The 56,067-nt window shown below is 72.4% G+C and carries 53 protein-coding genes, 1 tRNA gene and 2 pseudogenes (1 of these 56 only partly in view); 15 read left to right on the top strand and 41 right to left on the bottom strand.

Annotation, left to right across the window (positions count from 1 at the left end; translation table 11 throughout):
• Both G6039_RS11740 and G6039_RS11735 read left to right on the top strand, forming a co-directional pair.
• On the top strand, positions 1 to 946 hold the 3' portion of the coding sequence (locus G6039_RS11740; RefSeq protein ID WP_006941131.1) for an ABC transporter ATP-binding protein. 95 nt of this gene lie to the left of the window's left edge; only the last 946 of its 1,041 coding nucleotides appear in the window; the start codon falls outside the window, past its left edge; its stop codon occupies positions 944 to 946.
• Between the two features lie 29 nt (positions 947 to 975).
• Positions 976 to 1,767 carry an ABC transporter ATP-binding protein gene (locus G6039_RS11735; protein ID WP_037201731.1) on the top strand — a complete coding sequence of 264 codons (792 nt, stop codon included), beginning with the start codon at positions 976 to 978 and terminating at the stop codon, positions 1,765 to 1,767.
• A gap of 62 nt (positions 1,768 to 1,829) precedes the next feature.
• Here G6039_RS11735 and G6039_RS11730 read toward each other — a convergent pair whose 3' ends face one another.
• Both G6039_RS11730 and G6039_RS11725 read right to left on the bottom strand, forming a co-directional pair.
• Positions 1,830 to 3,155 (bottom strand): ABC transporter substrate-binding protein, encoded by a 1,326-nt coding sequence (locus G6039_RS11730; protein WP_029544011.1) that lies wholly within the window; start codon positions 3,153 to 3,155, stop codon positions 1,830 to 1,832.
• A gap of 154 nt (positions 3,156 to 3,309) precedes the next feature.
• Entirely contained in the window at positions 3,310 to 3,924 is a 615-nt protein-coding gene (locus tag G6039_RS11725) for an ANTAR domain-containing response regulator (RefSeq protein WP_006941125.1), read from the bottom strand.
• Positions 3,925 to 4,034: 110 nt separating this feature from the next.
• Here G6039_RS11725 and G6039_RS11720 point away from each other — a divergent pair.
• Positions 4,035 to 4,108, top strand: a tRNA-Leu gene (locus G6039_RS11720).
• A 201-nt stretch (positions 4,109 to 4,309) separates the two neighbouring features.
• Positions 4,310 to 5,092: a chymotrypsin family serine protease gene (locus G6039_RS11715; RefSeq protein WP_029544013.1), complete on the top strand. Its 783-nt coding sequence runs from the start codon at positions 4,310 to 4,312 to the stop codon at positions 5,090 to 5,092.
• A gap of 4 nt (positions 5,093 to 5,096) precedes the next feature.
• Here the strand turns inward: G6039_RS11715 and G6039_RS11710 are convergent, their stop codons facing one another.
• Positions 5,097 to 5,417 (bottom strand): hypothetical protein, encoded by a 321-nt coding sequence (locus tag G6039_RS11710; protein ID WP_006941121.1) that lies wholly within the window; start codon positions 5,415 to 5,417, stop codon positions 5,097 to 5,099.
• A 52-nt stretch (positions 5,418 to 5,469) separates the two neighbouring features.
• Between G6039_RS11710 and G6039_RS31070 the strand changes: the two genes are divergently transcribed.
• Both G6039_RS31070 and G6039_RS31230 read left to right on the top strand, forming a co-directional pair.
• Positions 5,470 to 5,601 (top strand): hypothetical protein, encoded by a 132-nt coding sequence (locus tag G6039_RS31070; RefSeq protein ID WP_255326704.1) that lies wholly within the window; start codon positions 5,470 to 5,472, stop codon positions 5,599 to 5,601.
• A gap of 72 nt (positions 5,602 to 5,673) precedes the next feature.
• Positions 5,674 to 5,985: a hypothetical protein gene (locus G6039_RS31230; RefSeq protein WP_164528075.1), complete on the top strand. Its 312-nt coding sequence runs from the start codon at positions 5,674 to 5,676 to the stop codon at positions 5,983 to 5,985.
• A gap of 144 nt (positions 5,986 to 6,129) precedes the next feature.
• On the opposite strand, the gene G6039_RS11700 is transcribed toward G6039_RS31230, so the two are convergent.
• From G6039_RS11700 to G6039_RS11665, 8 genes and pseudogenes are all read right to left on the bottom strand, one after another.
• Entirely contained in the window at positions 6,130 to 10,671 is a 4,542-nt protein-coding gene (locus tag G6039_RS11700) for a cation-translocating P-type ATPase (RefSeq protein WP_235194026.1), read from the bottom strand.
• Between the two features lie 177 nt (positions 10,672 to 10,848).
• On the bottom strand, positions 10,849 to 12,636 hold the full coding sequence (locus tag G6039_RS11695) for an ABC transporter ATP-binding protein/permease (protein WP_029544015.1): 1,788 nt from the start codon (positions 12,634 to 12,636) through the stop codon (positions 10,849 to 10,851).
• A gap of 409 nt (positions 12,637 to 13,045) precedes the next feature.
• Entirely contained in the window at positions 13,046 to 13,486 is a 441-nt protein-coding gene (locus tag G6039_RS11690; protein ID WP_043798350.1) for a DUF4383 domain-containing protein, read from the bottom strand.
• 168 nt (positions 13,487 to 13,654) lie between these two features.
• Positions 13,655 to 14,416 (bottom strand): GAF and ANTAR domain-containing protein, encoded by a 762-nt coding sequence (locus G6039_RS11685; protein WP_206530961.1) that lies wholly within the window; start codon positions 14,414 to 14,416, stop codon positions 13,655 to 13,657.
• Positions 14,417 to 14,513: 97 nt separating this feature from the next.
• Positions 14,514 to 14,792: an acyl carrier protein gene (locus G6039_RS11680; RefSeq protein WP_006946663.1), complete on the bottom strand. Its 279-nt coding sequence runs from the start codon at positions 14,790 to 14,792 to the stop codon at positions 14,514 to 14,516.
• A 9-nt stretch (positions 14,793 to 14,801) separates the two neighbouring features.
• Positions 14,802 to 16,058, bottom strand: a complete 1,257-nt coding sequence (locus G6039_RS11675; RefSeq protein WP_164528074.1) for a 2-oxo acid dehydrogenase subunit E2 — start codon at positions 16,056 to 16,058, stop codon at positions 14,802 to 14,804.
• Between the two features lie 9 nt (positions 16,059 to 16,067).
• Positions 16,068 to 16,994: pseudogene (locus tag G6039_RS11670) on the bottom strand (alpha-ketoacid dehydrogenase subunit beta); the annotation flags it as partial.
• Positions 16,982 to 17,503, bottom strand: a pseudogene (locus tag G6039_RS11665) (AMP-binding protein); the annotation flags it as partial. The pseudogenes G6039_RS11665 and G6039_RS11670, both read right to left, overlap by 13 nt.
• A 485-nt stretch (positions 17,504 to 17,988) precedes the next feature.
• Here G6039_RS11665 and G6039_RS11660 point away from each other — a divergent pair.
• Positions 17,989 to 18,471 carry an adenosine-specific kinase gene (locus tag G6039_RS11660; protein WP_043797138.1) on the top strand — a complete coding sequence of 161 codons (483 nt, stop codon included), beginning with the start codon at positions 17,989 to 17,991 and terminating at the stop codon, positions 18,469 to 18,471.
• Positions 18,472 to 18,610: 139 nt separating this feature from the next.
• Here G6039_RS11660 and G6039_RS11655 read toward each other — a convergent pair whose 3' ends face one another.
• Positions 18,611 to 19,270 carry a nucleoside/nucleotide kinase family protein gene (locus G6039_RS11655; protein ID WP_043797136.1) on the bottom strand — a complete coding sequence of 220 codons (660 nt, stop codon included), beginning with the start codon at positions 19,268 to 19,270 and terminating at the stop codon, positions 18,611 to 18,613.
• Positions 19,271 to 19,335: 65 nt separating this feature from the next.
• Positions 19,336 to 20,289, bottom strand: coding sequence for an NAD(P)-dependent alcohol dehydrogenase (locus G6039_RS11650; protein ID WP_043797134.1), 954 nt, complete (start codon positions 20,287 to 20,289; stop codon positions 19,336 to 19,338).
• Positions 20,290 to 20,369: 80 nt separating this feature from the next.
• On the opposite strand from G6039_RS11650, the gene G6039_RS11645 reads away from it, so the two are divergent.
• Positions 20,370 to 21,020 carry a TetR/AcrR family transcriptional regulator gene (locus G6039_RS11645; RefSeq protein WP_043797132.1) on the top strand — a complete coding sequence of 217 codons (651 nt, stop codon included), beginning with the start codon at positions 20,370 to 20,372 and terminating at the stop codon, positions 21,018 to 21,020.
• Between the two features lie 117 nt (positions 21,021 to 21,137).
• On the opposite strand, the gene G6039_RS11640 is transcribed toward G6039_RS11645, so the two are convergent.
• Both G6039_RS11640 and pyk read right to left on the bottom strand, forming a co-directional pair.
• Positions 21,138 to 22,010, bottom strand: coding sequence for an acyl-CoA thioesterase II (locus G6039_RS11640; protein WP_029544036.1), 873 nt, complete (start codon positions 22,008 to 22,010; stop codon positions 21,138 to 21,140).
• Complete coding sequence (gene pyk, locus G6039_RS11635; RefSeq protein ID WP_006947055.1) at positions 22,007 to 23,428, bottom strand: pyruvate kinase; 1,422 nt, start codon at positions 23,426 to 23,428, stop codon at positions 22,007 to 22,009. Before pyk ends, G6039_RS11640 begins: the two co-directional genes overlap by 4 nt.
• Positions 23,429 to 23,903: 475 nt before the next feature.
• On the opposite strand from pyk, the gene G6039_RS11630 reads away from it, so the two are divergent.
• The gene (locus tag G6039_RS11630) at positions 23,904 to 24,326 is read left to right on the top strand and encodes a MerR family transcriptional regulator (RefSeq protein ID WP_006947052.1); all 423 of its coding nucleotides are present in this window, start codon (positions 23,904 to 23,906) and stop codon (positions 24,324 to 24,326) included.
• A gap of 119 nt (positions 24,327 to 24,445) precedes the next feature.
• Here G6039_RS11630 and G6039_RS11625 read toward each other — a convergent pair whose 3' ends face one another.
• Positions 24,446 to 24,985 (bottom strand): Dps family protein, encoded by a 540-nt coding sequence (locus G6039_RS11625; protein WP_006947051.1) that lies wholly within the window; start codon positions 24,983 to 24,985, stop codon positions 24,446 to 24,448.
• 425 nt (positions 24,986 to 25,410) lie between these two features.
• Here G6039_RS11625 and G6039_RS11620 point away from each other — a divergent pair, with 425 nt between their 5' ends.
• Positions 25,411 to 26,853 (top strand): alpha,alpha-trehalose-phosphate synthase (UDP-forming), encoded by a 1,443-nt coding sequence (locus tag G6039_RS11620; protein WP_006947050.1) that lies wholly within the window; start codon positions 25,411 to 25,413, stop codon positions 26,851 to 26,853.
• 146 nt (positions 26,854 to 26,999) lie between these two features.
• Here the strand turns inward: G6039_RS11620 and G6039_RS11615 are convergent, their stop codons facing one another.
• The 11 genes from G6039_RS11615 to G6039_RS11565 all read right to left on the bottom strand — a co-directional run bounded on the left by G6039_RS11615 (position 27,000) and on the right by G6039_RS11565 (position 41,119).
• Positions 27,000 to 27,149: a hypothetical protein gene (locus tag G6039_RS11615; RefSeq protein WP_164528073.1), complete on the bottom strand. Its 150-nt coding sequence runs from the start codon at positions 27,147 to 27,149 to the stop codon at positions 27,000 to 27,002.
• 28 nt (positions 27,150 to 27,177) lie between these two features.
• Entirely contained in the window at positions 27,178 to 27,639 is a 462-nt protein-coding gene (locus tag G6039_RS11610) for an SRPBCC family protein (protein WP_006947046.1), read from the bottom strand.
• A gap of 44 nt (positions 27,640 to 27,683) precedes the next feature.
• Positions 27,684 to 29,177: a glutamate synthase subunit beta gene (locus G6039_RS11605; protein WP_043798950.1), complete on the bottom strand. Its 1,494-nt coding sequence runs from the start codon at positions 29,175 to 29,177 to the stop codon at positions 27,684 to 27,686.
• Positions 29,170 to 33,651, bottom strand: a complete 4,482-nt coding sequence (gene gltB / locus G6039_RS11600) for a glutamate synthase large subunit (RefSeq protein ID WP_051446032.1) — start codon at positions 33,649 to 33,651, stop codon at positions 29,170 to 29,172. The genes G6039_RS11605 and gltB overlap by 8 nt, the downstream gene beginning before the upstream one ends.
• A 228-nt stretch (positions 33,652 to 33,879) precedes the next feature.
• Positions 33,880 to 34,713, bottom strand: a complete 834-nt coding sequence (locus tag G6039_RS11595; RefSeq protein ID WP_043798946.1) for a TM2 domain-containing protein — start codon at positions 34,711 to 34,713, stop codon at positions 33,880 to 33,882.
• Complete coding sequence (gene lgt, locus G6039_RS11590) at positions 34,710 to 35,774, bottom strand: prolipoprotein diacylglyceryl transferase (protein WP_043798943.1); 1,065 nt, start codon at positions 35,772 to 35,774, stop codon at positions 34,710 to 34,712. Before lgt ends, G6039_RS11595 begins: the two co-directional genes overlap by 4 nt.
• Positions 35,771 to 36,580, bottom strand: coding sequence for a tryptophan synthase subunit alpha (gene trpA / locus G6039_RS11585; protein WP_006936959.1), 810 nt, complete (start codon positions 36,578 to 36,580; stop codon positions 35,771 to 35,773). Before trpA ends, lgt begins: the two co-directional genes overlap by 4 nt.
• Positions 36,577 to 37,836, bottom strand: a complete 1,260-nt coding sequence (gene trpB / locus G6039_RS11580) for a tryptophan synthase subunit beta (RefSeq protein WP_044475995.1) — start codon at positions 37,834 to 37,836, stop codon at positions 36,577 to 36,579. The genes trpA and trpB overlap by 4 nt, the downstream gene beginning before the upstream one ends.
• Before the next feature lie 124 nt (positions 37,837 to 37,960).
• Entirely contained in the window at positions 37,961 to 38,770 is an 810-nt protein-coding gene (gene trpC / locus G6039_RS11575) for an indole-3-glycerol phosphate synthase TrpC (protein ID WP_006936963.1), read from the bottom strand.
• A gap of 79 nt (positions 38,771 to 38,849) precedes the next feature.
• Positions 38,850 to 39,539 (bottom strand): TIGR02234 family membrane protein, encoded by a 690-nt coding sequence (locus tag G6039_RS11570; protein WP_043798941.1) that lies wholly within the window; start codon positions 39,537 to 39,539, stop codon positions 38,850 to 38,852.
• A complete protein-coding gene (locus G6039_RS11565; protein WP_176603628.1) occupies positions 39,536 to 41,119 on the bottom strand; it encodes an anthranilate synthase component I in 1,584 nt (527 codons plus the stop codon). Before G6039_RS11565 ends, G6039_RS11570 begins: the two co-directional genes overlap by 4 nt.
• 58 nt (positions 41,120 to 41,177) lie before the next feature.
• Here G6039_RS11565 and G6039_RS11560 point away from each other — a divergent pair, with 58 nt between their 5' ends.
• Positions 41,178 to 41,648, top strand: a complete 471-nt coding sequence (locus G6039_RS11560; protein ID WP_043798939.1) for a peroxiredoxin — start codon at positions 41,178 to 41,180, stop codon at positions 41,646 to 41,648.
• A gap of 3 nt (positions 41,649 to 41,651) precedes the next feature.
• On the opposite strand, the gene G6039_RS11555 is transcribed toward G6039_RS11560, so the two are convergent.
• On the bottom strand, positions 41,652 to 42,419 hold the full coding sequence (locus G6039_RS11555) for a dioxygenase family protein (protein WP_037200939.1): 768 nt from the start codon (positions 42,417 to 42,419) through the stop codon (positions 41,652 to 41,654).
• A gap of 122 nt (positions 42,420 to 42,541) precedes the next feature.
• Between G6039_RS11555 and G6039_RS11550 the strand changes: the two genes are divergently transcribed.
• Positions 42,542 to 43,600, top strand: coding sequence for an NAD-dependent epimerase/dehydratase family protein (locus tag G6039_RS11550; protein ID WP_043798937.1), 1,059 nt, complete (start codon positions 42,542 to 42,544; stop codon positions 43,598 to 43,600).
• A 79-nt stretch (positions 43,601 to 43,679) separates the two neighbouring features.
• On the top strand, positions 43,680 to 44,174 hold the full coding sequence (locus G6039_RS11545) for a MarR family winged helix-turn-helix transcriptional regulator (RefSeq protein WP_043798936.1): 495 nt from the start codon (positions 43,680 to 43,682) through the stop codon (positions 44,172 to 44,174).
• A gap of 51 nt (positions 44,175 to 44,225) precedes the next feature.
• On the opposite strand, the gene pepN is transcribed toward G6039_RS11545, so the two are convergent.
• Positions 44,226 to 46,718, bottom strand: coding sequence for an aminopeptidase N (pepN, locus tag G6039_RS11540; protein WP_043798934.1), 2,493 nt, complete (start codon positions 46,716 to 46,718; stop codon positions 44,226 to 44,228).
• Between the two features lie 85 nt (positions 46,719 to 46,803).
• Complete coding sequence (locus G6039_RS11535; RefSeq protein WP_029544072.1) at positions 46,804 to 46,983, bottom strand: tautomerase family protein; 180 nt, start codon at positions 46,981 to 46,983, stop codon at positions 46,804 to 46,806.
• Between the two features lie 122 nt (positions 46,984 to 47,105).
• Here G6039_RS11535 and G6039_RS11530 point away from each other — a divergent pair, with 122 nt between their 5' ends.
• Positions 47,106 to 47,255, top strand: a complete 150-nt coding sequence (locus tag G6039_RS11530) for a hypothetical protein (RefSeq protein WP_164528072.1) — start codon at positions 47,106 to 47,108, stop codon at positions 47,253 to 47,255.
• A 72-nt stretch (positions 47,256 to 47,327) separates the two neighbouring features.
• Here the strand turns inward: G6039_RS11530 and hisI are convergent, their stop codons facing one another.
• Genes hisI through hisD form a run of 11 tightly spaced genes read right to left on the bottom strand, consistent with a single transcriptional unit; the run spans position 47,328 to position 55,490 of the window.
• Positions 47,328 to 47,675, bottom strand: a complete 348-nt coding sequence (gene hisI / locus G6039_RS11525; RefSeq protein WP_006936996.1) for a phosphoribosyl-AMP cyclohydrolase — start codon at positions 47,673 to 47,675, stop codon at positions 47,328 to 47,330.
• Positions 47,672 to 48,445 (bottom strand): imidazole glycerol phosphate synthase subunit HisF, encoded by a 774-nt coding sequence (hisF, locus tag G6039_RS11520; RefSeq protein ID WP_006936998.1) that lies wholly within the window; start codon positions 48,443 to 48,445, stop codon positions 47,672 to 47,674. The genes hisI and hisF overlap by 4 nt, the downstream gene beginning before the upstream one ends.
• Entirely contained in the window at positions 48,442 to 49,269 is an 828-nt protein-coding gene (locus tag G6039_RS11515) for an inositol monophosphatase family protein (RefSeq protein ID WP_006937000.1), read from the bottom strand. Before G6039_RS11515 ends, hisF begins: the two co-directional genes overlap by 4 nt.
• A gap of 4 nt (positions 49,270 to 49,273) precedes the next feature.
• Positions 49,274 to 50,008 carry a bifunctional 1-(5-phosphoribosyl)-5-((5-phosphoribosylamino)methylideneamino)imidazole-4-carboxamide isomerase/phosphoribosylanthranilate isomerase PriA gene (gene priA / locus G6039_RS11510; RefSeq protein ID WP_029544076.1) on the bottom strand — a complete coding sequence of 245 codons (735 nt, stop codon included), beginning with the start codon at positions 50,006 to 50,008 and terminating at the stop codon, positions 49,274 to 49,276.
• A 50-nt stretch (positions 50,009 to 50,058) separates the two neighbouring features.
• Complete coding sequence (locus G6039_RS11505; RefSeq protein WP_029544079.1) at positions 50,059 to 50,406, bottom strand: hypothetical protein; 348 nt, start codon at positions 50,404 to 50,406, stop codon at positions 50,059 to 50,061.
• A complete protein-coding gene (gene hisH, locus G6039_RS11500) occupies positions 50,403 to 51,038 on the bottom strand; it encodes an imidazole glycerol phosphate synthase subunit HisH (RefSeq protein WP_029544081.1) in 636 nt (211 codons plus the stop codon). The genes G6039_RS11505 and hisH overlap by 4 nt, the downstream gene beginning before the upstream one ends.
• A gap of 10 nt (positions 51,039 to 51,048) precedes the next feature.
• Positions 51,049 to 52,188, bottom strand: a complete 1,140-nt coding sequence (locus tag G6039_RS11495) for an MFS transporter (protein ID WP_029544083.1) — start codon at positions 52,186 to 52,188, stop codon at positions 51,049 to 51,051.
• A 29-nt stretch (positions 52,189 to 52,217) separates the two neighbouring features.
• Positions 52,218 to 52,373: a hypothetical protein gene (locus G6039_RS11490; protein ID WP_006937015.1), complete on the bottom strand. Its 156-nt coding sequence runs from the start codon at positions 52,371 to 52,373 to the stop codon at positions 52,218 to 52,220.
• Positions 52,373 to 53,005, bottom strand: a complete 633-nt coding sequence (gene hisB, locus G6039_RS11485) for an imidazoleglycerol-phosphate dehydratase HisB (protein ID WP_029544085.1) — start codon at positions 53,003 to 53,005, stop codon at positions 52,373 to 52,375. Before hisB ends, G6039_RS11490 begins: the two co-directional genes overlap by 1 nt.
• Positions 53,002 to 54,126 (bottom strand): histidinol-phosphate transaminase, encoded by a 1,125-nt coding sequence (locus G6039_RS11480; RefSeq protein WP_006937022.1) that lies wholly within the window; start codon positions 54,124 to 54,126, stop codon positions 53,002 to 53,004. Before G6039_RS11480 ends, hisB begins: the two co-directional genes overlap by 4 nt.
• On the bottom strand, positions 54,123 to 55,490 hold the full coding sequence (gene hisD / locus G6039_RS11475; protein WP_029544087.1) for a histidinol dehydrogenase: 1,368 nt from the start codon (positions 55,488 to 55,490) through the stop codon (positions 54,123 to 54,125). Before hisD ends, G6039_RS11480 begins: the two co-directional genes overlap by 4 nt.
• 130 nt (positions 55,491 to 55,620) lie before the next feature.
• On the opposite strand from hisD, the gene G6039_RS11470 reads away from it, so the two are divergent.
• Positions 55,621 to 56,004: a helix-turn-helix domain-containing protein gene (locus G6039_RS11470; RefSeq protein WP_029544089.1), complete on the top strand. Its 384-nt coding sequence runs from the start codon at positions 55,621 to 55,623 to the stop codon at positions 56,002 to 56,004.
• Positions 56,005 to 56,067 lie beyond the last annotated feature (63 nt).

The raw sequence follows: 56,067 nt of genomic DNA, 5'->3' as shown, positions 1-56,067 counted from the left end.
GGTGGACGGGCTCTCCCGCACCTTCGGCGGCCTCAGAGCGGTCGACGTGGCGCACCTCGAGATTCAGCGGGGGTGCATCACCGGGCTGATCGGGCCGAACGGCGCCGGCAAGACCACGCTGTTCAACCTGCTCACCGGCTTCGACCGCCCCGACACGGGGACCTGGAGCATGGACGGGATGCCGCTCGGCGGCCTGCACCCGCACCAGCTGGCGCGCCGCGGGATCGTGCGGACGTTCCAGCTGACCAAGGCGCTGTCGAAGATGACGGTGCTCGACAACGTGCGGCTCGGCGCGACGGACCAGCGCGGGGAACGGATGCTCGGTGCGCTGCTGCCGTGGATGTGGCACCGGCAGGAACGCGCCGTCACCGAGCGGGCTCGCGAACTACTGGCGCGGTTCGCCCTGGACGCGAAGGCCGACGACCTGGCCGGCTCCCTGTCCGGCGGGCAGCGCAAGCTCCTCGAGATGGCGCGGGCCCTGATGACCGAGCCGACGGTGGTGATGCTCGACGAGCCGATGGCCGGGGTCAATCCCGCGCTGACGCAGAGCCTCCTCGGGCACATCAAGGCCCTGCGCGACGACGGGATGACCGTGGTGTTCGTCGAACACGACATGGACGTCATCCGCGACATCTCCGACTGGGTGGTGGTGATGGCCCAGGGCTCGGTGATCGCCGAGGCCCCGCCGGACCAGCTGTCCTCGAGTCCGGCCGTCGTCGACGCCTACCTGGGCAGCCACCACGACCAGGCGCTCGAGTTCGACGACGAGGGCAACCCCGTCGGCGCCACGGCCGCGCTCGCCGTGGCGATCGAGGAGGCCGAGGCCCACACCCTCGAGTCCGGCGGCGACCTGTCCGAACCGAGCGCCACCGTCCTCGCCGACATGCCCGGCGCGGCCGGGCAGCCCGAGACCGGTACCGAGCCTCCGACGCAGGAGAAGCCGTGAGCGAGACGCCCTCCCCCAGCCCGGCGCAGATGACCGCGGCCGAGCGCGCGGCCACTCCCGAGGAGCACGCCCGTCTCGCCGAGGGGGCGCTGGTGCGCGCCGACGACATCGTCGCCGGGTACTTCCCCGGTGTCGACATCCTGCGCGGCTGCAACTTCTTCCTCCGCGACGGCGAGATCGTCGGCATCATCGGACCCAACGGCGCCGGCAAGTCGACCCTGCTCAAGGCGCTGTTCGGGTTGATCCCGGTGCGCCGCGGCACGGTGACGCTGCGCGGCGACGACATCACCGCCGCGCCCGCGCACGTACTGGTGCGCAAGGGCCTCGGCTACGTGCCGCAGACCCGTAACGTGTTCCCGTCACTGACCATCGAGGAGAACCTCGAGATGGGAATCTACTTGCGGCCCAAGAAGTTCGAGGAACGTTTCGCGTTCGTCGCGGAGCTGTTCCCGCTCCTCGGTGAGCGCCGCAAGGTCAAGGCCGGTGCCCTGTCCGGCGGTGAGCGGCAGATGGTGGCGATGGGCCGGGCGCTGATGATGGATCCGTCCGTGCTGCTGCTCGACGAGCCGTCGGCGGGCCTGTCGCCGATGTTCCAGGACGAGGTGTTCATCCGCTGCAAGAAGATCAACGCCGCGGGGGTGTCGATCATCATGGTCGAGCAGAACGCGCGACGGTGCCTGCAGATCTGCGACCGCGGCTACGTGCTCGACCAGGGCCGCAACGCGTATACCGACACCGGGCCGAATCTCATGCACGACCCGAAGGTCGTCGAGCTGTACCTCGGGACGCTCGCGGGCAGCCAGGAGAAGAAGCGCAGCTGACGGGTGGACGACGGACGGGGCCGGGAACCGATCGGTTCCCGGCCCCGTCCGCGGGGCCCTCGCTACTCACCGACCACGATGTAGTCCTCGGTGGTGAGCCTGTTGTCCGGCCCGAACACCAGGTGCCCGTAGGACCCGATGCCGGGCTCGCCGGCGTCGGTGAAGTTGAGCCGGCCGGTGACACCGTCGTAGTCGATGTCCTGGCCCCCGCGCAGCAGATCCAGGCACTGCTGGTAGCTGGTGCACGTCGTGCCGTCCTTGGTGACGCTGTTGATGTTCGCGGCGATGTCCACCCCGGCGGTGGAGCCGGCCTGTTCCGCGGCGAGCGCCGAGATCACCACGGCGTCGTACGATTCGCCGGCATAGTTGAAGTCGATCAGCGCGGGATCGATGGCCTTGAGCCGATTCTGGAAGTCCGGGCCGACGTCCGTGAGCGGAGTGGTGCCGCGCATCGTGTCGACCAGCCCGGGCGCGACGGCCTCACCGAGGGCGTTGCCCATGTTTCCGTCCACGCCGTAGACGAGCATGCCGTCGGACGGCCCGATACCCACCTCGTGCATGCGGGTGAGGATCTTCGCGGACTCCTCGAACCCGATGATCGCCACGGCGTCGGGGCCGAAGTTCTTGATCTGGTCGACCTCGGCGTTGAACGACTGCGCGTTGGGGTCGTAGATGATCTTCTGGACCTGGTCCTCCGGCACGCCGGCCTCGACGAGGTTGTTCTGGGTGTTGGTGGCCAGGCCGGTGCCGTACGGGTCGTTGAGCGCGATGATCGACACCCGCTGGGCACCGTCGTCCGAGATCAGCTGCGCCAGGGCCTGCGCCTGCAGCACGTCGGTGGGGGCGGTGCGGAAGTACAGCCCCTTGTCGGGATAGCAGACGAACTGGTCGGAGGTGTTCGCCGGCGAGAACATCACCACCCCGGCGCTGGCGATCTTGTCGAGCACCTTCAGCGACACCGACGACGAGGCCGCCCCCACGATCACCTGCGTTCCCGCCGCGAGTTCCCGGTCCACCGTGGAGTTCGCGGTGTCGGTCGTGGTGTCGCCCGAGTCGCCGGTGATCAGCTCCACCGGCTGGCTCAGCACACCGCCGGCGGCGTTCACGTCGTCCACCGCGAGCCGCACCGCCGCCACCTCCGGGGGCCCGAGGAAGGCGAGGCTGCCGGTCTCGGGAAGCAGGGTGCCGATCTTCAGCGGGGTCGTCACCGGCGTGGCACCGGCGGTCGCCTGCGCGGGTTCGCAGTCGGTGGTCACGGTCGTCGCGGACGCCGCGCTGTCACCGGAACCGCCCGCGGCGGAATCGTCGCTGTCCGAGCTACAACCCGCGAGGGCGAGAGACGCTGCTCCGAACACCGCAGCGGCGCGGACGAAGGTCCGTCTGGCCATCCAACTCTCCTTCGATCGGCATGCACACCGTCCCGGATGCGTCACCGGGACGTGGCCAGAAACCTATCCGCCCCGCGCCGTCCGTGAACCCGGGCGAAATCCTTGTGACGCGACCGTTATCGAAGAATTAACGCCGGTGTGACGGGGAGCTCCGTCATCCCGCCGCAGCACCACCCAGCGTCTCGATGACCACCTCGGCGACGTGCTTCATCGTGGTGCGCCGATCCATTGCCGCCCGCTGGATCCAGCGGAACGCCTCCGGCTCCGTCATCGCATGCTTGTCCATGAGCAGGCCCTTGGCTCGGTCGACGAGCTTGCGGGTCTCGAACCGTTCGGTCAGCCCCGCCACCTCGCGCTCGAGTTCACGGATCTCCGCGAACCGGCTCGCCGCCACTTCGATGGCCGGAACGAGATCGGACTTGGAGAACGGCTTGACGAGATACGCCATGGCGCCGGCGTCTCGGGCACGTTCGACAAGCTCGCGCTGACTGAACGCCGTGAGGATGACCACAGGCGCGATGCGGCGGGCGGCGATCTCCGAGGCGGCGTCGATGCCGTCGCGCCGGGGCATCTTCACGTCCATGATGACCAGGTCGGGCTTCAGCTCCTCCGCCAGCTCGACCGCCCGCTGCCCGTCGCCGGCCTCACCGACGACCTCGTAGCCTTCCTCGCGGAGCATCTCCACCAGATCGAGCCTGATCAGCGCCTCGTCCTCGGCCACTACGACGCGCCGCGGCTGAGCGGGATTCTCGTGCGGGGCGGCTGTCATCGTCGGCCATCTCCTGTCGCTCGGGCGGCCCCCGCGGAGGGGGTGGAACGTTAGAAGGGTACCGGTGGTCGACGGCAGTTACCGATCTTCTACAGTGGTCTCCGCACGACGCCCCCGTATCCCAATTGGCAGAGGAAACGGATTCAAAACCCGTACAGTGTCAGTTCGAGTCTGACCGGGGGCACCCACAGTGCGCCGCCTCATCGGAGCGGCGCCCCGAGCGACCCGCGGGTCCCCGCCCCGTCGCCCTCTCGACCGGTGTGCCGCGCCGACGTCCGGGAACGCTGGTAAGGTGCCGATTTCGGTTGCGCGGCCGGTGTTCCGGTCGGGACCACCGCCGACCGTTCCCGGGCCCTGCGGAACGCGGATCGAGATCGGAGAAGGCATGGGACGCGCCCTTCCCGTCGTGGCGGCCTGCGCGGCTGCGCTGCTCGCCCCGGCTCCGGGGGCGGCCGCGCACGTGCCGGACGATCGGATCGTGCTGCGCCCGGGCGACGGCATCACCTTCACCGCCGCCGATCCCGCGCCGGGTTGGTGCTCGGTCGCCGCGGTCGGCCACGACCGCGCAGGGCGGCTCGTCGCCATCACCGCCGGCCACTGCCGGCAGACCGGCTCGGCGGCCGTGTGGAAGGCCGGCGAGCAGAGCCGCGGGCCTGTCGGCACCGAGACCTCCGTCCACAGCCCCGGGTCGGTGGACTGGCTCGGAATACCGACCGACGCGGTGCCGGACTATGCGGTGCTCCAGCTCGACGAGACGAGGGTACGCGGCTCGAACACCTCGGCGCCGGACGCCGACGGCGAGGTCGTGGTGCTCGAGTCGATCGGCTCGCTGCCGGACGGCGACCAGGACATCGGCAGGCACTGCGCGGCCGGGCACACGACCGGGATCGCGTGCGGGCCCGCCCCGCTCGTCGACACGCTGGACGTCGCCGGCACCCGCGACGTGCTGGTGAACCCGAACTCGGTCAACTCGTGGCTCGTGATGCAGCAGGGCGACTCCGGCGGCCCGCTGGCCCGCACCGACACCCACGAGTGGCTCGGCCTCGCAGTCGGATACCGGCCGAACGACGTGCGCTTCGCGGTGTACCAGCGGGCCGACCGGATCATCGAGGACCTGGACGCCCGGGGCGGGATCGGCGCGGGATTCACGCTCGTGTGCACCCCGTGACGAGTCAGGTCGTCGCCTCCGCGGACGTCGTCGCCGTGCCTGCGCCGGCGGCGGTCGGCGTCCCGGGGCGGTGCATCGAGGCCGCGGCACCGCGGTGGTTGTGCTCGGTAACCACCACCTGGCCCGCGGCGATGGCCACCGCCACCGGCCACTCGATCAGATCCAGCGCTACCAGCGCCGCCAGCCCGGCGAAGTAGGCGAGCTGGTCGGGCCGTGGGATCCCGACTCGGCCGACGAGGGGCAGGTGCACGGCGAAGCGTTCGGCGTCGCGGGCGAGCCGCGCCATCGTTCGGTGGGATTCCCAGAAGGACTGTTCGTCGGCCATTCTTTCCTCGCTCGTCAACTTCGGTTCACCTGACGTCCCTACCGTCGGGGGCATGTCGAACCCGATGGCCGCCGTGGGCCCGGATGTGGTGGTCGGCGCCGTGGTCCGGCTGCTCACTCCCCCGCTGTGCGAGCTGTACGCCGTGTTGATGCGCGCCGGCGTGGTGGTCGTGGTCGACGACTGACACCACCGGCCGAACTAGCTCGTCGCCACGGGGGGAGTCTTCCGTGCCGGCTGCGCCGTCGGTGCGGGTGCGGTGACCGCCCCGGGGGCGGCGGTCGCGCCGGGACGCGCCGGGGCGGGGCGCGAGGAGCCGGACGGCGAGCGCGCCTCCGCCGACGGCGACGACGACCGGCCATTCCACGAGCCCGGTGAGCCCGAGCGCCGCAAGGGTCAGCGCCGCCGCCGGGGTGGAGCCGGAGCCGCTGCTCACACCGGAGCGGGCGCCGTCGAGCGCACCGCGCACGCTGCCGACGAGCCCGCCGACAGCGGCGCCGCCGACAGCTCCCGCGGCGCTGGTGGTGGCGTACGCGGTGCGGGTGACCAGGTGGCCGGTGGTGTCCAGTAGCTGCATGGCACGTCCTGCTCTGCTTTCGGTCGCCAGCGTGCGCGGGGTCTCGGCGGGACGGTGGCGCGGGGGTCTGCGGCGAGCTCGGCGCCTCGAGGAGCCGTCGTTCCCGGGGCACGGCGGCCGTGACGGTCGGACTCGCCCCTACTGTAGTCCCGATGTCGGCGAGAGCCGAGCGGTCGGCGCCGACGTTTTCCCGGAAGCGCCACCGGCATCCCGGGACTCGAGCACCGATGCCACCACCTCCCCGATCGCCGGCAGCCGGAGCGCGGCGGTCGGTGCGACGGCGGCGGCCACGGTGGCCGCCGCAGCGCACCCGAGTGCCTGCGTCCATCCGACCGGACCGACCGGCACGCAGCCCAGCAGCCCGCTGACCCCCGGCGTGCTGATCAGTGCGGCCATGGCGGCGAGCGAGCCGAGGACGGTGGCGACGACGAGGGGGCTGCGGGACTCGAGCAGTGTCTGCCCGAGCTGAGCGCCGACGAGCGCGACGAGCGCCACGGTCGACGCGCGCGGGTTCGAGCCCGTGACCCTGGCCATCGCCCACGCCGCGGTGGCCGCGGCCGCGGTCGTGGCGCCGCGGGCGGCCATGGCGTGCAGCAGCACGGACTCGTCGGGCCGGGGCGCGGGGCCGGAGCCGTCGGTGCGGGGGGTGCTGACGGCGAGGGCCGCCGCGGGCAGCGCGTCGGTGAGCATGTTCACCAGCAGCAGCTGGCGGGCATTGAGCGGCGAGCGGCCGGTGATCAGGCTACCGAGCAGCGCGAAGGCGACCTCGCCCGCGTTGCCGCCGAGCAGGACCGACACGGCGGCCTGGACCCGCTGCCACAGCACGCGGCCCTCGTCGAGCGCGTCGAGCAGGCCCGCGACGCGGCCCTCGAGCAGCACGACGTCGGCCGCGCCGCGCGCGGGGTCGCTGCCGCGGGAGGCCACGCCGATGCCGACGCTCGCGGCCCGGATCGCGGCGGCGTCGTTGGCGCCGTCACCGACCATGGCGCACACGTGTCCGGTGCGTTCGAGGGCCTGCACGATCTGCACCTTGTGCTCGGGGGACATTCGGGCGAAGACCAGCCGCTCCTCCACGGCTCGTTCCCGTTCGGTGTGCGAGAGTCCGTCCCATTCGGCACCGCTGAGCACCTGATCCGCCGTGACGGGCAGGCCCAGTTCGCCGGCGATCGCGACGGCGGTCACCGGATGGTCGCCGGTGACGAGCCGGACGGCGACGCCCTGCTCGAGCAGCGCGGGCAGCAGTCCGGCCGCGTCGGCCCGCGGCGTGTCGGACAGCCCGATGAGGCCGACGTGCCGCAGCCCGTTTCCGGACAGCTCCGCGAGGGCGTCGGGATCGTCTGCCGCCCCAGCGGTTTCGGCATCGGTCAGGTCGCGCTGTCCCACGGCGATGACCCGCAGTCCGTCGGCGGCCAGGGCGTGCACCCGCTCGCGGACGTCGGGATGGTCGTCGCCGTAGGCGCCGAGCATCATCTCCGGCGCACCCTTGACCGCGAGGTGGTTTCCGGCGATCGCAGCCGCGTAGGCCCGGCCGGACCGGAACGGCAGGTGGGCCGTCCGTTCGGCGGCCCGGTCCGCGACGGCGGCGGCGTGCGCGGACTCGACGATCGCGACGTCGGTGGCGTGCTCGGGTGGTCCCCCGTTTGCCGGAATGCCGGTGCGGGCGGCGCAGGCCAGCACGTCCTCCCGGGTGAAGCCGGGGGCGGGTTCGACCGCCGCGACCCGCAGGCGGTTCTCGCTGAGTGTGCCCGTCTTGTCGAAGCAGACGACGTCGACCCGGCTGAGGGCCTCGATCGAGCGGGGCGCCCGCACGAGGGTCGAGCGCTTGGTGAGCCGGCGGGCGGACGCGACCTGTGCGAGGGTGGCCACGAGCGTCAGCCCTTCCGGCACGGCCGCGACGGTGACCGCGACCCCGCTGGTCACCGCCGCGCGGACCCCGGTGCCGCGGAGCAGGCCCAGCGCGGCGACGAGGACGCCGCCGCCGAGGCTGACGGGCAGCGCCCGGCGGGTGAGGGTGCTCAGCCGTGCCTGCAGGCCCACCTCCCGGACCCGCGCGGGCGCCATCGCGGTGGCGCGACGGGTCTCGGTGGCCCCGCCCACCGCCGTCACGACCGTCACCGCGGTGCCGGTGAGCACGGTGGTGCCCGCGTAGAGCATGCAGGCGCGTTCGGCCAGCGGGGCCCCCGGCGTCGAGTCGCTCTGCTTGACGACCGGGAGCGACTCCCCGGTCAGTGCCGACTCGTCGACCTCGACCCCGTCGGCGTGGAGGATTCGCCCGTCCGCGGGCACGACCTCGCCGGGACGGACCTCGACGACGTGCCCGGGACGCAGCCGGGCCGCGGGGACTCCGACGTATCGCCTGCCGCCGCGTGGTCCGGCGACGCGGCGCGCGGGCGGATCCTGCACCGCCAGAAGCCTTTTCAGAAGTCGCTCGGCACGCAGGCGCTGGGCGGCCGAGATCGCGGCGTTGAGCAGCAACACCGATCCCACGAGCACGGCGTCGAGCGGCGAACCGAGCACCGCACTCGCCGCGGAACCGGTGGCGAGGACGGGGGTCAGCGGGTCGGACAGCTCGGTGCGTACCGCACGGGTGAAGTCGACGGCGGAGCCGACCGGGCGGGTGCCGACCCGCCGCACCACCCGCACCGCCCGCGTGCGGGTCCGCACCCGCCAGCCGGAATCCTCCGCGGGCAAGAACAACTCGTCCGGCGACGGCGCGGGGAGGAGCGCGCACACCTCGGCCACCGACAGCGCATGCCAGTCGTGGGCCGAACGCGGTGGCGGCAGCGGCGCGGCGAGCGCGGTGCGGGCCGCCGACGTTCCGGCCCACAGCCCGGCCGCGGCACCGGCGGTGACCGATTCCGGACCGGTGCCCGGCACACCGGGCAACATGAGCAGCGCTCCGAGGGCGGAGGCGTCGCGGGCGATCTCCACGCCGCGCCGGCTCGCGGTCCGGGCGGCCGGGAGCGCGTGCAGGATCCGCCACGCACCGGTGAGGTCGCGGACCATCAGGTCCGCCGGCCAGGGCGGCCGGCTGCCATCGCGCAGGACACCGATGCCCACGTCGGCCAGGGCGAGGGCCTGCGCCGCCTCGGCGGTGAGGACCACGACGGTGCCGCCGCCGCGCTGCAACCTCTCGACGATGCCGAGCAGTGCGGCGTCCATCGACTCGACGAGAGGTTCGAGGCGATCGAATCCGTTCCGCAGGGAGCCCGCCCCCTCGTCCTCGACGGAGACCACGACGATCCCGGCGCGCCGGGCGGCGGCGAGCACGGCGGACGCGTAGCGGTCGTGGACGGGACCGATCAGCACCCGCGCGTCGGCGGGAAGGTGCCCGGGCACGTCCGGCACGGCGGAGACGGGGTGCCAGCCGGGGGTGAGGACGCCGCGTTCGACCGCCGTCCGCGCCCGGTCCCACACCACGCTGCGGTCGCGGTCGGGCACGCCGTTCAGGCGCGTCACCGCGAGCCCGGGGGTGTACAGGGCGCGGGGGTCGACGACGATCGCGTCGACCCGGTCGAGGCGGCGCAGCACGGCCGGTCGCAGGGTCAGCACGCCGCGGGCGGCGAGCCCGCGCGCGAGGGTGGCGGCGAAGGATTCCCGCGCGGTGCGGGTGGCCTTGGGGACGGCGACGAGCGCCGCGGAACCGGCGGTGGTGGGTCGGCCGGTCAGGAGCCCGGCCGCTGCCGCGCCGGCGAGGCCGGCCCAGCCGGCACGGTCGGTGTAGCGCTCGACCGGACCGGCCGGGGGTTCGGTGGGACGGACCGGCCGGCGCGGGCAGCGGGCCGTGGCCGCGTGGGGGGCGAGGTCCGGTTCGAAGTCGCGCCAGGCGCGCCGCATCGCCAATGTCTCGCCCACGAGGACGGTCCGGGTGGCGGCCTCGACGGCGGAGGAGGCAGGCGAGAGGGTCAGGGTGTGCAGCACGGAGGTCCCGGCGGCCAGCAGCAGGTCGGCCCTGCCGGGGCCGAGCGCGGACTCGACGAGAGCGCGGATCCGCGGGTGGTAGTCCGACACGAGGACCGGAGCGGCTGCGCCGCCGTGCAGGCGCGGCAGGCGCAGGTAGCGCCCCGCCGCGGTCAGCGCCAGTCCGGTGCCGGCGGTCGCCGCGGACACGCCCCGCCGGACGAGCAGGACGTCGTCGCCCGGCAGCTCGTGCGGAACACCGCGGGGTGCGGTTGCGGCGCCCTCCGCTTCGGCGTGTTCGACGACGCGCCGGAGCGTGCCGGCCGTCGGTCCGGCCGGGTCCGTGGACACCACGAGACGGCACCAGGGGCGGTGCAGTTCGGCTGTGGCCACGCCCGGTGTGTCCCGGATCGCGGCGAGCACCCGGTCGCCGAGCGCCTCCCCGTCCGGGCCGTCGAGGCCGCGGACCTCGATCCACGTTCGGGCACCGTTCGCTGCGCAGCGCCGGGCGGGGCGCCCGCCGGCCGCCTCCCGGGCGACGTCCGCGACGAGCTGGACAACGGCCGCGGGGGCGGGGGCCGCGGCGGCGGTGACGGGTGCGCGCAGCAGGGCCGCCCCCACGCCGGCCGCCGTGGCGGCGCCGACGATCGCGGTGTCGAGGGCGACGCCGGCACCGGCGGCCGCCACCCGCACGCCGGCCCGCAGGGCGGATCCGGGAAGGGCCACGAGGGTGGCGACCGAACCGCGCGGACGCCGCCGGTAGGAAGTGCTGTGGTGCATGGTGTCCTCCTCGGCTGCCGCACGAGCGTCCCGGCTCGGGACCGGACACCGGGTGCCGACGCTCGGACATGCCCGCCGGCAGTCGCCGGCATCGAGGTCACCGCGCTTTCAGCGTAGTTCCGCCGTCGGGCGGTGGACACGTCTCGGGGTGATTCGCCCGGTGACCTCGCGTGGAGCTCAGCGGACGCTCTCGGTGACCGTCCAGCGACCCTCCCCCTGCAGTTCGAGCACCCGGTCGTGGAAGCTGTCGAGGGTGCTGCGGTGCCCGACGCTGACGATGACGCTGTCCGGCAGCGCCTCGCGCACGGTGCGATAGAGCGCGTGCTCGAGTCCCTCGTCGACGGCGGCGGTGGCCTCGTCGAGGAACACGGTCCGCGGCCGGGCCAGCAGCACCCGCGCGAACCCGAGGCGCTGCTGCTCCCCGGGGGACAGCACGCGCGCCCAGTCGGTGTCGTCGTCGAGGCGTTCCCTCAGGTGCCCGAGGTGCACGCGTTCGAGCACCTCGCCGAGTTCCGCGTCGTCCCGTACGGGCGGACGAGGATACGACAACGCTTCGCGCAGCGTCCCGAGCGGCACATACGGGTCCTGGGACAGGAACAGCGCGTCGCCGTCCGGGCGCGCGATCCGACCGTGGGCGTACGGCCAGAGCCCGGCGAGGGAGCGCAGCAGCGTCGTCTTGCCGCTGCCGGACGCGCCGCGGACGAGCAGCGCCTCGCCGGGGGACACGTGGATGTCGAGGCCGGTCACGAGCGGCCGGCCGGCCGGGGTCCGCACGTCGAGACCGCGCAGGTCGAGGGTGTCACCCTGCTCGGTCGCGACGAGGACGGGCAGCTTCGCGGACTGGTCGGTGGCGTCGACCAGGCCGTTGAGACGGATGGTGGTCGCCCGGAACGCGGCGAAGTCGTCGTAGGACTCGCGGAAGAAGGACAGCGAGTCGTGGACCTGACCGAAGGCGTTGCCGGTCTGCATCACGTCACCGAGGGTGACCTGACCGGCGAACAGCCGCGGCCCCTGGATGAGAAACGGGAAGATCACCGCGATCTGGTTGACGGTCAGGTTGAAGCCGTCGAACTTCAGGATCCGGAACACGATGCGCCACCAGTTGCGGATCACCGCGGCGAATCGGCCCAGCAGGCCACCCCGCTCGACGTTCTCGCCGCGGTAGAAGGCGATGTTCTCGCCGTACTCGCGGACGCGGACCAGGGCGTAGCGGTAGGTGGCGCCGAGCTTCTCGTTGAGGAAGTTCAGCCGGATCAGCGGCCGGCCGATCCAGAACGCCACCGCGGTGGTGACCAGCACGTAGATGTAGACCAGGAACACCATTCCGCGGGGGATCTCGGTGCCGAACACGGTGATCGGGCCCGACAGGTCCCACAGGATGCCGGTGAAGCTGACGATGGACAGCACCGCGGTGACCGCCCCCATCGACAGGACGCGGGTGGTGGTGACGAAATCGGTGACGTCGACCTGGATGCGCTGGTCGGGGTTGTCCACCGGCTTGTCCACGAACCGGTCCCGGTAGAACGCCCCGGTGTCGAGCCAGGTGTCGACGAGCCGGTTGTTCAACTGGGTGCGCCAGTGGATGTCGAGGGTCTGACCGAGCAGGTACGCGACCAGGCTGCGCGCCACGTGGATGGTGGCGAGCACGGCGAAGACCCGCATGAACCGCCAGAACGCGGCCTCGTCGAGGTCCTGGATCGCGGTGTAGAAGTCGTTGTACCAGTACGAGAACAGCACGTTCATCCGCACCGCGAAGACGGTGAACAGCAGAACCAGGGCCACGAGTCCGAGCGGGCCGAGGCCCCGACGCGGATCGAAGTAGGGCCACGCGATGCGCCACCACTGCCGTCCCCAGTGGGTCGTTCGCGCGAGCAGCGCCACCACGACGACGAACACCACCGTTGTGATCACATACGCCTTCAGCGTCCACCAGACGCTGTCGACGAGCACACTTCCCCATTCCATCCGTCGCCGCTCCCGTCTCCCGCGCGATCGCGCGGTCCATGCGAGAGATTGTGGACCCCGCCCCGGGGTGCGCGACGCCGATTCCGCGACCGATCGTGGGGCTGCCCCCGCGGCGGAGCCGGTGGCCGGCGCGCGCCGGGCACCGGACCGCTGCTTCGTCACGGGTTCTGCGGGTATCCGACGGTCATGGAGGTTCTGGGCACTCTCATTCTCGTCGGGGTGGTCGTCTACGTGGTGGTCCAGCGTCGCAGGAGCGGGCCACGGAGGTGACCACGGCTCGGCCGGGCTCGCCGTGCGGTCGAGCCCGGCTGGGCCGTGCCCGCAGGACGGAACGATCCGCGGGTGCACACGAACGTCGCCGGTCCTCGCTCCTGGCGGCGAGGACCGGCGACGGGTCGGTGGGTGGCTGTCAGCGGGTGCCGGGCACGGTGCGGTGCGTCGTGGTCCGGCGGGTGAGCAGGAAGCCGAGGGCGATCATGGCGGCCCCGAGCACGAAGTGCAGCCAGTCGTCGGCGGAGTTGACCGGCACGAAGTTCGCCGAGCTGTCCTTGTCGATCACCAGTCCGTAGAGCCACAGCACCAGGTAGATGATGCCGCCGCCGATGAGGTAGGACCGAGCGGCACCGACCGTGCGGGCCATCGCGACGCCTGCCACACCGAAGAGCAGATGCACGATGTTGTGGAGGATGGAGACCCCGAAGATCCCGAGCAGCAGCGCCCCGGACTCGTGCCCGGCGAACGTCATGGTGTCGTAGTTGGTCGTGATTCCGAGAACGAACCCGAGAATGCCGACGAGGAGAAACACCACACCGACAGCGAGGGCGGCTGTCTGCACCGGTGTCCGGGTCATAGTTCGTCCTGCGTGCTCGGCCATGGCCGGCTCCTTTCGTTCGAACAGGTGACCGGAGCGGAGTGGCTGCGGCTGCCGGAGAGATACCTCCGTGGGCGTTCGTGAAACCTTGCCCGCGAGGATTTTCGCGGGACGGCGACGGGCCGTGCGTGCTGCCGATAGGAACGGTCACCGGTCCCGGGTCATCGGACCCGGCCGCGGGTCGGTTCCGGCGGGGGTGAGCTGGGCGACCAGTCGGGCAGCGACGTCGCGCAGCTTGACGTTCTCGTGCTGGGACTGGCGCACCAGCACGGCGAAGGCCTCCTCGGCGGTCAGACCGCGCGCGGCCATGACGATCCCGACGGCGTGGTCGATGGTCGGACGCGAGCGCAGGGCCCGATCGAGTTGCGTGATCTCCGCCCGGGCCCGGGCACAGCGACGGGCCTGCCGCAGTGCGGTCTCCACGGCCGTCGTGAACACCTCCACCAGCGTCTCGTCCAGAGAATCGAACCCGTGGTCGTGTTCGCTGTAGAGGTTGAACGATCCGGCCGTCTCGTCGTCGATCCGCAGCGGCGCGGCCAGCGAACTCGCCGTCCCGAACCGTTCCGCGCGCTCGGCGAACGCCGGCCAGCGTCGCCGCATCTCGGCGCGGTCCGCGCGCACCACCTGGCCGGTCCGCACGGCGTCGAGGCCCGGACCGGCGCCGGCGAGGTACTGGGCGTGGTCGAGTTCGTAGAGCAGCGGATTGCTGCAGGCCTCCGTCTCGGGGCGGCCGCCCCGCAGGACCGTCACCCCCGCCATGCCGGTCTCGGGCACGATCTTCACGACGTTGCCGACGAGCAGGTGCAGCGGCTCGGGCAACTCGTCGCCCTCGTCGAGCGCGGCGGACAGCCTGCGCAGCGCCACGACGATCTCCCCGACTCGTCCACACAGTGGATCGTTCCCGGCCATGTCCCCGTCCACGACTGCATCCCCGTCGGTCGTTCTTCTCACAGAATGCACCCGGTGAGACCGGCCGGGCACAGTTCTCGGGTCATCTCGTGTGACCTCACCGCCCGAGGCGCTGCGCCAGGTATCCGACCAGGCCGTCGAGGGTGCTCAGGTGCGCGTAGTCCGCCTCGGGGATGTCCACCCCGAGCGACGAACGCAGTCCGATCAGCACGTTCAGCCAGTCCATCGAGTCGAGGTCGACCTGCTGGCGCAGCGGCCGGTCCCCCGCCAGTTCGATGTCCTCGATCTCGGGGGCGACGTCGGCGATCGCGGCGACGACGGCGGCGCGGATGTCGGCACGGGCGGTCTCGCCGGTATTGGTCTCGTCGGTGGTCACGATCTCACCTCACAGTCGTTCCGGGTGCTGGAGCAGTTCGGCGATCTCGGCCAGGAACAGGGCGCCGCGCCGGCCGTCGCTGACCCGGTGGTCCGCGGCGAGGGTCGCGGTGACCACCGGGACGGGCCGCACCGCGTCGCCGTCGACCCACGGGCGCCGGGTCGGCTTGCCGAAACCGACCAGTGCGACCTGCGGCGGGTAGATCACCCCGTACACCGAGTCCACGCTTTCCTCCCCCAGGTTGGTCACGGTGACGGTGGGGTCGGACATCTCCGAGCTGCGCAGCGAGCCCGCCCGGGCGCGCTTGACGAGGTCGGCGAGGGCCGCCATGAGCTCGGGCAGGGCGAGGTCGGCGACGTCGTGGATCGCCGGGGCGATCAGCCCGCCCTGGCGCAGGGAGACCGCCACCCCCACGTGCGCGGCCGGGGCCGGGTGGAACTCGCCGTCGGTCCAGAATCCGCTCATTTCGGGGTACCGGAGGGTGGCCAGTGCGACCGCCTTGAGCAGCAGCGCCGCAAGCAGGACGCGCTCGGTGACCGGGCGTTGCGCGTTGTACTCGGTGAGCCAGTCGAGGGCCCGCGCGAGCGGGATCTGTTCCGACAGGTAGTAGTGCGGAATCTCCCGCTTGGAACGTCCCATCGCGGACGCGATGGCGCGGCGCATCTCGGCGGCCTTGTCGATCGGGGCCCTGGCCGGTGCCGCCGCGGCGGCAGGTGGCGCCGGCGCCGGCGCGGCGCCCGCACGAGCCGCCGCCCGATCGACGTCCTCGATCGTCACCGACTCCCAGGGTCCGGTGCCGGTCACGGTGTCGAGGTCCACGCCCAGCTGCCGGGCCTGCCGGCGGGCGGCCGGCGAGACCCGCCGCCGCGCGGCCGGGGCGGCCGGCGAGACCCGCCGCCGCGCGGCCGGGGCGGCCGGAGCGGGCGCCGGCGGCGCCTCGGTGACGGGGGCGGCGCCGCCGGCCGCGGCGACGGGGGCCACCACCGGGGCCGCGGCCGCCGGGGCCTCGGCGACGGGCGGAGCGTCCTCCCCGGGCTCGAGCAGGGTTGCCATCACCGCGCCGACCGGCAGCGTGACACCCGGTTCCGCGACCAACCGGTGGACGACCCCGTCCCGCCAGATCTCGACCTCCACCTCGGCCTTGGCGGTGTCCACCGAGGCGATCACCTGGCCGCGCTCGACCGTGTCACCGGGCGCGACGCGCCATTCGGTCAGGGTGCCCTCGTCCATGTCGGCGCCGAGGGACGGCAGGGTGAACTCGAACACGTCGCCTCCTCAGCTCTCGCCCATCAGGGCCTGCACGGCGGCGACGATCTTCTCCGGCTGGGGAATGGCCGCCTGCTCCAGGTGCCGGGCGTAGGGCACCGGCACCTCCTCGCTGCACACCCGCGCCACGGGTGCGTCGAGGTCGTAGAACGCCTCCTCGGCGATCCGGGCGGTCACCTCTGCGGAGAGGCCGACGCTGCGCCAGCCCTCGTCGACGACCACCACCCGGTGGGTGCGACGGACGGAGTCCACGACGGTGGCCGTGTCCAGCGGGCGCAGCACCCGCAGGTCGACGACCTCGGCCTCGATTCCGCTGCCCGCCAGGGTTTCCGCCGCGACGAGGGACTTGCCGACGGTGCCGCCGTAGGCGACGAGGGTCACGTCGCCGCCCGGCCGGAGCACCCGCGCGCTGTCGATGTCGACCGGTTCGTCGGGGTCGATGTCGGCGGTGGTGTTGTAGAGCAGTGCGTGCTCGAACACGACGACCGGGTCCGGGTCCGCGAGAGCGGGGGCGAGCATGCCGCGGGCGTCCCGCACGGTCGCCGGGGCCAGCACCCGGATGCCGGGGATGTGCGCGTACCACGCCTCGAGGCTGTGCGAATGCTGCGCGGCCAGCTGCCGCCCGGCGCCGGTGGCCATGCGGATCACGATCGGCACGGAGAACTGGCCGCCGGACATGTGGCGCAGTGCGGCGGCGGTGTTCACGATCTGATCGAGGGCCAGCAGGCTGAAGTTGACGGTCATGATCTCGACGATCGGCCGCATCCCGCCGAGCGCCGCACCGATGCCCGCACCGACGAAGCCCAGCTCGGACAGCGGGGTGTCGCGGATGCGTTCGGGTCCGAACTCGTCGAGCAGGCCCTTGGTCACGGCGTACGTGCCGCCGTATCGCCCGATGTCCTCGCCCATGAGGAACACCCGCGGATCGGTGCGGAGCCGAGTTCGAGGCGGGTGAGCAGGGGTTCGGGACCGAAGGCCGAGAACAGCGGGGTGACGACCGTGCCGTTGCGCAGGGCACCGAGGACGGCGATGTACAGCTCGGGGATCCGGCCGGAGAACACGAACAGCCGGTCGCCCTTGCCGATTCCGAGGTCGCGCAGGACGCGGGTGAAGCGGCGGACGCGGTCTGCGAGGTCGCCGTACGACAACTCCGTGACGTCGATACGGCCCGTCGCGTCACCGGCACCGAGGAACCGGAGGGCGGGACGGTCCCGCAGCGGGCCGTCGGCGTGCCGGTCGACCGCCGACCAGGCGATGTTGCACCCCCCGCCCGGGGGGCCCGGCATCTGCGCCGCCGCCTCGTCCCACGTGAACCGGGCACAGGTGGCCTCGTAGTCCGACAGGTTCGGCGGGACCCGCAGGTCGTCGGCCGTCTTGCGGATCACCGCGTCGCTGCTGGTCGTCACGGCCGCTCCCTCCGGTGCAGATCGCGTCGAGCCGATCATGCGCCGCCCGGAACGGCCGGCATAGGGGCATTGGTCCCTCGGGCATCCGCCGCACGGGCGTGCGGGTGCTGCCGCGGACCCGCACGGACACGACGGGGAGCCCTCCGGGCCTTCGACCGTCCCGCGTTGCCGGCGCGCGCAGCGGTGCATGCCGGTGTGACTCACGGTGACGGCGATCCTGCCGAGGACCCCGTCGACGCAGGCTTCGGCTTCGGGCAGCCCCACCAGCCGAAGCCTGCGCCGGCGTCGGTCGCTGACGCGGTGCGGGACCGGCTGGGCGAGAACACCATCCGGGATGTTGCGTGCCGAGAACCCGAGCCGGTCCGATCCCGGATCCGGCCCTGCCAGCGCCGCACCCCAGCCGGGTTCGGCAGATCCGCTCCGGTCCTCTCCGGTTCTCCCGTCGTTGCCCCCGGGTTGCCCAGCGGGGCAGACTGTCTGTCGACGCTGGCCTGCCGAGCCGCAGGGCATCCGAGGAGGCGATCGTGGAGCTGCACATCGTGGCGATCGACAAGCCCGACGACATGAACGTCGTCGTCGGGCAGGCCCACTTCATCAAGACCGTCGAGGACCTGCACGAAGCACTGGCCGGGGTGAGTCCCCACCTCCGGTTCGGAGTGGCGTTCTGCGAAGCCTCCGGACCTCGCCTCGTGCGCTTCTCGGGCAACGACGACCGGCTCGTCGAATTGGCCAGGCGCAACGCCTTGGCGGTCGGCGCAGGCCACTCGTTCTTCGTGTTCGTGGAGGACGGCTATCCGGTGAACATCCTGAACACGCTGAAGCAGGTACCGGAGGTATGCGGCATCTTCTGCGCCACGGCCAACGCCGTCGAGATCGTCGTGGCCGAGACGGAGCTCGGCCGAGGCATTGCCGGGGTGATCGACGGGAACCCACCCCTCGGCGTGGAGACGAGCGCCGACGTCGCCGACCGCAAGGCACTGCTGCGCACGATCGGTTACAAGCTGTGACCGCCCGTGCGCCCCATGACGCGCACAGGGCCCCCGGGGCAAGGATGTAGCGCTCGTTGACCGGTCGAGGCTCGACGTCGGGGCCCGGTGTGCGTGCGATCGCCCGCCGCCCGGGATCGGGACCCACCCGCCGACCGGCTCATTGCCGCTGACCGGATCGCCGGTCCCCGTTCCCCGACCGGATCGCACCGGCGGCGTGCATCGCCGGGCGATCCGGATGGTCGTACCGCACGACGATGTCGGCCTCCGCGGCCGCGGCGGCGTCGTGCTCGAGCAGCGGCGGGATCGTCCAGCGGTCCTCGTCGGGCGTCAGCCGGCCCAACGCGGCCCGCGACATCGCCAGGTGCACCGCGACGTCGAAGGCGAGTCCGCGACCGAGCAACATCGGGCCGGCGACCACGAGCACCTGACCGTCGGGAGCGTCCACCCGCTGGGCACGAGCCGACCGGTCCCCCGCCTCGTCCCACAACCGCGGCAGCCATCGCTTCTTTTCGTGAAGTCCCCGAACGACTTCGCGGTCGAGCGCGCCGTAGTCGAACCAGTTCGTCCGGTAGCTCTCGTGATCGGTGCGTCCGTGCTCGAAACGGAGCGAGGCCGGGCGCACGAAGTCGTGGAGCGACAGCACTGCCGCCGGCCGGCCGTCGACGCGCAGGCGCGCGGCGACCTCCTCCGCAAGGTTCAGCGGTGCGGCCGCGTCGGCGGCAGAGATCCCGACGCACACCCGTCGGTGGTGCCCGGCTGCGCGTTCGGCGATGACGCCGGCCAGGTCGGCCGGGTTGATCGGGGTGAACATCGTCATCGGCCCAGTTTCCGCCATCGCAGGGCCACCCGCTCGACAGAATCCTCGGCTTCGGCGTGGTGCCGTCACCCCGCGGGCCGGACGATGATGTTGCCGACCTTGTGGCCGGAGTCCACTCGCGTGTGGGCCGATACGATCTGGTCGAGACCACCGATGTCGTCGGTGACGGCGACGAGCCGACCGGCGGCCGACAACTCCAGGAGGAACTCGACGTCCTCGGGTCGCTCGGGCGCAGCACCCGTCTTGACATCGGCGCCGGGGCGCATGGTCTCCCACAGGTTTGCCACCGCAAGCAACAGAACGCCCCCGTCGGTGAGGAGCTTCCGTCCGGACGAGGGGGTGAGGTTGCCGACAGTGTCGAGTACGACGTCGAAGCGGTCTGTCAGGTCGGACACATCGGTGATCGTGTAGTCGATGACCTTGTCGGCGCCGAGGTCGGAGACGAGGCCGAGGTTGGCGGTGCTGGTGACGGCCGTGACGGTGGCGCCGAAATGCTTGGCCAGCTGAACGGCGTTGGTTCCGATCGCGCCCGACGCCCCGTTCACAAGCACAGAATCGCCGCGTCCCGGTGAGGCCATGTCTCGCAGGAAGTGCAACGCTGTGGTCCCGCCGAAGAGCAGCGCCGCCGCATCCGGGTGAGTGACCGCTGCCGGTTTGCGAACCACCCGCTCCGCCGGGACCGTGACGTATTCCGCGTGCGCCCCCATTGCGAGTCCGGTCATGCCGCACACTTCGTCGCCACGGGTGTACCCGCCGGCCCTCGCGCCGACCGACTCGACGACACCGGAGAAGGTGCCGCCCAGGATCTTTCGCCTGGGCCGGAACACGCCGAACATCAGCCGGGCGAACGGGCCGAATCCGCGGGGGAAGCGGGCCGCGCGGATCCGCGAGTCCGCGGCCGTCACGGCCGCGGCGACGACGCGGACGAGGACTTCCGTGTCCCGGGGGACCGGAGTGGGCACCTCCGCGACGCGGACGACGTGCGGTGGCCCGTACCTGTCGACGATTGCGGCCTTCATGAGCCCTCCCTTACGGATGTAAGTCTTGTCCGGGAAGACTAGGCTTACGCCTGTAAGGACGCAAGAGTCGTGAGGGAGACATGAACGAACGGCCGGCGCTGAGCCGCATCGGGATCATCGAGGCCGCGGTTCGCGTAGCCGACCGCGGCGGCCTCACCGCGGTGAGCATGCGCAACGTCGGCAAGGAACTCGGCGTGGAGGCAATGTCTCTCTACCACCACGTCGCCAACAAGGACGATCTGCTCGATGGGCTCGCGGACTGGATCTTCGCGGGAATCGTGCTGCCCGGACCGGGCGAACCGTGGCGGCCTGCGATGTTCCACCGGGCGACCTCGGCGCGGCGCGTGCTCGCCCGGCATCCCTGGGCGCTGACCTTGATCGAGTCCCGCCGTTCGCCCGGTCCGTCGCTCTTGCGGCACCACGACGCCGTGCTCGGTTGCCTGCGCACGAACGGCTTCCCGGTCGCCCTTGCGTCCCACGCCTTCTCGGTGATCGACGCATACGTGTACGGCTTCGTGCTCACCGAACTGAAACTGCCCTTCGCGTCGGCGGACGGCGCCGAGGAGTTCGCCTCGGAGATCGACGTGCCGGCCGACGCCTACCCCTACCTGGCGGAAATGATCGGCGAACTGGTGATCGGAAAGGACTACTCGTTCGCGGACGAGTTCGACTACGGACTGGGGCTGATCCTCGACGAACTCGACCGCCGCCGCCGCCGGGTGGAGGAATGAGAAACGCCCCACGCGGGGACGAGGGACTGCGCGGCAGGCGGCGGACCGAGCGGTGACGGCGAGGCGCGTGTGTCCGCGCCCCCGCGGCCGGCGGGGGCTCGGACACGGTGGCCCACGTCAGCCGCGGCGCGGGAAATGACGGATCAGCCCCTCCTGCACGACCGTCGCCACGAGTTCCCCCTCGAGGGTGAAGTAGCGGCCCGTCGCCAGCCCGCGCGATCCCGCCGCGACCGGGGACTCGGTGGCGTACAGAATCCACTCGTCGAACCGGACCGGCCGGTGGAACCACATGGAGTGGTTGACGGTGGCGGCGACGATCCGGTCCAGCCCCCAGGACAGCCCGTGGGTGGTGAGGATCGAGTCGAGCACGGTGGTATCGGAGCTGTAGGCCAGGGTGGCGGCGTGCAGGAGCGCATCCTCGGGCAGCGCGCCGTCGGCGCGCATCCACACCCGGTTGTGCGAGAGACGTTCCCCGGTGCCCTTGAGGATCCAGGCGGGGTCGTTGGCGTACCGCATGTCGATCGGCTTGAGGGCGTTGACGAAGTGCGGCAGGTGATCCTCGAACCCGGACAGGTGGTCCCCGAGCGGCGGCAGCACATCCGGGTAGGGCACCTCGGGAACGCTCACCGCATGCTCGAGCCCTTTGCCCCACCGTTGGAAGGCGGCGAGCATGACGAACAGCTCCTGGCCGTTCTGGGAGGCGGTGACCATGCGGTTCGCGAAATCCCGGCCGTCGCGGTGCCGGACCACCCGGTACTCGATCGGCGCCTTGACGTCGCCGCCGCGGATGAAGTGGGCGTTGAGCGCGTGCACCGGCCGGTCCCCGACCGTGCGGCCGGCCGCGATCAGGGCCTGAGCGACGAGCTGGCCGCCGAAGGTGCGGCTGCCCACCTGGATCGGGTGCTCACCCCGGTAGAGGTCCTCGTCGACCTGCTCGAGATCGAGCAGGTCGACGAGGACCTCGAGATCGGTCGCGGTGCGACGGCTCAATGGGTGTCCTTCTCCCCGATCCGGTGCACGTGGATCAGGTTGGTCGACCCGGAGCGGCCGGGCGGGGACCCGGCCACGATGACCACGAGGTCGCCGCGCTGGTACCGGCCGAGCGAGAGCAGCGCCGCGTCGACCTGCTGCACCATCACGTCGGTCGTGTCGACCGGCTCGACGGAGAAGGTCTCGGTGCCCCATGTCAGCGCCAGCTGGCTGCGGATGTGCGGGACCGGGGTGAACGCCAGCAGCGGCAGCCGGGTGTGCAGCCGCGCCAGGCGCCGCACCGTGTCGCCGGACTGGGTGAACGCCACCAGCGCCTTGGCGTCGAGCCGCTCGCCGATGTCGCGCGCCGCGTAGGAGATCACCCCGCGCTTGGTGCGCGGCACGTGGGTCAGCGCCGGCACCCGGGTGGGATCGGACTCCACGGCCGCGATGATGCGGGCCATCGTCCGCACCGTCTCGACCGGGTACTTGCCCACCGACGTCTCGCCGGAGAGCATCACCGCGTCCGCGCCGTCGAGGACCGCGTTGGCGACGTCGGAGGCCTCGGCGCGGGTCGGCCGGGAGTTCTCGATCATCGACTCGAGCATCTGCGTGGCCACGATGACGGGCTTGGCGTTCTCGCGGGCGATCTGGATCGCCCGCTTCTGCACCAGCGGCACCTCCTCGAGCGGCATCTCGACGCCGAGGTCACCGCGGGCGACCATCACCGCATCGAACGCCAGCACGACCGCCTCGAGATTCTCGATGGCCTCGGGCTTCTCGAGCTTGGCGATCACCGGCACGCGGTGGCCCACCCGATCCATCACCTCGTGCACGAGCTCGATGTCGGCCGGGGAGCGCACGAACGACAGGGCGACGAAGTCCACGCCGAGCCGCATGGCGAACTCGAGATCCTCGATGTCCTTCTCCGACAGCGCCGGAACCGAGATGTTCATCCCCGGCAGGGACACGCCCTTGTTGTTGCTGACCGGCCCACCCTCGGTGACGCGGCAGACCACATCCCTGCCCTCGACGTGCTCGACGACCAGGCCGACCTTGCCGTCGTCGACGAGCAGGCGATCCCCCGGGCGCGCGTCGTCGGCGAGCTGCTTGTAGGTGGTCGAGACCCGGTCGTGGGTTCCCTCGACGTCGTCGACGGTGATCCGGACGATCTCGCCGGTATTCCACACCGTCGGCCCCTCGGCGAACCGGCCGAGGCGGATCTTCGGGCCCTGCAGGTCGGCGAGGATGCCGACGGCATGCCCGCTGGTATCGGAGGCCTCCCGCACGCGGCGGTAGTGGGCCTCGTGATCGGCGTGTTCGCCGTGGCTGAAGTTGAGGCGGGCCACGTCCATCCCGGCGTCGACGAGTTCCCTCAGGACCTCGGGGTCTGCCGTGGCCGGGCCCATGGTGCAAACGATCTTGGTGCGTCGGGTCACGCGGTCGAGCCTAGTACCCGTGCGGCGGTGGCGGAGCACAGCCGGTGCAGCGCCGACGCCGTGCCCGCTCGGCCGAGGGCCGACGTCCGGTTGCCCCGGGCATCGGTCCGGTCGCCCCCGTACCTCCGCCGGATGCGGCGCCCGATCTCGTCGGTGCCGGAGCGGCCCGCGGAACCCCCTGTGACGGAGACGGATCCGGTGGGGTGCGCCCGCGGCGCAGGACGGCACTCCCGTCCGGACGGCGGGGGCGGGGCACGGAAACGGCGCGGCGTCGATCGCGGCCACCCCACGCGATGCATAAAATGTGTGTCATGCAAGAGAGATATTCGTACCGGAGAGCCCGTTTCCCGGCGGTCCGGTCCGCGCCGGCGTCGCCCGGGAATTGTCTCCGGCACGGAAGGTTTCCTGTGGCGATCGGGTAGATTCGGCACACCGGAGGCCATGGCAGCGAGGACACCGAACGAGGGAATCTGAAATGGAGAAAACGAGGAAGGAGCCGCTACCGCACTCCCGCCGCGGTGTCTACGGCATCTCGGTGGCCTCCGAGCTGTCCGGGGTCGATCCGCAGTCCATGCGCCTGTACGAACGCCGCGGACTGCTCAGCCCCGCGCGCACCGAAGGCGGCACCCGCCGCTACAGCGACGAGGACGTGGCGCGCCTGCGACGCATCGGCGAACTCCTCGCCGAGGGCATCAATCTGGCCGGCATCGCCCAGATCTTCCGCCTCGAGTCGAACCACGCCGAACTGGCGTCCCACAACGCACGTCTCGAATCCCACAATGCCCGGCTCGAATCGGACAAGGCTCGCCTGGAATCCGACAAGGCCCGGCTCGAGGATGCCAATGCGCGACTCGAGTCGGACAACGCGCGCCTGCGGGCGGACAACGGCAACAGCTGAGCGACCTCCAGCAGACACCCCCGGCCGCCGGACGGCGCGGGGTGTGCAATGCGCTGTCCGGCGGCCGGTGATGTCTGCGCGCAGCGGCGGGCGAAGGACCCGGCCGGCGGCTCGCCCGCTCAGCGGGCTTCGTCCGCGGCCTGCCGTTCGGTGCGCGCGCCCTCGTGCGCGAGGGTTCCGGCCGAGTTCTCGAGATGCGCCCGGACGAACCACTGGAACTTCTCGAGGTCGCGCGTCTGCCCGATGAGCAGGTCCTCGGTGATCGGATCGATCTCCCCGACCTCCGAAATCGCCTTGCGGCAGTCCCCGATCACGCCGTCGTACACCAGGTCGAGGGCGGCGAGGTGGGCCTGGGCGGTGTCCCGCCCCACCGAGTAGTCGTCCCACGAGCGGTCCTTCTCGATCGCGCCCGCGGTCCCCTTCGGGGACGACCCGAGCGCGGCGATGCGTTCGGCGACGTCGTCGGCGAATCCGCGGACCGCGTCGACCTGCGGATCGATCATCTCGTGCACGCCGATGAAGTTCGGTCCCACGACGTTCCAGTGAACGTGCTTGAGGGTGAGGTGCAGGTCGTTGTAGGCGCTGAGCCGATTCTGCAGCACTTCGGCCACCCGGACGCCCTCGCTGTCGCTCAGGCCGGGGACGGTGAACTTCGCCATCTTCGATTCCTCCTACAGGCTCGTGTGTAGTACCTCCGCGGGCCGTCTCGCCGGCCCGCCGGTGTCGGCACTTAGGTGCCGGGCACCCCGCAGCCGGATTACCCCGGCACCCGGGCGCCGAAACCGCCGGCAAGCAAGCCCGTGCCACCCTCCGCGGGAAGGACATCGTCGATACCCTCCCCGTCGCACCGCACCGGGCCGGTGTTCCGCAGTAATTGCATCTTCCATTTGACAAAATTTCTATTGTGCGAGACAGATTATCTACCGGCGGGGTGCGGGGGCGTCGCTTCCCGGGATACCGAGCGCGGCGAAGTGCCTCCGCGCCCCGCCCCGAGTGATACACAAAAACTACTTGTCATAAGTACGAGTTCGACGGCAGTCGCCGGAGCGACCGGCCCCGGTGTCGAGCAAGGAGGCGCGACGCGATGACCGCAGCGGACCTGGTGGTGGTGGCCAATCGGCTCCCCGTGGACTACGACCCGTCGGCCGACGACGGGCGCGGCGGGTGGCGCCGCAGCCCGGGCGGGCTCGTCACCGCCCTGGAGCCGGTGCTGCGCGCCGCCGACGGCGCGTGGGTGGGCTGGCCCGGCGCCCCCGACGTCGCCTTCGATCCGTTCACCGAGGACGGCATCACGCTGCATCCGGTCTCCCTCACCGAAGGCGAGGTCGCCGGCTACTACGAGGGATTCTCCAACGCGACGCTGTGGCCGCTGTACCACGACGCGATCGTCGCTCCCGCCTACGACCGCACGTGGTGGCGGACATACGTCGCGGTCAACCGCCGCTTCGCCGAGGCCGCGGCCGACGCGGCCGCCCCGGGCGCGACGGTGTGGGTGCACGATTACCAGCTCCAGCTCGTGCCCAAGATGCTGCGCGACCTCCGGCCCGACCTGAAGATCGGCTTCTTCCTGCACATCCCCTTCCCGCCCACCGAGCTGTTCCTGCAACTGCCGTGGCGCACCGCCGTCGTGGAGGGCCTGCTCGGCGCCGACCTGGTGGGCTTCCACCTGCCCGGCGGCGCCCGCAACTTCCTGTTCCTGGCACAGCGGCTGCTCGGTCTGCACACGAGCGCGCACTCCGACCTGGACTCGTGCGTGGGCACCGTCGACGTCGGCGACCGGCGGGTGCAGGTCGGCGCCTTCCCCATCTCGATCGACTCGGCCCACTTCGCCGAACGCGTCCGGTCCCCCCACATCCGCGAGCGGGCCGCGCAGGTTCGCGAGGAACTCGGCAACCCCGAGACCCTGCTGCTGGGCGTGGACCGGCTCGACTACACCAAGGGCATCGACATTCGGCTCGAAGCGCTGCACGAGCTGCTCGACGAGGGCACCCTCGACCCCGAGAAGGTCGTCATGGTGCAGCTGGCCACCCCGAGTCGCGAGCGCGTGTCCGCCTACGCCCAGTTGCGCGAGGACATCGAGCGCAAGGTCGGCCACCTCAACGGCGAGTACGGGCAGCTGGGCCGACCGGTGGTGCACTACCTGCACCGGCCCGTCGACCGCGACGAGCTCATGGCCCTGTACAGCGCGGCGGACGTCATGCTCGTCACACCCCTGCGCGACGGCATGAACCTCGTCGCCAAGGAGTACATCGCCTGCCGGACCGACGGCACCGGTGCCCTCGTCCTGAGCGAGTTCACCGGGGCGGCCAGCGAGCTGCGCCGCGCTCATCTGGTCAACCCGCACGATCTCGACGCCGTCAAACGCGCGATCGTCATCGCCGCCACCGAGGAACCGGCGACGGCGGCGCGCCGGATGCAGTCCCTGCGCACCCAGGTGCTCCACCACGACGTCGACCGGTGGGCCAACGCCTTCCTCACGGACCTGCGCGCGAGCGGATCCGGCACCACCGCGGCCGCGAGCGCCTGAATCACAGCCGGGCGCGGGCTCGAAGCGGAGTAGGCGGCGCCGACGGAGGACACCCTCGACCCCGGCACGCCGTGACCGTCGACAGCCCGTGCGACGGCGGAAGGGGCGATGCGGTTCGGCCGCATCGCCCCTTCCGGCCTCTGCGATCAGTCGTCGGTGGAGTTCTCGGCGGTGGGATTCTCGGCGATTTCCGGGGCGTGCTCCCGAGTCGCCATGCCGCCGTTCTTGCCCTCGTCCACCGGGCCGGGCCGGCCCCCCTTGGGCCGGTTGCCGTCGGTCGGCTTCTTCTCCGTCACGGGGTCTCCTTCGGTCGGAAGTCCACGGTCACGGGCCGGGACGATCGACCTCACCGCGCCATGCGCCGTCGGCGACGCCGCGTTCCTCGATGAACTGCTTGAAGTGCCGCATGTCGCTCTTCACGCGGCGATCGAGGAGGCCGAGCTTGTCGGCGACGTTCTCGAAGAAGCCCTCGGGGTCGATGTCCATCTGCGCGGTGACCCGCGTGGTGGTGTCGTCGAGCCGGTGGAAGGTGATCACGCCGGCGTGGTCCGGCCCGGCGTCGGACCTCCATGCGACGCGCTCGTCGGGATGCTGCTCGGTGATCGTGGCGTCGAACTCCTTCGTCCCGCCGGCGACCTTGACGACCCAGTGGGTGTGGGTGTCGTCGATCTGGCGGATCCGCTCGACGCCCTCCATGAAACGAGGGAACTCCTCGAACTGCGTCCACTGGTTGTAGGCCGTACGGATCGGGACATGGACGTCGACCGACTCGGTGATCGTGCTCATGACGCTCCTTTCCTGCGGCGACCGGTGCGCCGCTCCCGGGTGGCCTACCCGGGCGGCCGAGCCGGGAAACGCCGGGGGTCCAGATGCAGCGACCGGGGATGGACCGGCGCCGGCAGCGCCGACTCGCCCGTGAGGAACGCGTCCACACCGCGCGCCGCCGCGCGTCCCTCGGCGATCGCCCACACCACCAGCGACGCACCGCGGTGGGCGTCGCCGCACACGAACACCCCCGGGGCCGAGGTCTGCCAGCGCTCGTCGCAGTCGAGAGTGCCCCGGACGCCGGGGGTCAGGCCGAGGGCGTCGAGGAGCGGTCCGCGCTGGACCCCCTCGAAGCCGACGGCGAGGAGGGCGAGGTCGCAGGGAATCTCGAAGGGGTCCCCGAGGGGGAGGCGGCGCGCGTCGACCTCGGCCAGTTCGAGCGCCCGCACCCGCCCACGGGAACCGACGAAGCGCTGCACCGTCACTTCGAACCGGCGGGTCCCGCCCTCCTCGTGCGCGGGCGCCGTTCGCAGCACCCACGGCGCGAGCGGCCACGGCGTGACGTCCGCGTCGCGGCGTCCGGGCGGCCGGGGCCGATAGTCGAGCTGGGTGACGGAACGCGCGCCCTGACGCAGTGCGGTGCCGAAGCAGTCGGCGCCGGTGTCCCCGCCGCCGACGATGACCACGTGCCGTCCGGCGGCGGTGAGGGCCGCGGGCCCGTCGCCCTCGCACTCGTGGTTGGCGGCGACGAGGTACTCCATCGCGGGGTGCACCCCGCCGAGTTCCCGCCCCGGGACGGCCAGGTCGCGGGCGCGGCCGGCCCCGACCGCGAGGACCACCGCGTCGAAGCCGGCCCGTAGCGTGGCGACATCCGGGTCGATCCCGGCCTCGGTGCCGGTGCGGAAGACCGTGCCCTCGGCGCGCATCTGCGCGAGGCGCCGGTCGACGAGGGCCTTGTCCATCTTGAACGCCGGGATGCCGTAGCGCAGCAGTCCGCCGAGCCGGTCGGCGCGCTCGAGGACGGTCACGGCGTGTCCGGCGCGGGTGAGCTGCTGGGCCGCGGCGAGACCCGCCGGTCCGGAGCCGACGACGGCGACGGATCTCCCGGTGCTGCGGGCCGGGGGGCGCGGCGGCACGCGGCCGTCGGCCCAGGCCCGGTCGGCGATCGCCCGCTCGATCCGTTCGACGGTCACGCCCGCGGTGTGGTCGTCCCGGGCGAGCACGCAGGCGGATTCACAGGGTGCCGGGCACAGCCGGCCGGTGAACTCGGGGAAGTTGTCGGTGGCGTGCAGCCGGTCGGCGGCCTCGGCCCACAGGTCGCGACGCACCAGGTCGTTCCATTCGGGGATGAGGTTGCCGAGCGGGCAGCCGGTGCCGGCGCTGTGGCAGAAGGGGATACCGCAGTCCATGCAGCGGGCGGCCTGCTCCCGGATCGAGAGCGCCTCCTCGTCCGGGGGCTGCGCCCGGTGCACCTCCGCCCAGTCGCGAACGCGCTCGGCGGCGGGCCGGCGCGGCGGTTCGCGTCGGTCGTAGCGCAGGAATCCGCGGGGATCAGGCACCGTCGGCTCCCACCGGGGTGGGGCGCTCGCACGCCGCGGCGCGGACGCGGATCAGATCCTCGGGCACCACCGCGGTGAACCGGACCGCACTGCCGGGCCATTCGGCGAGGATCTCCCCGGCGACCGCCGATCCGGTGCGCGCGTGGTGGCGGGCGATCAGGTCACGCAGCGGAGCGAGGTCGCCGTCGTCGACGGGCTGCAGTTGCACGGAGGCGGTGTTGACGCGGCCGGGCTCGAGGTCGAGGACGTAGGCCAGCCCCCCGGACATGCCGGCGCCGAGGTTGCGGCCGGTGGCGCCGAGGATCACGACGCGGCCCCCGGTCATGTACTCGCAGGCATGGTCGCCGGTGCCCTCGCACACGGCGTCGGCGCCGGAATTGCGCACCGCGAAGCGCTCCCCCACCCGGCCGTGCAGGAACAACTCCCCGGAGGTGGCCCCGTACAGGACGGTGTTGCCGGCGACGATCTGCTCGTGCGGGTCGAACGGCGCGGCCGGGTCGGGGCGCACCACCACCCGTCCGCCGGACAGGCCCTTGGCGACATAGTCGTTGGCGTCGCCGGTGACGGTGACGGTGATGCCGACGGGCAGGAAGGCACCGAGGGACTGCCCGGCGCTGCCGTACAAATCGATCCGCACCGTGTCGTCGCTCAGGCCGGTGGCGCACCGTCGACCGGCGGTCCAGCCGAGCAGGGTGCCGACGGCGCGGTCACGGTTGGTGACGGCGGCGGTGAGATGCACGGGACGGCCGTCGTCGAGGGCGGGGGCCGCGCGGGCGATGAGGTCACGGTCCAGCGGCGCGTCGGGCGGTCCGGCGGCGGGACGGGTGCGGCGGCGCTGCGGGGGTGCCCCGAGGGCGTCGGCCGGCGGGGTGAACAGGGGTGCGAGGTCGAGTCCCCGGCGACGCCAGTGCTCGAGTGCCGCGTCGGGTTCGAGCAGGTCGACCCGGCCGACGGCGTCGTCGAGGCGGGACAGGCCCAGCGCCGCGAGCCGCCGGCGCACGTCCCCGGCGACGAACAGGAAGAACTGCTCCACGAATTCCGCTCTGCCGGTGAACTTCTCCCGCAGTTCGGGGTTCTGGGTGGCGATGCCGACGGGACACGTGTCGAGGTGGCACACCCGCATGAGGATGCAGCCGAGGACCACCAGGGGCGCCGTGGCGAACCCGAACTCCTCGGCGCCGAGCAGCGCCGCGATCATCACGTCGCGGCCGGTGCGCAGCCCGCCGTCGCACTGCACGGTGATGCGGTCGCGCAGGCCGCTCAGCACGAGGGTCTGCTGGGTTTCGGCGAGCCCGATCTCCCACGGGGTGCCGGTGTGCTGCAGGGCGGTGAGCAGGGCCGCCCCGGTGCCGCCGTCGTGGCCGGAGATCAGCACCACGTCGGCATGGGCCTTGGCGACGCCGGCGGCGACGATGCCGACGCCGACGCCGCTGACGAGCTTGACGTGGATGCGGGCCTGCGGGTTGGCGCACCGCAGGTCGTGGACGAGCTCGGCGAGGTCCTCGATGGAGTAGATGTCGTGGTGCGGCGGCGGGGAGATCAGTCCGACGCCCGTGGTGGCGTGCCGGGTACGGGCGATCCACGGGTACACCTTGTGGCCGGGAAGCTGGCCACCCTCACCGGGTTTCGCTCCCTGCGCCATCTTGATCTGCAGGTCGGTCGCGTCGGCGAGGTAGGCGGCGGTGACACCGAAGCGGCCGCTGGCGACCTGCTTGACGGCGCTGCGGCGCAGCGGGTCACCGAGGCGGTCGGGATCCTCCCCGCCCTCCCCCGAGTTCGACCGGCCGCCGAGGCGGTTCATCGCGACGGCGAGGGTCTCGTGCGCCTCACCGGAGATCGAACCGTAGCTCATCGCCCCCGTGGCGAAGCGGCGCACGATGTCCTCCACCGGCTCGACCTCGTCGAGCGGGATCGGATCCGCGGCGACGGTGCGCAACAGCCCGCGCAGGGTTCCGCCCGCGGCGGCGAGCCGGTCGATCTCGGCGCAGTACCGCGCGTAGACGTCCACCCGCCCGGTGCGGGTCGCGTGCTGCAGCAGGAACACCGTCTCCGGGGTGAACAGGTGAGGTTCGCCGTCGCGTCGATACCGGTAGACGCCCCCACTGTCGAGAGCCGTTTCGGCGCACCGGTTCTCGAAGGCGGTCCGGTGCCGGCGACGGGCGTCGCGGGCCAGGTCGGCGAGGCTCGCGCCGCCCAGCCGGGAGACGGTGCCGGGAAGATACGCGTCCACGACCTCGCGGGCAAGGCCGACGGCCTCGAATGTCTGCGCCGCCGTGTACGAGGCGAGGGTGGAGATTCCGAGCTTGGCCATCACCTCGCGAACCCCGGAGACGACGGCGCGCCGGTAGTTCGCCGCGGCCGTCGCCGGGTCCGTGCCGGGGATGCGCCCGGCGGCCGCGAGTGAGCGCACGGTGTCGAGGGCGACGTAGGGGCACACCGTCGCGGCGCCGAATCCGACGAGCGCGGCCACGTGGTGGACCTCGCGCGCATCCCCGGATTCGGCGATCAGCGCGACGCGGGTGCGCCGCCGCGTGCGGACGAGGTGGTGGTGCACGGCGGAGACGGCGAGCAGGGAGGGGATGGGGACGCGGTCCGGCCCGCAACCGCGGTCGGTGACGATCAGGATGCCCCGGCCGGCGTCGATGGCGGCGTCGGCGGCGCGGCGCAGGTCCGCGAGCCCGGCGGCGAGGGCCTCGCCGGGGTCGCCGCCGGCCGCGAAGTGCGCGGGCAGGACCCGGGAGGCGAGGTCCGGGCGCGGCCCGTCCGGGCCGAGTGCCGCGACGGCGGCGAGTTCGTCGGTGTCGAGGACCGGGCCGGGCAGCACCAGTTGCCGGCACGACTTCGGGGACGCGTCGAACAGGTTGTCCTCCGGGCCGGCGACGCGCCGCATCGAGGTGACGACCCGTTCGCGGATCGCGTCCAACGGCGGGTTGGTGACCTGCGCGAACAATTCGACGACGTAGTCGTAGAGCAGCCGGGGACGCGGCGACAGCACCGCGGGGGCGATGTCGGCGCCCATCGAGCCGAGCGGTTCGGCACCGGTCGCAGCCATCGGTTCGAGCAGCACCTCGAGGTCCTCGCGGGTGTACCCGAACAGCCGGTGCGTCCGGCCCTGGTCGTGGTCCGGGGCGGGGTGCCCGCCCGGGCGGGGCAGATCCGCCAGGTCGATCTGCCCGTCACGCAGCCACCGACCGTAGGGGTGGGCGGCGGCGAGGGTGTCGAGCAGTTCGTCGGGCGGCACGATGCGGCCGGCGACGGTGTCGACGAGGAGCATCCGGCCCGGCTCGAGCCGGCCCTTGTGCACGATGTGTTCCGGTGGCAGGTCGAGGATTCCGGTTTCACTGCCGAACAGGACGCGGTCGTCGGCGGTGCGGCACCACCGGCCGGGTCGCAGCCCGTTGCGGTCGAGCACGGCACCGAACAGCCGTCCGTCGGTGAAGGGCAGGCACGCCGGCCCGTCCCACGGTTCGAGCAGCGCGGCGTGGAAGCGGTGGAAGGCGCGTCGCCGGGGATCGAGGTCGGGCTCGTTCTCCCATGCGGGCGGGACGAGCATGGTCACCGCGTGCGGCAGCGAGCGCCCGGCGAGGTGGAGCAGTTCGAGGACCTCGTCGAGGGAGGCCGAGTCCGACATGTCGGGGGCGCAGACCGGGAACAACCGGGTCAGGTCGCCGGGCAGCAGGCCGGTGCGCAGGAGTCCCTCGCGGGCGTGCATCCGGTTGCGGTTGCCGCGGATCGTGTTGATCTCGCCGTTGTGGGCGCTGTACCGGAACGGTTGGGCGAGCCGCCACGACGGGAAGGTGTTGGTGGAGAAACGGCTGTGCACGAGCGCGATCGGGCTGGCGCAGCGCGGATCGCGCAGGTCGGGGAAGAACGCCGGCAACTGCTGTGCCGTGAGCATGCCCTTGTAGACGACGGTGCGGGCGGACAGCGACGGGAAATAGACGTCGCCGGTGTGCTCGGCGCGGCGCCGCAGCGGATACACCCGCCGGTCGAGGTCCACGCCGGCGGGCCGGGCGCCGCCCGTGCGCGGGGCGGCGACGAACAGCTGGCTGATGTGGGGTCGGCACGCTCCGGCGGTGCGCCCGAGGCCGGACGGGTCGACGGGAACCTCGCGCCAGCCGAGGATCTGGAGATCCTCCTCGGCCGCGAGCGCGTGGATCCGCCGTCGCGCCGTCGCCCGGCGCCGCGGGTCGCGGGGCAGAAAGCACAGGCCGGTGGCGTAGTACCCCGGCGGCGGGAGCTCGAAGCCGGTGACGGCGTCGAGGAGCGCGGCGGGGACCGCGAGGGTGATGCCGGCGCCGTCACCGCTGGCGGGTTCGCGACCGCAGGCGCCGCGGTGGCCGAGGTTGCGCAGCGCGGTGAGTGCGTCGGCGACGGTGCGGTGGGTGCTGCGGCCGCGCAGGTCGACGATCGCGCCCACGCCGCAGGAATCCGATTCGCGGTCGGGGTCGTAGAGTCCGCGGGGCTCGGGCATCCCGGAATGCCGCACCGGTCCACCTCCACGTCGCCGGTGTGGCGGCGACGTCGCGCGTCGTCGGATGGGCGGCCCCGACGGGGTCGCCACGACGGGCGTGCGCTGCGGTATGGGTGGCCGGACCAGTTCCGCCCGACGATCGAACCGGGGATCGGTCCCGGTGGCGGCCAGTCTACGCGCGCGACGGCCGGCCGCGCGAGAGGCGCGACCGGCCGTCGGGTGGGTGGGTCAGGGCCGCAGCGGGCGGCCGTCGGAGTCGCGGACGCTGCCGGTGAGCATCATGATCCCGTCGATGACGGACCACACCCAGATCACCGGGATGATCACGAAGCCGACCAGGAGGATGGTCAGCAGTCCGCCGATCCACAGCCCCAGAAGCTGGATGAGGCCGACCGCGGTGCTTCCGAGGTAGAGCCGCCCGACCCCGCAGATCCCGACGAAGGGCAGCAGCAGCTGCAACAGGCCCGCGGTGGTCTTCGACTTGTCGGAGTAGGGCTCGCCCGTCGCCGGATCCCGTCCGTACGGCGCGGAGGGATCGCCGTAGGCGCCGTAGCCGGTGGGACCGTAGCCCGGCCCGGCCGGGGTGGGGTACTGCGGCCCGCTCTGGAACTGCGGGTCGGGGGCCCCGTAGACGGGTCCGCTGCCGGCGTACTGCCCGCCGGTCGGCGCCTCGGTCCCGCCGGTGTGTGCGGTGCCGTACTGCGCTTCGCTCGACGGCGGTGGATAGCTCGGCGTGGTGCCCCAGCCGGGACCGTTGCCCATTCCGGAGTAGGTGTCCCAGCCCGGTCCGGCCGTGCCCCACGTGGGCGCGGTCGACTCGGTGGTGGGCGGCGGAACGGACAGCGACGCCTGGGCGGTCGGATCGTAGTCGGCGGTGCCGCCGAACGTGGGCAGCTCCGCGGTGGGGGCCGGCTCGCCGCCCTGCGGCGCGGCGCTCGACCCGGCAGCGGGGGCGGCCTCGGCGTCGGACTGTTTGCGCAGGTCCGGTCCGGCGGACGTCTCGTCCTTCTTCCGCAGATCCGGGCCCGTGGGGTCCGGGGATCCCGCGTCGGATGTGGTCACGACTTGTCCCCTCCGTTCTCGCTGCGCCTACCTGTCTCGACCTTACCGCCGGCCTCGGCCGATGCCACGGGCCCGGATGCGCCGTCCCGCTTCTCGTCGTCGGCCGCCCCACCGTCTCCGATCCCGTCGCCGGTTGCGGTGGCATCGGCTGCGGCCGCGGTGGCGCCGTGCGGGTGACGGGACTTCAGTTCCTCCGGCGCTTCGCGACCCTTGCGGGCGAAGACGACGTAGGCGACGGCGAGGACGAACACGATGGCGGAGGTGAAGGAATTGATCCGGATACCGGCGATCTCGGTGGCCGGGTCGGACCGCATGAGTTCGACGAAGAAGCGGCCCGCGCTGTAGCCGGCCACGTAGAGCGCGAACAGCCGGCCGTGTCCGATACGGAAGCGCCGGTCGACGAACACGAGCAGCAGCACGACGAGCAGGTTCCACACCAGCTCGTACAGGAACGTCGGATGCACCACCGCCGCGACCTGCCCGGTGGAGATCCCGTCGATCAGGTCCGGGCTGGTCTGTCCCGCGTCGTTGCGACGCTCGTAGATCTCGAGGCCCCACGGCACGGTCGTCTCCCGGCCGTAGAGTTCCTGGTTGAACCAGTTGCCGAGCCGGCCGATGGCCTGCGCCAGCAGGATCGCCGGGGCCACCGCATCACCGAGGGCGGGCAGCGGCACACCGCGGCGCCGGCACCCGATCCAGGCGCCGACGCCGCCGAGGGCGACCGCCCCCCAGATCCCGAGTCCGCCCTGCCAGATCTTCAGCGCGTCGACCGGGTCGGCGCCCGCGCCGAAGTACTTCTGCCAGTCGGTGGCGACGTGGTACAGGCGCCCTCCGATCAGGCCGAACGGCACCGCCCACACGGCGACGTCGAGGACGGTGCCCGGCTCGCCGCCACGGGCGACCCAGCGGCGGTCGCCCCAGAAGATGGCGACGACGATCCCGACGATGATGCACAGGGCGTAGGCCCGCAGCGCGATCGGCCCGAGGTACCACACCCCCTGCGGTGGACTGGGCAGATACGCCAGGACGGTAGCGGCGGCGGGTACGGCGGTGGAGGTCACGTGGCCACGCTAGCCGAGCGCACGCCCTCCGCGAGTTCCGTGGTGAGCGTGCGCAACGCGTCGGGGCCCTGCGCCACGGCGGCCACCAGCGCCGAGCCGACGATCACCGCGTCCGCGTAGGCGGCGATCTGCGCGGCTTGTTCCCGGGACCGCACGCCCAGGCCGACACCCACGGGGATCTGCGAGTGCTCCCGCACCCGGGCGACGAGTTCGGGCGCCATGTCGGAGACGGCGTCGCGGGCGCCGGTCACGCCCATCGTGGAGGTGGCGTAGACGAACCCGCGGCAGGAGTCGACGGTCATGACGAGGCGCTCGGCGGTCGACGACGGGGCGACCAGGAAGATGCGGTCGAGCCCGTGCCGGTCCGCCGCCGCGATCCACTGCTCGGCCTCGTCGGGGATGAGGTCCGGGGTGATGATCCCCAGTCCCCCGGCGGCAGCGAGGTCGCGGGCGAATTCGTCGATCCCGTACTTGAGGACGATGTTCCAGTAGGTCATCACGACGGCGTGGCCGCCGGCCGCGGCGACGGCCTCGACGACGCGGAACACGTCCCGCACCCGGAAGCCCGCGGTGAGCGCCTCGTCGGCGGCGGCCTGGATGGTGGGTCCGTCCATCACCGGGTCGCTGTAGGGGATGCCGACCTCGACGATGTCGCAGCCGGCCTGCACGAGCGCTTCGAACGCCTCGATCGAGCGCGGCAGGTCGGGGTATCCGGCGGGCAGGTAGCCGACGAGCGCGGCGCGGTTCTCGGCCTTGCATCGGGCGAAGACCTCACCGAGGCGGGACTGCGGCTGCTGGGCGCTCACTGCGCGGATCCTTCCGTCGTGTCGGAGGTGGCGGGGTCGGCGGGAAGGAGCCCGAACCACCGCGCGGCGGTGTCGACGTCCTTGTCGCCCCGGCCGGACAGATTGACCAGCACGACGGCGCCGGAGCCGAGTTCGCGGCCCAGCTTCAGGGCCCCGGCGACGGCGTGCGCCGACTCGATGGCGGGGATGATGCCCTCGGTGCGCGAGAGCAGCGAGAACGCCTCCATGGCCTCGGCGTCGGTGACGGGCCGGTAGTCGGCGCGGCCGATGTTCTTGAGGTAGGAGTGCTCGGGTCCGACGCCGGGGTAGTCCAGGCCGGCGGAGATCGAGTGCGACTCGATGGTCTGGCCGTCCTCGTCCTGCAGCAGGTAGGAGTAGGCGCCGTGCAGCGCGCCGGGCGTGCCGCCGGTGATGGTGGCGGCATGCCGCCCGGTTTCCACCCCGTCGCCGCCGGCCTCGAAGCCGACCAGGCGGACACCGGGGTCGTCGATGAAGGCATGGAAGATGCCGATGGCGTTGGATCCGCCGCCGACGCAGGCGGTGACGGCGTCGGGCAACCGGCCGGTGAGCGCCTGCACCTGCGCGCGCGCCTCGAGGCCGATGATGCGCTGGAAGTCGCGCACCATCATGGGGAACGGGTGCGGGCCGGCGGCGGTGCCGAAACAGTAGTAGGTGTTGTGGGCATTGGTGACCCAGTCGCGCATGGCCTCGTTGATCGCGTCCTTGAGGGTGCGCGAACCGCTGGTCGCGGCGACGACCTCGGCGCCGAGCAGGCGCATCCGGGCGACGTTGAGGGCCTGCCGCTCGGTGTCGACCTCGCCCATGTAGACGACGCAGTCGAGGCCGAGCAGGGCGCAGGCGGTGGCGGTGGCGACGCCGTGCTGCCCGGCACCGGTCTCCGCGATGACCCGGGTCTTGCCCATCCGCTGGGCGAGCAGGGCCTGCCCGAGCACGTTGTTGATCTTGTGCGAGCCGGTGTGGTTGAGATCCTCGCGCTTGAGCACGATCCGGGCGCCGCCGGCGTGTTCGCTCAGCCGCTTGGCCTCGTACACCGGGGAGGGCCGGCCGGTGTAGTCGCGCTGCAACCGATCGAGTTCGTCGAGGAATCCGTTGTCGACCCGCGCCTTGTCGTATTCGGCGGTGACCTCCTCGATCACCGCCATCAGCGCCTCGGGGACGAACCGGCCGCCGAAGACCCCGAAGTGGCCGCCGGGGTCGGGTTCGTGCGCGGTGTGCTCGGCCACTGCGGCGCTCATGCGGGGCAGACCGCGGCCCTTGGCGGAAAGTACGGGATCGTCTGTGCTCACCCGTCCAGTCTGCCCCAACGGCGGCCCCGGCCCGTCGCCGGGTCCGGCCCGTCGGCGCCGCGCCGGAATGCGGTCAGCGTGCGGGCTTCGGGCAGGACGGATGGGTGCCGGCGGTGACCAGTTCGGCGACCGCGTGGCGCGGGTCGCCGCTGGTCACCAGTCCCTCGCCGACGAGCACCGCGTCGGCACCCGCGCCGGCGTAGGTGAGCAGGTCGGAGGGACCGCGCACGCCGGACTCGGCGATCTTGACGACCTCTGTCGGCAGTCCCGGCGCGATGCGGGCGAACGTGCTCTTGTCGACCTCGAGGGTCTTGAGGTTGCGGGCGTTGACCCCGATGACGGTGGCGCCGGCCTCGAGGGCACGGGTCGCCTCCTCCTCGGTGTGCACCTCGACGAGCGCCGTCATGCCGAGAGATTCGACGCGGTCGATCAGCGACGTCAGCACGGGCTGCTCGAGCGCGGCGACGATGAGCAGCACGATGTCCGCGCCGTGGGCACGCGCCTCGTGGATCTGGTACGGGCCGACGATGAAGTCCTTGCGCAGCACCGGGATCCGCACCGCGCGCCGCACGGCGTCGAGATCGTCGAGACTGCCCTGGAAGCGGCGCTGCTCGGTGAGCACGCTGATCGCGCGGGCACCGCCGGCCTCGTAGGCCTTGGCGAGTTCGGCGGGGTCGGTGATGTCGGCGAGCGCCCCCTTCGACGGGCTGGCCCGCTTGACCTCGGCGATGACGGCGATTCCCGGCTCGAGCAACGCGGCCTTGGCGTCGATCGGCGGGGGCGCGGCGGCAGCGGCGGCCTTGACCGCGGCGAAGTCGAGGACCGCCTCCCGGGCGGCGACGTCGGCGCGCACCCCTTCGAGTATCGAGTCGAGAACTGTCATCGTGGCTCGAAGTCCTTTCGCCCCTGTCAATCCGATGTGAGAAAACTCATCGGAGTTTCTTGAAGAGTAGTGTGCGCGCTCACCGGCCCGTGCGGCGGGTCCCCGAATCGTCGGCGCCGCCCTCTCCCCCTCGATCGGCGGCCGGGTCGTCGGCGACGTCCACCGTGGGGTCCTCGCCCGCGTCGAGCGCGTCCCACAGGGTGCGTTCGGTGACCGACTCGTCGGCGGTGTCCCGGCGGGCGGTGGCCTCGCGGCGGGCGGCCGGGCTGTCGTACTTCGACGACAGTCCGGCCTCGGCCCGCGGGGTGCGCCACAGCTGCACGGCGGCGGCCAGCGCGGCCACGGCGCCGGCGAGGGCGAGCACGGCCGGCCCGGCCGCGACGGTGAGGGAGGTGACCTCGGCGCGTGCGGGCAGCTCCGCGATGCGCGCCGCGGTCGCGTCGTCGGCGCCGCCGGCGAGCAGCCCCACCGCCGGGACGGCGGCGGCGACCGCGACGACCGCGACGAGCACGGCCAGTATCCGCAGCGCCCATCCGCGCACCGCGAACGACGCCGCGACGGCCGCCAGCAGCGTCAGCGCGAGCGGAGTCAGCGCCGCCGCCCAGGTGCCGCCGACGAGGGTGGTGACCCGGTCCTCGCCGAGGCCGTCGGAGGACGTGACGGTCACCCAGGTCAGGCGGCTCGCGCCCCACAGCGCGACGGCGCCGATCGCGAGCAGCAGCGCGGCGACCGCGCCGGCCCGCCGCCGGGGCGCGCGGGTGGCGCTCACCTGCGGTCCCCCTCGTACGAGGTGAGGGTGCCGGCCGCGGCGACGGCGGAGAGCACGGCCATGGCCTTGTTGCGGGCCTCGGTGTCCTCGTAGACCGGATCGGAGTCGGCGACGACGCCGGCACCGGCTTGCACGTAGGCGACGCCGTCCTTGACCAGGGCCGAGCGGATGGCGATGGCGGTGTCGGCGTCGCCGGCGAAATCGAGGTAGCCCACGATGCCGCCGTAGATGCCGCGGCGGGTCGGCTCGAGTTCGTCGATCAGTTCCATCGCCCGGACCTTGGGCGCGCCGGACAGGGTGCCGGCGGGGAAGCACGCGGTGACCGCGTCGAGGGCGTGCCGGCCCGCGGCGAGGCGGCCGGTGACGGTGGAGACCAGGTGCATGACGTGGCTGTAGCGCTCGATGTGCCGGTAGTCGTGGACCTTGACGGTGCCGGGCTCGCACACCCGCCCGAGGTCGTTGCGGCCGAGGTCGACGAGCATGAGGTGCTCGGCGTTCTCCTTCTCGTCGGCGAGGAGGTCCTTCTCGAGGAGGATGTCGTCCTCCTCGCTGGCGCCGCGCCAGCGCGTCCCGGCGATGGGATGGGTGGTGGCGACCCCGTCGGCGACGGTCACGAGCGCCTCCGGGCTCGAGCCCACGATGGAGAACGCCGTGCCGCCGGAGCCGTCGGGGACGTGCATGAGGAACATGTACGGACTCGGGTTGGAGGCGCGCAGCATCCGGTACACGTCGATCGGCGCCGCGTGACAGTCGATCTCGAAGCGCTGGGACAGCACCACCTGGAACGCCTCGCCGGCCTCGATCTCGCCGATGAGCCGGCGCACGTCGGCGCCGAAGCTCTCGGTCGTGCGCTGGCGCCGGTAGTCGGGGGCGGGCCGGGCGAACGTGGAGACGGTCGACGGGGCGGGCGCGGCCAGGGCCGCCGTCATCCGGTCCAGCCGGGCCACCGCGTCGTCGTAGGCCTCGTCGACGCGTTCGTCGGAGCCGTCCCAGTTGACGGCGTTGGCGATGAGCGTGATCGCACCCTCGTGGTGGTCGACGGCGGCGAGGTCGGTGGCGAGCATCATCACCGTCTCGGGAATCTGCAGGTCGTCGACGGCGTGCTCGGGCAGCCGCTCGATCCGTCGCACGACGTCGTAGCCGAGATAGCCGACCATGCCGCCGGTCAGCGGCGGCAGGCCGTGCAGCCGCTCGGTGTGCAGCAGCTCCAGGGTCCGGCGCAGCACGTCGAGCGGGTCGCCCCCGGTGGGGGCGCCGGCGGGCACGTGGCCGTACCAGGTGGCCTCCCCGTCGACGACGGTGAGCGCGGCCGGGCTGCCGGCTCCGATGAACGACCACCGCGACCACGACCGGCCGTTCTCGGCGGACTCGAGCAGGAAGGTGCCGGGCCGGTCGGCGGCGAGCTTGCGGTACGCCGACAGCGGGGTCTCCGCGTCGGCGAGCACCTTGCGGGTCACCGGAACGACGCGGTGCTCGGCGGCGAGCAGCCGGAACTGCTCGCGGGTGGTGGTGGAGTCGGGTCGGCCGCCCTCGGTGAGGTCGGGGGCCGCTGCGGGGATGGTGGTGGGCTCGCCGGACATGGCGCCCATCATCCCAGGGCCTGCCGCGGCGGGCGCGGCCGCGGTAGCGTCGCCGGACATGAGAGCCGGTGACATCGCCCCCGATTTCACGTCGAGCGACCAGGACGGCCGTCCGCGGACGCTGTCCGCGCTGCTGGCGGACGGGCCGGTGGTGCTGTTCTTCTACCCGGCCGCGTTCACCCCGGTCTGCACGGCCGAGGCGTGCCACTTCCGGGATCTGGCGGCCGAGTTCGCCGCCGTCGGCGCCACCCGGGTCGGGATCAGCACCGACCCGGTGGACCGGTTGGGCGCGTGGTCGACGCGGCAGTCGTTCGACTACCCCCTGCTGTCCGATCCGGACGGCGCGGTGGCGGCGCAGTTCGGGGTGCGCCGGGGGCTGCTCGGCCGGCTCTCGCCGGTCAAGCGGACCACCTTCGTGCTGGACACCGACTGCACCGTCCTCGAGGTGATCGCCAGCGAGGTGCGCCCCGGCGTGCACGCGGATCGCGCGCTCGCGGTGCTGCGGGCCCGGCGCGCGAGCCGGGACTGACGGTCAGTCCACCTGGACGGAACGCTTGGCCAGGCCCATCCAGAACCCGTCGATCACCTGCCGGGGCGCCTGCTCCGGGTCGCTCGACGCGCCGAGGGTGACGAACAGCGGGGCGAAGTGCTCGATCGTGGGGTGGGCGTACGGCATGCCGGGCGCCCGGGTGCGGAAGTCGAGCAGGCCGTCGACGTCGCCGGCAGCGAGCCGCTCGGCGGCCCAGGCGTCGAACTCGGCGGACCAGCCGGGCGCGACGGCCTCGGGGCGCGGGTCGCGCAGGAACGGCAGGCCGTGCGTGGTGAAGCCGGAGCCGATGACGAGCACCCCCTCCTCCCGGAGCGGGCGCAGCCGCCGGCCGAGCGCGAGCAGGCGCTGCGGATCGAGGGTGGGCAGCGAGATCTGCAGGACCGGGATGTCCGCGTCCGGGTACATGACGGTGAGCGGCACGTACGCGCCGTGGTCGAGACCGCGGTGCGGCTGCTGCACGACCGGTTCGCCGTCGGGCATCAGCGCGGCCACCTTGCGTGCGAGGTCGGGGGCGCCGGGCGCAGGGTAGGTGACCTCGTAGAAGCGGCGGGGAAAGCCGCCGAAGTCGTACACGAGCGGGGTGCCGGTGGTGGTGGCACCGATGGTCAGCGGCGCGGACTCCCAGTGCGCGGAGACCACGAGGATCGCGGTGGGGGTCGGCAGGTCGGCGGCCCAGCGTTGCAGCTGCGCCACCCACGTCGCGCTGTCGACCAGGGGCGGTGCGCCGTGGCTGAGGAACAGGGCGGGCATGGGGCTCACACGGACTCCTAAGGTTGAAGCTTCAACAATACTACCCGATACAGCACCGGCACCGTCCGAAATGTTCCCGGCCTGCGGGGATGGATCGGCGCGGGCGCGGGTATCCGCCCCCCATGACCGGAACAGAGGGCCTGAAGGTGGTCGTCACGGGCGCGACCGGAAACGTGGGCACCAGCGTCACGGCGGCGCTCGGCGCCCAGGACGCAGTCGGATCGGTGGTCGGCATCGCCCGCCGCCCCACCGACTGGCGCTGCCGCAAGACCGAGTTCGTCGTCGCCGACGTCGCCGACGACGACCTGCACGAGCTGCTGCGCGACGCGGCGGCCGTCGTCCACCTCGCCTGGCTCTTCCAGCCCACCCACAAACCCGAGATCACCTGGCGCAACAACGTGCTCGGATCGATCCGGGTGTTCGAGACCGTCGCCGAGGTGGGCGTGCCCACCCTCGTCCACGCGTCGTCGGTCGGCGCCTACTCGCCGGGACCGCAGGACGAACGGGTCGACGAGCGCTGGCCCACCCACGGCTGGCCCGGCGCGGCGTACCCGCGGGAGAAGGCGTACCTCGAACGCTGGCTCGACACGTTCGAACTGCGGCACCCCGACATCCGGGTGGTCCGGATGCGTCCCGGCTTCCTCTTCAAGCGCGAGTCCGCGACCGCGCAGCGCCGGTTGTTCGCCGGGCCGCTCCTCCCCGGCCGCCTCGTCCGGTCCCTGCCGATCGTCCCCCGCACCGCCGGACTGCGGATGCAGGTGCTGCACACCGACGACGCCGCCGACGCCTACGTCCGGGCCGTGCTCCGGCCGGTGCGGGGCGCATTCAACCTCGCCGCCGAACCCCCCGTCGACGCCGAGGTCCTCGCCGAGATCCTCGGCGCCCGCACGGTGCCCGTCCCGCCGGCGGCGCTGCACGCGGCCGTCGCCGCGGCCTGGCACGCACGGCTCGCCCCCGCCTCCCCCGGCCTGGTCGACACGGTGCTGCGGCTGCCGCTCATGGACTGCACCCGCGCCCGCACCGACCTCGAGTGGATTCCCCGGTTCTCGCCGCGCGCCACCCTCGAGGAGTTCCTCACCGGGCTCCGCGACGGCGCCGGGCTGCCGACACCGCCGCTGGCGGAGGACAGCGTGGGCCGCCGGCTGCACGAGGTCGCCACCGGCATGGGACAGCGCCCCTGACCGCCCGCCCCGACGGACGCCCGGCGTCCCGCGCCGGCCGTCCCGATAGGGTGGACGATCGAGAAAGGACGGTGCATCAGTGGGCTCCGCACAGATCGACGACACCGAGTGGCTGACCGCATCCCAGCAGCGGGCCTGGCGGAAGCTGGTGGCGCTGATCACCCGCCTGCCGGCCGCGCTGGACACGCAGCTGCAGCGCGACTCCGCGCTCACCCACTTCGACTACTCGGTCCTCGCCGAGCTGTCCGAGGCACCCGAGCGGCGGCTGCGGCTGTCCGAGCTGGCACAGCTGTCGAACGCGTCGCTGTCCCGGCTGTCGCACGTGGTGACCAAGCTGGAGAACGCCGGATGGGTGTGCCGCCGGAGCGTGCCCGGCACGCGCGGCTCGTACGCGGTGCTCACCGAGGCCGGCATGACCAAGCTCGTCGAGGCGGCACCCGGTCACGTCGCGACCGTCCAGGCCCTTGTGTTCCAGGGCCTCGACGACGATCAGGTCGCCGCGCTGACCGACCTCGGTACCGCGCTGCTCACCCAGCTCGACAAGGGCATCGCCGCCGGCACCGGGAAGGCCTGACCGGGCAGGGTGCACCCCCGCTGTGGCCGCGGCCGCTCACCCGTCGAACCCTCACCCGTTGAAACCCCGGGCCCGCAGATCGCGGGCCAGATGGTCGCGCTGCTCGATCACCAGGCGCCGCAACGCCGCCGGGGCGTCGGCGTGCGCGTCGAGCCACCGGTCGCACGGCCCGAGCGTGTTTCCGGCGGGGAACAGACCGACCACGATCCGGCGCGCGATCTCGATGCTGCGCTCGGACCACACCGCCCGGAGCGCGACGAAGTAGTCGTCGTCGTACGGGGCGATCAGATCCCGGTGCGCCCCGGCCCGGAACCCCGCGATGGTGGCGTCGAGATGCTCGTTCGACAGCGCCGTGTCGGAGAAGACCGCACTCCAGGCCTGCGCCTTGACCGCGGCGAGCGGTCGCGCGGCCAGGGCGCGCAGGTGCGCGGTCCGTCCGGAACCGGTGTCGTCGCGGGCGAGTTCGCCGTCGAGATCGGCCGGCTCCGCGTGCCCGGTCGCCGCCAGCGCGGTCCACATCTGCCAGCGCAGATCCGGGTCCAGCGGCAGCCCCACGGGTGCCGGACCGGTGCCGTCGAGGATCGCGCGCAGGTCGGCGGCGTGGGCGTCGTCGACAGTGGCGGCCGCGGCGACCGCGCGGGCCCAGGCGAGCTGCTCACCCGATCCCGGGGTGGCGGCGAACACGGCCGTCCATGCCGCCTCGAGCCAGACGCGACGCTGCCGGGACCGGCTCGCGGCGGGCAGAAAGTGCTCGATCGCGTAGGGTGCGTTCGCCAGCAGTGCGGCCAGCAGGGCCGGATTCGGTTCGGCCACCGCGAATCCGCGGACCATGGACAGGTACCGCGCCGCGGTCAGCTCGCTGTCGCGGGTGGCGTTCCACAACGCCGACCAGATCAACCCCCGGGCCAGCGGGTCGACGACACGATCGAGCGAATGCTCCACCGTCTCCAGCGACCGCGGGTCGAGCCGCACCTTGGCGTAGGTCAGGTCGGCGTCGTTGAGCAGGATCAGCGGCGCGGCCGCCGACTCGATCGGTGTGCGCTCGGCCTCCAGGTCGACCTCGACCCGCTGCCGGCAGACCAGGTCGCCGGCCTCGTCGAAGTCGTAGTGGCCCACAGCCAGCCGGTGGGGCCGCGCCGGCGTCTGGACGATCGCGGACCGTCCCTCCCCCGCGTCCTCGAGCATCAGGGTCGACACGCCGGTGGTCTGCAACCAGGCGCGCGCCCACCCCGAGAGGTCTCGTCCCGAGGTCGCCGACAACTCGGTGAGCAGATCGGCGAGGGTGGTGTTCCCGAAGGCGTGCCGGCGGAAGTAGCGCCGTGCACCCTCGAAGAAGGCGTCCCGCCCCACGTACGCGACGAGTTGTTTGAGGACTCCCGCGCCCTTCGCGTACGTGATGCCGTCGAAGTTCAGTTTGGCGGCCTCGAGGTCGACGATGTCGGCGACGATCGGGTGGGTCGTGGGCAACTGGTCCTGCAGATAGGCCCAGGCCTTGCGCCGGTTGGCGAAGGCGACCCAGGCGTCGGTCCACTCGGTGGCCTCGGCACTGACCAGCGAGCCCATGTAGTCGGCGAACGACTCCTTGAGCCACAGGTCGTCCCACCACTTCATGGTGACGAGGTCCCCGAACCACATGTGGGCCATCTCGTGCAGGATCGTGTTCGCGCGGGCCTGGTACTGCGCGGCGGTGGCGGCTCCGCGGAACACGTACGCTTCGGTGAAGGTGACGCACCCGGGGTTCTCCATGGCACCGAGGTTGTATTCGGGGACGAACACCTGGTCGTACTTGCCGAACGGGTAGGGGTAGCCGAAGTGGTCGGCGTAGAAGTCCATTCCCTGCCGGGTCACTTCGAAGATCGTGTCGGCGTCGAGGTACCGCGCCAGGGAGGCGCGGCACAGCACGGCGAGCGGCACCGCGAGTTCGTTCCGGCTCCAAGAAGATTCGGCGTGGTGGTACGGGCCCGCCACGATCGCGGTGATGTAGGTGGAGATCGGCAGCGTCGGTGCGAACACCACCTTCTGCGCGTCGCCGATCGACTCGCGTTCGGCGACATGCTGATTGGACAGCACCTGCCATTTCGCCGGGGCGGACACGACGAACGTGAACGGCGCCTTCAGATCCGGCTGCTCGAAGCACGCGAACACCCGTCGCGCGTCCGCGGGTTCGTACTGCGTGTACAGGTAGGTCTGCCCGTCGGCCGGATCGACGTACCGGTGCAGGCCCTCACCGGACCGGCTGTACTCCGCGGCGGCGACGACGGTGACGACGTTGTGCTCACGCAGGCCGCTCAGCGCGATGCGCGCGCCGTCGTAGCGGACGGGCACCGGCTCGCCGTTGAGCACGACCGACTCGACGCCGGCGCCGAGGAAGTCGAGCCACGTCGCGTCCGCGGCTGCCGTGAACTCGACCGTCGTCGTGGTCGCGAAACAGGCGCTCCCGGCATCCGGGGCGCCGCGCAGGTCGAGTTCCACCCGGTAGCTGCGGACCGTCACCGCCCGGGAACGCTCGGCGGTTTCGGCTCGGGTCAGATTCGCGGACGCCATACGCCGATCCTGCCAGGATCCGCTCGCCGAGATCGACGGCCGGCAGCGCCCGTCGCGGGGCGCCCTGTCCCGGGGGCGGTGCACCTCACCCGAGCGGGACACCCCCGACGCCCCACTGCTCCCGCGGCACCTCGGTGATGGTCACCCACACCGACGTCGCATCCTTGCCGGTTGCCTCGGCGTAGGCCTTGGTCACCGCCTCGATGGTGGCGCGCTTCTGTTCGACGGTGAGACCGGGGGTCTGGCTGATCTGGATGAGAGGCATGGGGAGATTGTGCCGCACCGCCGACGGAGCGGGCACCGGGAGGTGTAACGAAACAATCCGGTCGGTCGATTTGGTTCACGACCGCCGTTCACGACCTGCCTCGCCTCTCGGAAGGATGCAGCATGGGATCCTCGGAACTGTTCACGGAGTTCGTCGGTTGGGCCGCAGAAGGTTTCCTCACGGACGATCCGGTCCGGTCCGCCATCGGCACCGTCGTGTACCTCGGCCTGGGTCTCTGGAGCCTGCTCACCGGCGCGCCGATCGTCATCTGACGCCCGCGACACCGCCGGTGTGTCCTTTGGACGGCTGGAGCCGCCCAAAGGACGCACCCGCGCCGAAGGCGCCTACTCGCCGGCGAGCAGGACGTCGGCGTCGAAGCACGTGTGGGTGCCGGTGTGGCACGCGGCCCCGACCTGGTCGACGACGAGCAACACCGTGTCGCCGTCGCAGTCGAGCCGCACCTCGTGCACGTACTGGGTGTGGCCGGAGGTCTCGCCCTTGACCCAGTACTGGCCGCGCGAACGCGAGAAGTAGGTGGCGGTACGGGTCTCTAGGGTACGGGCGAGCGCCTCGTCGTCCATCCACGCCATCATCAGCACCTCGCCGGTGGCACGTTCCTGGGCGACGGCGGCGAACAGCCCCGCCTCGTTGCGCTTGAGCCGCGCCGCGATCGCCGGATCCAGCCTGCTCATCGCACCTCGATCCCCTCGGCGCGCATCGCCGCCTTGACCTGCGGGATGGTGAGTTCCCCGAAGTGGAACACGCTGGCCGCGAGGACCGCGTCGGCGCCGGCGTGCACGGCGGGGGCGAAGTGCTCGACAGCTCCCGCGCCGCCGCTGGCGATCACCGGCACGTGCACCGCGGCGCGCACCGCCTGGATCATCGGCAGGTCGAAGCCGGACTTGGTGCCGTCGGCGTCCATCGAGTTCAGCAGGATCTCCCCCACGCCGAGTTCCGCGCCGCGGCGTGCCCATTCGACGGCGTCGATGCCGGTGCCGCGGCGGCCGCCGTGCGTGGTGACCTCCCATCCCGACGGGGTGTCCTCCTCGCCGTCGGGCACGGTGCGGGCGTCGACGGACAGCACGATGCACTGCGACCCGAACCGCTCGGACATCTCGCGCAACACCTCCGGGCGGGCGATGGCGGCGGTGTTGATGCTGACCTTGTCCGCGCCGGCCCGCAGCAGCCGGTCCACGTCCTCGACGGTGCGGACGCCGCCGCCGACGGTGAGCGGGATGAACACCTGCTCGGCGGTGCGGCTGACCACGTCGAGCATGGTGCCGCGGTCGCCGCTCGACGCGGTGACGTCGAGGAAGGTCAACTCGTCCGCGCCCTGCAGGTCGTACGCCGCGGCGAGTTCGACGGGATCACCGGCGTCGCGCAGGTTCTCGAAGTTCACCCCCTTGACGACGCGGCCGGCGTCGACGTCCAGACACGGGATCACCCGGACTGCCAGGGTCATGGAATTCGGTCCTCCTCGGGGACGGGACCGGGAAGCGATCCCACGATGTCGAGTATCTCCTCGTGCACGCCGGGGGCGCCGGCGACCACAGAGCCGGAGCCGATGCGCCAGGGCTTGCCGGCGAAGTCGGTGGCGAGACCACCGGCCGCCCGCACCAGGGCCACGCCGGCGGCGTTGTCCCACGGGTGGTGCCCGAAGACGACGGCGGCGCCGAGCACCCCGGCCGCCGTGTACGCCAGGTCCACCCCGGTGGAACCGTGCATGCGCAGGCGCGACACCCGGCGGCTCAGCTCGGTGATGACCTCGAGCCGGCGCCGGCCCGGGATACGCCCGCGGCTGTCGATGTCGAAGCTGCCCACGCCGACCATCACGTCCGCCAGCGCCGCCGGCTGCAGCGGCGGCTGGGGACGACCGTTGCGCAGCAGCGGCCCGTCCGCGGCGGCCGCGAACCGGTCGCCGACGAACGGCAGCCAGGTCAGCCCGAGGATCGGGTCGCCGTCGCGGACGAGTGCGAGCAGGATTCCCGCGGTGGGCAGCCCGGCGGAGTAGTTGACGGTGCCGTCGATCGGGTCGAGCAGCCACACCGTGCCCGAATCGGCTTCGGGACCGCCGAACTCCTCACCGTGCACGGCAATGCCCGTGCGCCGCTCCAGTTCCGTGGAGATGCGCCGTTCGAGTTCGAGGTCGAGGTCGGTGGCGAAGTCGTTGGGCCCCTTGTTCACCGAGCGCGGCGCGCCGCGACCGGCGACGAAACGCTCCGACGCCGCGTCGAGCACCTCACCGGCGACGGCGAGCAGGCTGGACAGATCGGCGGGCGCGGTCATCGGATCAGCGTGAGACCGCGTCGAGGGCCTCGGTGAGCGTGAACCGGCCCGCGTACAGCGCCTTGCCGACGATGGCGCCCTCGACGCCCCGGTCGACGAGGCCGGCGATCGCCCGCAGATCGTCGAGGGCGGACACGCCGCCGGAGGCGACGACGGGAGCGTCGGTGGCTGCGCAGACCTGGGCGAGCAGATCGAGGTTGGGGCCGGTGAGCGTGCCGTCCTTGGTGACGTCGGTGACGACGTAGCGGCTGCAGCCGTCGCGGTCGAGCCGCGCGAGGACCTCCCACAGGTCGCCGCCGTCGGAGACCCAGCCGCGGCCGCGCAGGCGCCACTGCCCGTCGATGAGCTTGACGTCGAGCCCGACGGCGATGCGGTCGCCGTACTCGGCGATGGCGCGGGCGCACCAGTCGGGATCCTCGATGGCGGCGGTGCCGAGGTTGACGCGAGCGCACCCGGTGGCCAGCGCCGCCTCGAGGGACTCGTCGTCGCGGATCCCGCCGGAGAGCTCTACCTTCACGTCCAGTTCGCCGACGACCTCGGCGAGGAGTTCGCGGTTGGAGCCGCGTCCGAAGGCGGCGTCGAGATCGACGAGGTGCACCCATTCGGCGCCGGCGTTCTGCCACTCGAGGGCGGCGTCGCGGGGAGAGCCGTAGCTGGTCTCGCTGCCCGCCTCTCCCTGGACGAGGCGAACTGCTTCACCGTTGGCGACATCGACTGCAGGCAAAAGGACCAGGCTCACTGCGCCCATGCTAGTGGGTCGCGGCGGTCGCGGAGAACCGGCCCCGACGGTCACCCCGCACCGTCGCCGCGCGGCGTGTCGTCACCGTCGCCGCGCGGCGTGTCGTCACCGTCGCGGCGCGGCGTGTCGCTGCCGTCACGGCGCGGGGTGTCGTTGCCGTCGGGACCGAAGGCGCGGCGCGTCGTCCGGGTCGAGACGACGCCCATCGCGGCGATCGCGCCGGCCACGCCGGCGAGGGCGACGATCAACCCGACGACGGGCCCCGGTCGCAGCACCACGATGACGACGGTGGCGAGCAGGAGCACGCCCGTGGCGGCGCCCAGTGCCGTCAGCGCGAGCCGGCCGAGCGAGAACTCCGGCCGGGCCGGGTCGTCGCCGCCGGCCCCGCCGCGGTTCACAAACTGCCGACCCAATTGCGCAGCAGCTCGGCCCCCGCGTCGCCGGACTTCTCGGGATGGAACTGCGTCGCAGACAACGGGCCGTTCTCGACCGCGGCGAGGAACCGCCCGCCGTGCTCCGCCCAGGTCAGCGCGGGCGGGGCGAACAGCTCCGACGGCGGCAGCTCCCACTTCTGCGCGGCGTAGGAGTGCACGAAGTAGAACCGGGTGTCGCGGTCCATGCCGGCGAACAGCACGCTGTTGTCGGGGGCCTCGACGGTGTTCCAGCCCATGTGCGGCAGCACCGGCGCGTCGAGACGTTCGACGGTGCCGGGCCATTCGCCACATCCGTCGGTCTCGACACCGAATTCCACGCCCTTGTCGAAGAGGATCTGCATGCCGACGCAGATGCCGAGCACCGGACGGCCGCCGGCGAGTCGCTGCCCGATGATCCGGTCCCCGCGCACCGCCTTCAGTCCCGCCATGCACGCCGCGAACGCGCCGACGCCGGGCACGACCAGGCCGTCGGCGGCGAGCGCGACCTGCGGGTCGGCGGTCACCTCCACCTGCACGCCGGTGCGCGCCACCGCGCGCGTCGCCGAATGCAGATTGCCGGAGCCGTAGTCGAGGACGGCGACCTTGGTTGCGCTCATGGGCTCGATTCTATGGGGCCGCGGCGGGCCGCTCCGACGGCCCGGCGATCCGGGCGAGCAGCGGCAGGATCGGCACGAGCAGCGCGGCGGTCGCGAACGCGGCGGGATAGCCTGCGACGGTGGCGATCCCGCCGAGCAGCAGCGATCCGGCCCCGGTGCCCGCGTCGAAGCCGATGTTCCAGGCGGCGCTCGCGGCGCCGACATGGGCGGGCCCGGCGCGACGGAACGCAAGCATCAGGGCGTCGTTCTGCACGACGCCGAAGCCGAGGCCGAATGCCACCGCCGCACCGAGCAGGACCGCCGCGCCGCCGCGATCGTCCGCGGCGAGCGCGAACGGCACCATCGCCACGGCGGCCAGGCCGAGCCCGGCCGGCAGGAGCCGGCCCGCGCCGATCCGGTCCGCGACCGCACCGGCGCCGTAGCGACCGACGAGGGTGGACGCGCTGATCAGCGCCAACGCGAGCGCCACCTGGCCCGAGGCCGCGGGCACGGCGATCGACAGCAGCGAGGTGAGGCCGCCGTAGGCGACGGCACCCGCGGCGATCGCCACCGCCGGCAGGGCCAGAGCCCGCAGCGGCGTGCGGCTTCCGGCCGCGCCGGTCTGCCGGGTGACCACCTGCGGCAGGCGCGCGATCGCGACGAGCGCGAGCGTGGGCACCGCCGCGCCGAGCACGAACACGGGTGCGGTGGAGGCCCGCTCGGCGACCGCCAGTCCGAGCGGCAGTCCGACCATCTGCGCCGCGGCGATCGCGATGCCCTGTGCGCCGGTGGCGCGGCCGAGCAGCCGGGCGGGCGCGAGTTCGGCCACGAGGGCGGCGCTGGCCACGGTGATCATGCCGAAGCCGATCCCCCGCACCGCGGAGGTCGGCAGCACCACGGCCGGGTGCAGCGACAGCAGGAGCAGCAGCGACGGCAGGCCCAGCAGCAGGCATCCTGCGGCGAGCACGGGCCGGTAGCCGCGGGCCCGCACCAGGCGCGGCACCGCCGGTTGGGTGAGCACCGTCGCGCCCATGAACACCGCCGTCACCGCGCCGGCGAGGGTGCCGCTGCCGCCGGCGTCGGCGACGGCCCGGGGCACTACGGGCAGCAGCAGGGAGAACCCGGCGAACGCGCCCGCCGCCATCGCCCAGGCGGCGGGCAGCCCCGGCACCGCGAACAGGCCCGGCCGATCCGACGACGTCAGAGCAGCCTCAGCACACCGGCGATCGCGGCGAGCAGGGTCAGCGCCAGCAGCACCCCGGCGAAGAGGGTGTTGCCGCCCCGCCACGTCGACCAGGTGCCACCCGCGGCGAGGCCGGCGAGCATGAACAGGCCGTACGTCAGGACGACGTCCACTACAGGGTGCCCTTGGTCGACGGCACGCCGCTGACCCGGGGATCCGGTTCGACGGCCTGGCGCAGCGCCCGCGCGACGGCCTTGAACTCGGCCTCGGTGATGTGGTGCTGGTCGCGGCCGTAGAGCACGCGTACGTGCAGGGCGATGCGGGCGTGGAAGGCGAGGGATTCGAACACGTGCTTGTTGATCACGGTCGAGTACGGCACGCCGGGGTAGCCGCCGATCACCGAGTGCACCATGTAGTCCGGTTCGCCGGTGTGCACGCAGTAGGGCCGGCCGGAGACGTCCACCGCCGCGTGCGCGAGGGTCTCGTCCATCGGAATGAACGCGTCGCCGAAGCGGCGGATGCCCCGCTTGTCCCCGAGTGCCTGATTCAGCGCCTGACCGAGGACGATCGCGGTGTCCTCGACGGTGTGGTGCGCCTCGATCTCGATGTCGCCCTGGGCGCGCACGGTCAGGTCGAAGCTGGCGTGCTGACCGAGCGCGGTGAGCATGTGGTCGTAGAACGGGACACCGGTGGTGATGTCGGTGCGGCCGGTGCCGTCGAGGTTCAGCTCGACGACGATGGACGACTCCTTGGTGGCACGCTCGATCCGCGCGGTGCGCGGGGTGGGGGTGGTCTGCTCGCTCATCGCCCGTCCTCGATCTCGGTGGCGGCGAGCTTCTCGCTCACCCGTAGCAGTTCGTCGTTCTCGTGGGCCAGGCCCACGGTGGTGCGCAGGAACCCGGGGATACCGACGTCCCGGATCAGCACACCCTCGTCGAGGTAGCGCTGCCAGGTCGCGGCGGCATCGGCGAAGCGCCCGAACAGGATGAAGTTCGCGTCCGAAGGCACCACGTGGTAGCCGAATCGGGTCAGCTCGGTCGCGATGCGGTCGCGTTCGGCGCACAGCCGCGCGACCGAGCCGAGGGTCTCGTCGGCGTGCCGCAGCGCGGCCCGGGCGGCAGCCTGGGTGATCACCGACAGGTGGTAGGGCAGCCGCACGAGCAGCAGTGCCTCGACGAACGCGGGCGCGGCGGCGAGGTAGCCGAGCCGGCCCCCGGCGAACGCGAACGCCTTGCTCATAGTGCGCGAGACGATCACCTTGGCCGGGAACTCGTCGATCAGCGCGAGCGCGCTGGGGGCGGCGGAGAACTCGGCGTAGGCCTCGTCGACGATCACGATGCCGGGCGCGGCCGCGCAGATCGCGCGCAGCTCGTCGAGCGGGATGCTGTGCCCGGTGGGGTTGTTCGGGCTGGTGACGAACACCACGTCGGGTTGCTGCCGGCGGATCGCGGCCACCGACGAGTCGAGGTCGAGGGTGAAGTCCTCGCCCCGGTAGGTCGGCAGCCACTCGGTCTGGGTGCCGTCGGCGATGATCGGGTGCATCGAGTAGGACGGCACGAATCCCATAGCGGATCGGCCCGGCCCGCCGAAGGCCTGCAGGATCTGCTGCAGGATCTCGTTGGACCCGTTGGCGGCCCAGACGTTCTCGACGCTCACGCCCACCCCGGTCTGCCGGGTCAGGTAGGCGGCGAGGTCGGTGCGCAGCGCGACGGCGTCACGGTCGGGGTAGCGATGCAGCTGCGCGGCGGCCTCGCGCACCGACTCGGCGACGTCGTCGATCAGGGCGCGGGTCGGTGGGTGCGGGTTCTCGTTGGTGTTGAGCTGCACCGGCACCGTCAGCTGCGGCGCACCGTAGGCGGACTTGCCGCGCAGGTTCTCCCGCAGCGGCAGGTCGTCGACGGTGATGCCGGATCCCGGGGCGCTCACTGCAGGTCCTCGAAGCGCAGCCGCACGGCCTCGCCGTGCGCGGGCAGGTCCTCGGCGGTGGCGAGGGTGATCACGTGCCCTGCGACGTCCTCGAGCGCCTCGCGGCTGTACTCGACGACGTGAATGCCGCGCAGGAACGTCTGCACGCTCAGTCCGGACTGGTGCCGGGCGCAGCCGGCGGTGGGCAGCACGTGGTTCGAGCCGGCGCAGTAGTCACCGAGGCTGACCGGCGCCCAGGGGCCGACGAAGATCGCGCCCGCGGCCCGTACCCGCGCGGCGACCGCGGAGGCGTTCTCGGTCTGGATCTCGAGGTGCTCGGCGGCGTAGGCGTCGACGACCTTCAGGCCCTGGTCGAGGTCGTCGACGAGGACGATCCCGGACTGGCTGCCCGACAGCGCGGTCCGTACGCGTTCGCGGTGCTTGGTGAGCTCGAGCTGGGCGGCGACGGCGGCGTCGACGGCGTCGGCGAGCTCGGCGCTGGTGGTGACGAGGACCGACGCGGCCATGACGTCGTGCTCGGCCTGGCTGATCATGTCGGCCGCGACGTGGACCGGATCGGCGGTGTGGTCGGCCAGGATCGCGATCTCGGTGGGGCCGGCCTCGGCGTCGATGCCGACGACGGCGCGGCACAGGCGCTTGGCGGCGGTGACGTAGATGTTGCCCGGGCCGGTGATCATGTCCACGGGCGCGAGTTCGGCGTCGTCGACGGCGGTGCCGTCCGGTGTCACGACGGCGGTGCCGTCCGGTGTCATATCGGTGCCGCCGTAGCTGAGCAGCGCCACGGCCTGGGCACCGCCGACGGCCCACACCTCGTCGACGCCGAGCAGGGCGGCAGCGGCGAGGATGGTCGGGTGCGGCAGGCCTCCGAAGTCCGCCTGCGGCGGGGACGCGACGACGAGCGACTCGACGCCGGCGGCCTGGGCGGGCACCACGTTCATCACGACCGACGACGGGTAGACGGCGTTGCCGCCGGGCACGTACAGCCCCACCCGCTCGACCGGCACCCAGCGTTCGGTGACGGTGCCGCCGGGCACGACCTCGGTGACGGTGTCGGTGCGGCGCTGGTCCTGGTGCACCGTGCGGGTGCGTTCGATCGCGACGACCAGCGCCGAGCGCACGGCGGGATCGAGTTCCTCGAGGGCCCGGTCGAGTTCGGCCTTCGGCACCCGCACGCGGTCGGGGCGCACCCCGTCGAACTTCTCGCTGTAGTCGAGGGCGGCGGCGGCGCCTCGGTCGCGCACGTCCTCGACCACGGGCCGCACCTGATGCAGCACCGCGTCCACATCCACTCCGCCGCGGGGCAGCGCGCCCCTCAGCTCCGCAGTGGTGGGGGTTCGACCACGCAGGTCGGTGCGGGCAAGCATGAGGTGTCCTCTCTCGCGAACGGGGGTCCGTTCCATTATCCGTGATGGCGGCGATCGCCCTCGACGGCAGTCCCCGAACGCGCCGTCCGTGCGCCTCGGGGCGGCCGGCGGCCGGACCTATGCTGACCACATGGAGGACGATGTGTCGCACCCCCCGACGTTGGGGGAGCTGATCCGCCGGCAACGTGAGCTCGCCGAGTTGCCCATGCGGCAGCTCGCCGCGATGGTGGGGATCTCGAACCCGTATCTGTCGCAGATCGAACGGAACCTGCGGGCGCCGAGCGAACGCGTGCTGCAGGCCATCGCCGAGCAGCTGCATCTGTCGGCGGATGCGTTGACGGCCGAGGCGGGGCGGCCGGATCCGGGAGAGTCCGCGGTGGTGCACGCGATCCGGGAGGATCCGGATCTGACGAACGCGCAGCGGCGGTCGCTGGTGGAGATGTACGAGGCGTTCCGGGAGGTGACCGTGGGTAAGCGGCGCCGGGGTGCGCGCTCCGACGACGATGCGGAGTGAGTAAGGTCACATCGGACGGCATAATGTGAGCCATCCTCAGGTTTCGGCTGGTGGGGCGCCGCG

Origin of the sequence: Rhodococcus aetherivorans (assembly GCF_011058165.1) — a bacterium.
GTDB lineage: Bacteria > Actinomycetota > Actinomycetes > Mycobacteriales > Mycobacteriaceae > Rhodococcus > Rhodococcus aetherivorans.
This window is presented reverse-complemented; position numbering and strand designations above follow the sequence as displayed.

Coding starts and splice junctions, on each gene's coding strand:
- G6039_RS11735 (WP_037201731.1), top strand. CDS start 976: ATGACCGCGGCCGAGCGCGCGGCCACTCCCGAGGAGCACGCCCGTCTC.
- G6039_RS11730 (WP_029544011.1), bottom strand. CDS start 3,155: ATGGCCAGACGGACCTTCGTCCGCGCCGCTGCGGTGTTCGGAGCAGCG.
- G6039_RS11725 (WP_006941125.1), bottom strand. CDS start 3,924: ATGACAGCCGCCCCGCACGAGAATCCCGCTCAGCCGCGGCGCGTCGTA.
- G6039_RS11715 (WP_029544013.1), top strand. CDS start 4,310: ATGGGACGCGCCCTTCCCGTCGTGGCGGCCTGCGCGGCTGCGCTGCTC.
- G6039_RS11710 (WP_006941121.1), bottom strand. CDS start 5,417: ATGGCCGACGAACAGTCCTTCTGGGAATCCCACCGAACGATGGCGCGG.
- G6039_RS31070 (WP_255326704.1), top strand. CDS start 5,470: ATGTCGAACCCGATGGCCGCCGTGGGCCCGGATGTGGTGGTCGGCGCC.
- G6039_RS11700 (WP_235194026.1), bottom strand. CDS start 10,671: ATGCACCACAGCACTTCCTACCGGCGGCGTCCGCGCGGTTCGGTCGCC.
- G6039_RS11695 (WP_029544015.1), bottom strand. CDS start 12,636: ATGGAATGGGGAAGTGTGCTCGTCGACAGCGTCTGGTGGACGCTGAAG.
- G6039_RS11690 (WP_043798350.1), bottom strand. CDS start 13,486: ATGACCCGGACACCGGTGCAGACAGCCGCCCTCGCTGTCGGTGTGGTG.
- G6039_RS11685 (WP_206530961.1), bottom strand. CDS start 14,416: ATGGCCGGGAACGATCCACTGTGTGGACGAGTCGGGGAGATCGTCGTG.
- G6039_RS11655 (WP_043797136.1), bottom strand. CDS start 19,270: ATGACGATGTTCACCCCGATCAACCCGGCCGACCTGGCCGGCGTCATC.
- G6039_RS11650 (WP_043797134.1), bottom strand. CDS start 20,289: ATGAAGGCCGCAATCGTCGACAGGTACGGGCCACCGCACGTCGTCCGC.
- G6039_RS11645 (WP_043797132.1), top strand. CDS start 20,370: ATGAACGAACGGCCGGCGCTGAGCCGCATCGGGATCATCGAGGCCGCG.
- G6039_RS11630 (WP_006947052.1), top strand. CDS start 23,904: ATGGAGAAAACGAGGAAGGAGCCGCTACCGCACTCCCGCCGCGGTGTC.
- G6039_RS11625 (WP_006947051.1), bottom strand. CDS start 24,985: ATGGCGAAGTTCACCGTCCCCGGCCTGAGCGACAGCGAGGGCGTCCGG.
- G6039_RS11620 (WP_006947050.1), top strand. CDS start 25,411: ATGACCGCAGCGGACCTGGTGGTGGTGGCCAATCGGCTCCCCGTGGAC.
- G6039_RS11610 (WP_006947046.1), bottom strand. CDS start 27,639: ATGAGCACGATCACCGAGTCGGTCGACGTCCATGTCCCGATCCGTACG.
- gltB (WP_051446032.1), bottom strand. CDS start 33,651: ATGCCCGAGCCCCGCGGACTCTACGACCCCGACCGCGAATCGGATTCC.
- trpB (WP_044475995.1), bottom strand. CDS start 37,836: ATGAGCGCCGCAGTGGCCGAGCACACCGCGCACGAACCCGACCCCGGC.
- trpC (WP_006936963.1), bottom strand. CDS start 38,770: ATGACAGTTCTCGACTCGATACTCGAAGGGGTGCGCGCCGACGTCGCC.
- G6039_RS11565 (WP_176603628.1), bottom strand. CDS start 41,119: ATGTCCGGCGAGCCCACCACCATCCCCGCAGCGGCCCCCGACCTCACC.
- G6039_RS11560 (WP_043798939.1), top strand. CDS start 41,178: ATGAGAGCCGGTGACATCGCCCCCGATTTCACGTCGAGCGACCAGGAC.
- G6039_RS11555 (WP_037200939.1), bottom strand. CDS start 42,419: ATGCCCGCCCTGTTCCTCAGCCACGGCGCACCGCCCCTGGTCGACAGC.
- G6039_RS11550 (WP_043798937.1), top strand. CDS start 42,542: ATGACCGGAACAGAGGGCCTGAAGGTGGTCGTCACGGGCGCGACCGGA.
- pepN (WP_043798934.1), bottom strand. CDS start 46,718: ATGGCGTCCGCGAATCTGACCCGAGCCGAAACCGCCGAGCGTTCCCGG.
- G6039_RS11535 (WP_029544072.1), bottom strand. CDS start 46,983: ATGCCTCTCATCCAGATCAGCCAGACCCCCGGTCTCACCGTCGAACAG.
- G6039_RS11530 (WP_164528072.1), top strand. CDS start 47,106: ATGGGATCCTCGGAACTGTTCACGGAGTTCGTCGGTTGGGCCGCAGAA.
- hisI (WP_006936996.1), bottom strand. CDS start 47,675: ATGAGCAGGCTGGATCCGGCGATCGCGGCGCGGCTCAAGCGCAACGAG.
- hisF (WP_006936998.1), bottom strand. CDS start 48,445: ATGACCCTGGCAGTCCGGGTGATCCCGTGTCTGGACGTCGACGCCGGC.
- G6039_RS11515 (WP_006937000.1), bottom strand. CDS start 49,269: ATGACCGCGCCCGCCGATCTGTCCAGCCTGCTCGCCGTCGCCGGTGAG.
- hisH (WP_029544081.1), bottom strand. CDS start 51,038: ATGAGCGCAACCAAGGTCGCCGTCCTCGACTACGGCTCCGGCAATCTG.
- hisB (WP_029544085.1), bottom strand. CDS start 53,005: ATGAGCGAGCAGACCACCCCCACCCCGCGCACCGCGCGGATCGAGCGT.
- hisD (WP_029544087.1), bottom strand. CDS start 55,490: ATGCTTGCCCGCACCGACCTGCGTGGTCGAACCCCCACCACTGCGGAG.
- G6039_RS11470 (WP_029544089.1), top strand. CDS start 55,621: ATGGAGGACGATGTGTCGCACCCCCCGACGTTGGGGGAGCTGATCCGC.